General features: G+C 31.4%; 53 protein-coding genes (1 of these 53 running past the window's edge). 14 read left to right on the forward strand and 39 right to left on the reverse strand.

Features of this window, described 5'->3' with window-relative positions; translation table 11 throughout:
• The first annotated feature begins 291 nt into the window (after positions 1 to 291).
• Positions 292 to 585, forward strand: coding sequence for an antibiotic biosynthesis monooxygenase family protein (locus FHG05_RS02810; RefSeq protein ID WP_140996495.1), 294 nt, complete (start codon positions 292 to 294; stop codon positions 583 to 585).
• Positions 586 to 652: 67 nt separating this feature from the next.
• On the opposite strand, the gene FHG05_RS02815 is transcribed toward FHG05_RS02810, so the two are convergent.
• The 4 genes from FHG05_RS02815 to FHG05_RS02830 form a co-directional block, all read right to left on the reverse strand.
• Entirely contained in the window at positions 653 to 1,759 is a 1,107-nt protein-coding gene (locus FHG05_RS02815; protein ID WP_140996496.1) for an endonuclease, read from the reverse strand.
• A 4-nt stretch (positions 1,760 to 1,763) separates the two neighbouring features.
• Entirely contained in the window at positions 1,764 to 2,978 is a 1,215-nt protein-coding gene (locus FHG05_RS02820) for an RsmB/NOP family class I SAM-dependent RNA methyltransferase (protein WP_140996497.1), read from the reverse strand.
• Positions 2,979 to 3,063: 85 nt separating this feature from the next.
• Positions 3,064 to 4,302: a hypothetical protein gene (locus tag FHG05_RS02825; protein ID WP_140996498.1), complete on the reverse strand. Its 1,239-nt coding sequence runs from the start codon at positions 4,300 to 4,302 to the stop codon at positions 3,064 to 3,066.
• A gap of 57 nt (positions 4,303 to 4,359) precedes the next feature.
• On the reverse strand, positions 4,360 to 5,037 hold the full coding sequence (locus FHG05_RS02830) for a Crp/Fnr family transcriptional regulator (protein WP_140996499.1): 678 nt from the start codon (positions 5,035 to 5,037) through the stop codon (positions 4,360 to 4,362).
• Between the two features lie 102 nt (positions 5,038 to 5,139).
• On the opposite strand from FHG05_RS02830, the gene FHG05_RS02835 reads away from it, so the two are divergent.
• The 8 genes from FHG05_RS02835 to FHG05_RS02870 all read left to right on the forward strand — a co-directional run bounded on the left by FHG05_RS02835 (position 5,140) and on the right by FHG05_RS02870 (position 14,247).
• A complete protein-coding gene (locus tag FHG05_RS02835; RefSeq protein ID WP_140996500.1) occupies positions 5,140 to 7,530 on the forward strand; it encodes a heavy metal translocating P-type ATPase in 2,391 nt (796 codons plus the stop codon).
• An 89-nt stretch (positions 7,531 to 7,619) separates the two neighbouring features.
• Positions 7,620 to 7,811, forward strand: a complete 192-nt coding sequence (gene ccoS, locus FHG05_RS02840) for a cbb3-type cytochrome oxidase assembly protein CcoS (protein ID WP_140996501.1) — start codon at positions 7,620 to 7,622, stop codon at positions 7,809 to 7,811.
• 2 nt (positions 7,812 to 7,813) lie between these two features.
• A complete protein-coding gene (gene ccoN / locus FHG05_RS02845; protein WP_140996502.1) occupies positions 7,814 to 10,012 on the forward strand; it encodes a cytochrome-c oxidase, cbb3-type subunit I in 2,199 nt (732 codons plus the stop codon).
• Between the two features lie 5 nt (positions 10,013 to 10,017).
• A complete protein-coding gene (locus tag FHG05_RS02850; protein ID WP_140996503.1) occupies positions 10,018 to 10,194 on the forward strand; it encodes a CcoQ/FixQ family Cbb3-type cytochrome c oxidase assembly chaperone in 177 nt (58 codons plus the stop codon).
• Between the two features lie 35 nt (positions 10,195 to 10,229).
• Positions 10,230 to 11,192: a cbb3-type cytochrome c oxidase N-terminal domain-containing protein gene (locus tag FHG05_RS02855; RefSeq protein WP_140996504.1), complete on the forward strand. Its 963-nt coding sequence runs from the start codon at positions 10,230 to 10,232 to the stop codon at positions 11,190 to 11,192.
• Positions 11,193 to 11,245: 53 nt separating this feature from the next.
• Complete coding sequence (ccoG, locus tag FHG05_RS02860) at positions 11,246 to 12,664, forward strand: cytochrome c oxidase accessory protein CcoG (RefSeq protein WP_140996505.1); 1,419 nt, start codon at positions 11,246 to 11,248, stop codon at positions 12,662 to 12,664.
• A gap of 164 nt (positions 12,665 to 12,828) precedes the next feature.
• Complete coding sequence (locus FHG05_RS02865) at positions 12,829 to 13,275, forward strand: FixH family protein (RefSeq protein ID WP_140996506.1); 447 nt, start codon at positions 12,829 to 12,831, stop codon at positions 13,273 to 13,275.
• A 270-nt stretch (positions 13,276 to 13,545) separates the two neighbouring features.
• Positions 13,546 to 14,247 carry a sulfite exporter TauE/SafE family protein gene (locus FHG05_RS02870; protein ID WP_140996507.1) on the forward strand — a complete coding sequence of 234 codons (702 nt, stop codon included), beginning with the start codon at positions 13,546 to 13,548 and terminating at the stop codon, positions 14,245 to 14,247.
• Between the two features lie 130 nt (positions 14,248 to 14,377).
• Here FHG05_RS02870 and FHG05_RS02875 read toward each other — a convergent pair whose 3' ends face one another.
• The 3 genes from FHG05_RS02875 to hemN all read right to left on the reverse strand — a co-directional run bounded on the left by FHG05_RS02875 (position 14,378) and on the right by hemN (position 17,435).
• Positions 14,378 to 14,920: a hypothetical protein gene (locus FHG05_RS02875; RefSeq protein WP_140996508.1), complete on the reverse strand. Its 543-nt coding sequence runs from the start codon at positions 14,918 to 14,920 to the stop codon at positions 14,378 to 14,380.
• A gap of 17 nt (positions 14,921 to 14,937) precedes the next feature.
• Positions 14,938 to 15,507 (reverse strand): hypothetical protein, encoded by a 570-nt coding sequence (locus tag FHG05_RS02880; protein WP_140996509.1) that lies wholly within the window; start codon positions 15,505 to 15,507, stop codon positions 14,938 to 14,940.
• 569 nt (positions 15,508 to 16,076) lie between these two features.
• A complete protein-coding gene (gene hemN, locus FHG05_RS02885) occupies positions 16,077 to 17,435 on the reverse strand; it encodes an oxygen-independent coproporphyrinogen III oxidase (protein ID WP_140996510.1) in 1,359 nt (452 codons plus the stop codon).
• A gap of 316 nt (positions 17,436 to 17,751) precedes the next feature.
• On the opposite strand from hemN, the gene FHG05_RS02890 reads away from it, so the two are divergent.
• Positions 17,752 to 18,813 carry a WD40/YVTN/BNR-like repeat-containing protein gene (locus tag FHG05_RS02890; RefSeq protein ID WP_140996511.1) on the forward strand — a complete coding sequence of 354 codons (1,062 nt, stop codon included), beginning with the start codon at positions 17,752 to 17,754 and terminating at the stop codon, positions 18,811 to 18,813.
• A 56-nt stretch (positions 18,814 to 18,869) separates the two neighbouring features.
• Here the strand turns inward: FHG05_RS02890 and FHG05_RS02895 are convergent, their stop codons facing one another.
• From FHG05_RS02895 to FHG05_RS02905, 3 genes are read right to left on the reverse strand one after another with little or no spacing between them, the layout of a single operon-like run.
• Positions 18,870 to 19,313, reverse strand: coding sequence for a sensor of ECF-type sigma factor (locus tag FHG05_RS02895; protein WP_140996512.1), 444 nt, complete (start codon positions 19,311 to 19,313; stop codon positions 18,870 to 18,872).
• A 2-nt stretch (positions 19,314 to 19,315) separates the two neighbouring features.
• Positions 19,316 to 19,720: a hypothetical protein gene (locus tag FHG05_RS02900; protein WP_140996513.1), complete on the reverse strand. Its 405-nt coding sequence runs from the start codon at positions 19,718 to 19,720 to the stop codon at positions 19,316 to 19,318.
• 30 nt (positions 19,721 to 19,750) lie between these two features.
• A complete protein-coding gene (locus FHG05_RS02905; protein ID WP_140996514.1) occupies positions 19,751 to 20,293 on the reverse strand; it encodes an RNA polymerase sigma factor in 543 nt (180 codons plus the stop codon).
• Positions 20,294 to 20,392: 99 nt separating this feature from the next.
• On the opposite strand from FHG05_RS02905, the gene FHG05_RS02910 reads away from it, so the two are divergent.
• Positions 20,393 to 21,049, forward strand: a complete 657-nt coding sequence (locus FHG05_RS02910; protein ID WP_140996515.1) for an HAD family hydrolase — start codon at positions 20,393 to 20,395, stop codon at positions 21,047 to 21,049.
• Here FHG05_RS02910 and FHG05_RS02915 read toward each other — a convergent pair.
• From FHG05_RS02915 to FHG05_RS02925, 3 genes are all read right to left on the reverse strand, one after another.
• Positions 21,046 to 22,332, reverse strand: coding sequence for a cryptochrome/photolyase family protein (locus FHG05_RS02915; RefSeq protein ID WP_140996516.1), 1,287 nt, complete (start codon positions 22,330 to 22,332; stop codon positions 21,046 to 21,048). The genes FHG05_RS02910 and FHG05_RS02915 overlap by 4 nt on opposite strands.
• Before the next feature lie 107 nt (positions 22,333 to 22,439).
• A complete protein-coding gene (locus FHG05_RS02920; RefSeq protein ID WP_140996517.1) occupies positions 22,440 to 23,138 on the reverse strand; it encodes an SDR family NAD(P)-dependent oxidoreductase in 699 nt (232 codons plus the stop codon).
• Between the two features lie 57 nt (positions 23,139 to 23,195).
• Positions 23,196 to 23,663, reverse strand: a complete 468-nt coding sequence (locus FHG05_RS02925) for an SRPBCC family protein (RefSeq protein WP_140996518.1) — start codon at positions 23,661 to 23,663, stop codon at positions 23,196 to 23,198.
• Between the two features lie 138 nt (positions 23,664 to 23,801).
• On the opposite strand from FHG05_RS02925, the gene FHG05_RS02930 reads away from it, so the two are divergent.
• On the forward strand, positions 23,802 to 24,653 hold the full coding sequence (locus tag FHG05_RS02930) for a DUF2911 domain-containing protein (RefSeq protein WP_140996519.1): 852 nt from the start codon (positions 23,802 to 23,804) through the stop codon (positions 24,651 to 24,653).
• A gap of 116 nt (positions 24,654 to 24,769) precedes the next feature.
• Here FHG05_RS02930 and FHG05_RS02935 read toward each other — a convergent pair whose 3' ends face one another.
• Positions 24,770 to 25,165 carry a DUF3244 domain-containing protein gene (locus FHG05_RS02935; RefSeq protein ID WP_140996520.1) on the reverse strand — a complete coding sequence of 132 codons (396 nt, stop codon included), beginning with the start codon at positions 25,163 to 25,165 and terminating at the stop codon, positions 24,770 to 24,772.
• A 434-nt stretch (positions 25,166 to 25,599) separates the two neighbouring features.
• Here FHG05_RS02935 and FHG05_RS02940 point away from each other — a divergent pair, with 434 nt between their 5' ends.
• Positions 25,600 to 26,472: an AraC family transcriptional regulator gene (locus FHG05_RS02940; RefSeq protein WP_140996521.1), complete on the forward strand. Its 873-nt coding sequence runs from the start codon at positions 25,600 to 25,602 to the stop codon at positions 26,470 to 26,472.
• 9 nt (positions 26,473 to 26,481) lie between these two features.
• On the opposite strand, the gene FHG05_RS02945 is transcribed toward FHG05_RS02940, so the two are convergent.
• From FHG05_RS02945 to FHG05_RS02975, 7 genes are all read right to left on the reverse strand, one after another.
• Positions 26,482 to 28,215, reverse strand: a complete 1,734-nt coding sequence (locus FHG05_RS02945) for a sodium:solute symporter (RefSeq protein WP_140996522.1) — start codon at positions 28,213 to 28,215, stop codon at positions 26,482 to 26,484.
• A gap of 112 nt (positions 28,216 to 28,327) precedes the next feature.
• Positions 28,328 to 30,772: a PIG-L family deacetylase gene (locus tag FHG05_RS02950; protein ID WP_140996523.1), complete on the reverse strand. Its 2,445-nt coding sequence runs from the start codon at positions 30,770 to 30,772 to the stop codon at positions 28,328 to 28,330.
• A gap of 96 nt (positions 30,773 to 30,868) precedes the next feature.
• Positions 30,869 to 31,405, reverse strand: coding sequence for a mechanosensitive ion channel family protein (locus FHG05_RS02955; protein ID WP_140996524.1), 537 nt, complete (start codon positions 31,403 to 31,405; stop codon positions 30,869 to 30,871).
• Positions 31,389 to 31,979 (reverse strand): Maf-like protein, encoded by a 591-nt coding sequence (locus tag FHG05_RS02960; protein WP_140996525.1) that lies wholly within the window; start codon positions 31,977 to 31,979, stop codon positions 31,389 to 31,391. The genes FHG05_RS02955 and FHG05_RS02960 overlap by 17 nt, the downstream gene beginning before the upstream one ends.
• Positions 31,966 to 32,913, reverse strand: a complete 948-nt coding sequence (locus FHG05_RS02965; protein WP_140996526.1) for a geranylgeranylglycerol-phosphate geranylgeranyltransferase — start codon at positions 32,911 to 32,913, stop codon at positions 31,966 to 31,968. Before FHG05_RS02965 ends, FHG05_RS02960 begins: the two co-directional genes overlap by 14 nt.
• 66 nt (positions 32,914 to 32,979) lie before the next feature.
• Positions 32,980 to 33,510, reverse strand: a complete 531-nt coding sequence (locus tag FHG05_RS02970) for a KdsC family phosphatase (protein WP_140996527.1) — start codon at positions 33,508 to 33,510, stop codon at positions 32,980 to 32,982.
• Positions 33,491 to 34,252 (reverse strand): Rossmann-like and DUF2520 domain-containing protein, encoded by a 762-nt coding sequence (locus tag FHG05_RS02975; protein ID WP_140996528.1) that lies wholly within the window; start codon positions 34,250 to 34,252, stop codon positions 33,491 to 33,493. The genes FHG05_RS02970 and FHG05_RS02975 overlap by 20 nt, the downstream gene beginning before the upstream one ends.
• 125 nt (positions 34,253 to 34,377) lie before the next feature.
• On the opposite strand from FHG05_RS02975, the gene FHG05_RS02980 reads away from it, so the two are divergent.
• Positions 34,378 to 37,296, forward strand: coding sequence for a T9SS type A sorting domain-containing protein (locus FHG05_RS02980; RefSeq protein ID WP_140996529.1), 2,919 nt, complete (start codon positions 34,378 to 34,380; stop codon positions 37,294 to 37,296).
• Between the two features lie 117 nt (positions 37,297 to 37,413).
• Here FHG05_RS02980 and pheT read toward each other — a convergent pair whose 3' ends face one another.
• The 18 genes from pheT to FHG05_RS03070 all read right to left on the reverse strand — a co-directional run.
• On the reverse strand, positions 37,414 to 39,843 hold the full coding sequence (gene pheT, locus FHG05_RS02985; RefSeq protein WP_140996530.1) for a phenylalanine--tRNA ligase subunit beta: 2,430 nt from the start codon (positions 39,841 to 39,843) through the stop codon (positions 37,414 to 37,416).
• Positions 39,844 to 39,981: 138 nt separating this feature from the next.
• Positions 39,982 to 40,998 (reverse strand): proline iminopeptidase-family hydrolase, encoded by a 1,017-nt coding sequence (locus FHG05_RS02990; protein WP_140996531.1) that lies wholly within the window; start codon positions 40,996 to 40,998, stop codon positions 39,982 to 39,984.
• A gap of 12 nt (positions 40,999 to 41,010) precedes the next feature.
• Positions 41,011 to 41,991, reverse strand: coding sequence for a S41 family peptidase (locus FHG05_RS02995; RefSeq protein ID WP_140996532.1), 981 nt, complete (start codon positions 41,989 to 41,991; stop codon positions 41,011 to 41,013).
• A gap of 18 nt (positions 41,992 to 42,009) precedes the next feature.
• Positions 42,010 to 42,873, reverse strand: a complete 864-nt coding sequence (locus FHG05_RS03000; protein ID WP_140996533.1) for a bestrophin family protein — start codon at positions 42,871 to 42,873, stop codon at positions 42,010 to 42,012.
• Between the two features lie 234 nt (positions 42,874 to 43,107).
• The gene (locus tag FHG05_RS03005) at positions 43,108 to 44,412 is read right to left on the reverse strand and encodes a TolC family protein (protein ID WP_140996534.1); all 1,305 of its coding nucleotides are present in this window, start codon (positions 44,410 to 44,412) and stop codon (positions 43,108 to 43,110) included.
• Positions 44,413 to 44,415: 3 nt separating this feature from the next.
• On the reverse strand, positions 44,416 to 47,502 hold the full coding sequence (locus FHG05_RS03010; protein WP_140996535.1) for an efflux RND transporter permease subunit: 3,087 nt from the start codon (positions 47,500 to 47,502) through the stop codon (positions 44,416 to 44,418).
• Positions 47,503 to 47,504: 2 nt separating this feature from the next.
• Positions 47,505 to 48,566 carry an efflux RND transporter periplasmic adaptor subunit gene (locus FHG05_RS03015; RefSeq protein ID WP_140996536.1) on the reverse strand — a complete coding sequence of 354 codons (1,062 nt, stop codon included), beginning with the start codon at positions 48,564 to 48,566 and terminating at the stop codon, positions 47,505 to 47,507.
• Between the two features lie 163 nt (positions 48,567 to 48,729).
• A complete protein-coding gene (locus FHG05_RS03020) occupies positions 48,730 to 49,161 on the reverse strand; it encodes a hypothetical protein (protein ID WP_140996537.1) in 432 nt (143 codons plus the stop codon).
• 118 nt (positions 49,162 to 49,279) lie between these two features.
• The gene (locus tag FHG05_RS03025; protein WP_140996538.1) at positions 49,280 to 49,855 is read right to left on the reverse strand and encodes a superoxide dismutase family protein; all 576 of its coding nucleotides are present in this window, start codon (positions 49,853 to 49,855) and stop codon (positions 49,280 to 49,282) included.
• Positions 49,856 to 49,995: 140 nt separating this feature from the next.
• Entirely contained in the window at positions 49,996 to 50,385 is a 390-nt protein-coding gene (locus FHG05_RS03030) for a DUF1801 domain-containing protein (RefSeq protein WP_140996539.1), read from the reverse strand.
• A 17-nt stretch (positions 50,386 to 50,402) separates the two neighbouring features.
• On the reverse strand, positions 50,403 to 51,515 hold the full coding sequence (locus FHG05_RS03035; RefSeq protein WP_140996540.1) for a WG repeat-containing protein: 1,113 nt from the start codon (positions 51,513 to 51,515) through the stop codon (positions 50,403 to 50,405).
• A gap of 150 nt (positions 51,516 to 51,665) precedes the next feature.
• The gene (locus FHG05_RS03040; protein ID WP_140996541.1) at positions 51,666 to 52,280 is read right to left on the reverse strand and encodes an outer membrane beta-barrel protein; all 615 of its coding nucleotides are present in this window, start codon (positions 52,278 to 52,280) and stop codon (positions 51,666 to 51,668) included.
• 188 nt (positions 52,281 to 52,468) lie between these two features.
• Positions 52,469 to 53,152 (reverse strand): hypothetical protein, encoded by a 684-nt coding sequence (locus FHG05_RS03045; RefSeq protein ID WP_140996542.1) that lies wholly within the window; start codon positions 53,150 to 53,152, stop codon positions 52,469 to 52,471.
• A gap of 440 nt (positions 53,153 to 53,592) precedes the next feature.
• Positions 53,593 to 55,146 carry a right-handed parallel beta-helix repeat-containing protein gene (locus FHG05_RS03050; RefSeq protein ID WP_140996543.1) on the reverse strand — a complete coding sequence of 518 codons (1,554 nt, stop codon included), beginning with the start codon at positions 55,144 to 55,146 and terminating at the stop codon, positions 53,593 to 53,595.
• Positions 55,147 to 55,404: 258 nt separating this feature from the next.
• Complete coding sequence (locus FHG05_RS03055; RefSeq protein WP_140996544.1) at positions 55,405 to 55,698, reverse strand: hypothetical protein; 294 nt, start codon at positions 55,696 to 55,698, stop codon at positions 55,405 to 55,407.
• A 147-nt stretch (positions 55,699 to 55,845) separates the two neighbouring features.
• Positions 55,846 to 56,301, reverse strand: a complete 456-nt coding sequence (locus tag FHG05_RS03060) for a hypothetical protein (RefSeq protein WP_140996545.1) — start codon at positions 56,299 to 56,301, stop codon at positions 55,846 to 55,848.
• Between the two features lie 155 nt (positions 56,302 to 56,456).
• Positions 56,457 to 56,885 carry a WapI family immunity protein gene (locus FHG05_RS03065; RefSeq protein ID WP_140996546.1) on the reverse strand — a complete coding sequence of 143 codons (429 nt, stop codon included), beginning with the start codon at positions 56,883 to 56,885 and terminating at the stop codon, positions 56,457 to 56,459.
• Positions 56,886 to 57,137: 252 nt separating this feature from the next.
• Positions 57,138 to 57,671 carry the 3' portion of a DUF559 domain-containing protein gene (locus FHG05_RS03070; protein ID WP_140996547.1) on the reverse strand. The gene runs 2,004 nt beyond the window's last position, so 534 of the gene's 2,538 nt are visible here — the last part of the coding sequence; the start codon falls outside the window, past its right edge; its stop codon occupies positions 57,138 to 57,140.

Consider the following 57,671-nt stretch of genomic DNA (forward strand, 5'->3'; position numbering starts at 1 on the left):
ATGGAAATCTATGATTTTCAAATAGTTCTACAATTTTGGGAGGAAGCGAAGCGTTTACCAAAATAAGGAAATGGAAATCTATGATTTTCAAATAGTTCTACAATTTTGGGAGGAAGCGAAGCGTTTACCAAAATAAGGAAATGGAAATCTATGATTTTCAAATAGTTCTACAATTTTGGGAAGAAGCGAAGAAATTATAATAGAAAATATTTAATTTAAGTTTTAATTTTTATAGAAAGTTATTAAGAAAAGAATTAATTTTCTAACAACTAACCACAAACTCCTAAAAACATGTATTACGCAGTAATTTTTACTTCAATAAGAACGGATAATGACAACGGTTATGCTGAAATGGCTGAAAAAATGGAGACTTTAGCACGATTGCAGCCTGGATTTATTAATGTAGAAAGTGCTAGAAATGAAATTGGTATAACGGTATCATATTGGGAAAGTTTAGAAGCAATTCGAAATTGGAAAACCAATATTGATCATTTGGTTGCTCAAGAAAAGGGGAGAAGTACGTGGTATAAAAACTACAAGGTGAGAATTGCAAAAATAGAGAGAGAATACGATTTTGGATTTTAATGTAGAAACAAAAAAGAGGTTTAATTTTTAAATTAAACCTCTTTTTTATAGCCCTATATAGAAATATTTAATTTACAATAATCTTTTTAGTGATTGTAGCATTTTCAGATGCTACTTTTATCATATAAAATCCGCTATTTAAATTGGAGATTTGATAGGTTTGTGATGAAATTGTATTTGGATTTTTTACTTCTTGTACAACTTGTCCGTTAATATTGTAAACCACCATTTCTTTTAATGAACTAGGTGAGGATACAAAAATCGTATTATTGTTTGTTGGGTTTGGATATACATTTACAAGAGTAGCTAAATCAAAATTTTCAGAAGATAAGAAAATGGTTGGCCATCTATTCTCAGCTGCTGGACCACCCCAAATTACTGTTGCTAAATAAGGATTGTCGATAAAAGGATTTCGATTCCCTTGAGCATATGTATTGGCAGTATTACCATGATACGTATTTCTATTATCTTCATATTCAGAAACTGGATCTTCTGCATTCCATTGTAAAAATAGGTCAATCATATCAGTATCATTTGCAACAGGATTACCTACACCTACATTTATTGGTAAACATTGCGAACCATAATGTAGGTACATATACATCATCATACGTGCTACATCACCTTTCCATTCATCACCAGGATACCAAGTTGTAGAAGTAATATCTCCAGAGTTTCCAGAACCAGCAGCAAATTTCTCACTAGATCTATCATTATTTCGATCAACATCACTTGCTCTTAAATGGTGCGCATCTTCACCAGCATCACTTGCACCACCATCATCTAATGGAGGTGATGCTAATGCTTTTGCATAGACATGTTCTCTGTTCCATTCGCATGATGAGGAACCACCATTTGAAAATTTATCGCGACTTCTGTGATCTTTATCGTCAGTTGGAGAAGAAGGACAAGTATTCGAACTAAAACCGTATAATAATAATACATTGTTTGAATTTGCGGGATCTAAATCTGTTACTTGCGTAGCATTCCAAACTTGTGAATAGGTAAGATAATTTGTATGTGTAGTAGTAATTTTTGTTGCAAGAGCACTTTTTAAAGCCATTCCTGTTAAATTCCAATCCATATCATTATAATATGGAGATGCTGGAGCACCATCTTGTGCAAATGTTGCACAACTTAAAAATAAAAGTAATAGAGTTAATTTGTTTTTCATTTTTTTATAGTTTACGTTCTAATAGGGCCATATAAAATCCATCAAAACCACTTTCATGAGCTAAGACTTTTTGATCTTTAACAAAGCTAAAGTCTTTACCTGCTTCAGTAGTTAAAAAATGTTGTACTTGTTTTTCATTTTCTGAGGGTAACACAGAACAAGTAGCGTATACCATTTTTCCACCTGGTTTTACAATTTTAGAATAGTTTTGTAAAACTTCCGCTTGAACTTGTTTGATATTGTCAATAAATTCAGGTTGTAATTTCCATTTGCTATCAGGATTACGTTTTAAAACACCTAAACCACTACAAGGAGCATCAATTAAAACACGATCTGCTTTTTCATGTAATTTTTTAATCACTTTAGTTGAATCGATAACTCGAAATTCTACATTGTGAACTCCATTTCTTTTGGCACGTAATTTTAATTGTTTTAATTTACTTTCGTAAATATCCATAGCAATCAATTGCCCTTTATTTTGCATTAAAGAAGCCAAATGTAACGTTTTTCCACCAGCACCAGCACAAGTATCTACAACACGCATTCCAGGAGCAACATCTAAGAAGTAAGCTACTAATTGAGAAGAAGCATCCTGTACTTCAAAATAACCTTCTTTAAAAACATCAGTCATGAACACATTGGCTCTTTCTTTCAAAATTAAAGCATCTGGATATTCTTTAGAAGCATAGGTCTCTATGTTCAAATCCATCAAAATAGCTTTTAATTTCTCTTTAGTAGTTTTTAACGTATTCACTCTAAGAATAACTTCAGCTTGTTTGTTTTGAGCTTCCAATTCTTTGGACCATTTCGCTTCTCCTAATTCTTTTACTCCTAATTCATCCATCCAATCAGGAATAGATTCTTTGAATTTTCTGATTTTGGATAATTCATCAAATCTTCCTTTAATTTTTCTAGCAGGAGTACCTTCAAAATATTTCCAATCAGGAAGTGTAATTCCTCTTAATACTGCCCAAACAGCAAAAATTCTCCAAACATTGTCTCTATCATAGGGTTCTTTTACTTCTGCAATTTCTGCATATAAGCGTTTCCAACGCACAATTTCGTAGATGGTTTCAGCTACAAACTTTCTATCACTACTTCCCCAACGTTTGTCTTTTTTTAAGGCACGAGCTACTACTTTATCAGCATATTCCCCTTCGTTGAAAATGGCTAATAAAGAATCAATAACCGTAAAAACTAAATTTCTGTGTAATCTCATTTTTATTTAATCAGCCCGCAAAGATAGTAATTTTAAAAATAAAGCTGCCATAAATGACAGCTTTATTATCCAGTAAATAAAAACGTTATATTCTACCACCTCTGTTTGAATTTCCTCTTCCTGAGGAATTTCCTCTAGAAGAGGAACTTCCACTTTGTCTTGAGCTTCCTCCACTTCTTGTTGTAGTGTTTCCTCTGTTTGTATTAGCACTTCTAGACGAATTCATAGTAGCATTATTTCTGGTTGTTGATGTATTTCTAGAGGTATTAGCTCTTGAACTTGAATTTCTATTGGGTTCATAACTTCTTGTTGCTCCAGAATTTGATCGCACTGACGAATTAGTATTTCTAGGAGTATTGGTTATTGATTTTGTACTTCTGTTTGAGGAATAACTTCTTGGAGAATTACCTGAATTAGAATTATCTCTCGTTGAAGAATAATTTCTAGTTGATGTTCCAGAGTTTGAACTTCTTGTAGTACCATAATTTCTAGTATTTCCTTCTGAATTATTTCTACTTCCTCTAGTACTAGATGTCCTGTTGTTGTATGCTAATTCTCTAGATCCAGGTACTCTTGTACGGATTGATCTGTTTTGATCCATTTCATATCGATTGCTGTATCCTGAATTTCTATGACTGAACGATCTGTTTGGGTATCTTCTTTCATAACCGTTTGCTCTTCTACCATAATAGGCATTGTAAGCATACGAACATCTTCTAGTGGTTACATAATGATAACTGTGTCCAAAATTAATATGTACTGCTATATGATTTCTATATCTGAAAATTGGGAAAGGTCTCCAGTAAGTATAGTAAGTAGGGTAATAATTCCAATACCAACTTGAGCAATACGGACGGTAACTGCTTACCCAAAAAGTAGTGTAAATAATAGGTCTGTGTACATAAACAGGTTCGTAGATATAATTTGCACCATACATATACACATCACCTACAACTTGTACTTGTACATTGTTGTTGTTGTCTCGCTCTACTTCAATTGAGGCTACATCTTGATAAATATCTTTATCTAAAACGGCTTGAATAACAATAATATGAGCCGAACCTTCTATAGATTCTATAACACGTAAATAATCGACATAATTATCATTATTTAAATCTAAATTGGAAATTTGAGCTTTGGGATCATTCAATCTCCTTTCAAAGTCTTCTAAGTCAGCAGCATCACCAAAAATAGTGGCAACTGCACGTAAGTCTAAATTATCACTTATATCGCTACTGTTGGCTGTAACAGTTGTTTTATCTTGTGCAAATGAACCAATCGCGAAGAAAAAACTAAATATTCCGGTAAGTAAATTCGTTTTCATAAGTATTCATGTTTTATATTACATGAAATAGAAACCAATTATTGTGCCAAAAATTATTTAGCTTATTTTTTGTAGTACTTTTTTATCTTTAATAAAAATCTTTTTTCCTTGTAATTCAATACTTTTAGCTTTATTAAATTCTGATAATAATCGAATACAACTTTCGGTCGCTGTTCCAATCATTCCCGCTAATTCTTCTCTTGAGAGTTGAATACGAATGCTTCCATCATCATTTTTACCAAAAGTATCTTCTAAATAGAGAAGTGTTTCTGCTAAGCGTTGTTTTACGGTTTTTTGAGCCATATCGACCATATGATCATCAGCTTCTTTTAAATCGCCACAAATCGTTTTCATTACATTCATGGAGAAATCATTATTTTGATTGAAAAATTGCAATATTTCGTTTTTTGGTACAAAACAAACTTCCATATCTTCTAAAGCAACTGCGGAGAGATTTGCAGATTCTTCACTAATCATAGAACGTTGTCCTAAAAGTTCACCGGCTTTGACTAATTTCACAATTTGATCCTTACCATTTGAGCTTAATTTGGATAATTTACAAACACCATCTTTAATACAATATACTCCATTTAAAGTTTCTCCTTCTTCAAAAATAGGTTCACCTTTTTTAATAGTGTAAGAAGTTTTACAATTAGCCATTTGAACTAACTGATCTTTTGTTAGAGCTTTAATAGAGTTAAACTGTCTAACGATACATTGTTCGCACTTACTCATAATTGGGGATATTTTTTTTCAAATATACTTAAAGTATGACAAATATCATATTTTAAATTAGAACCATTTGCAACCTTTGTTACAGGTAAAAATGAGCAAATTATGGATGCAAAAAATTGTTTCCATTGTGGTAATGAAATGGTTGATAATGAGGCTATTTATTTTGATGAAAAAGAATTTTGCTGTAACGGTTGTAAAACGGTTTACGAAATTTTCAGTCAAAATGATTTGACGTGTTATTATGATTTTGAAAATGCTCCAGGAGTAACACCACAAGATATTATTGGAAAATATGACTTTTTAGACGATGAAAAAATTAGTAGTAAACTCCTCGATTTTCAAGAGGCTAATACCAGTATTGTTTCACTTTACATTCCTCATATACATTGTAGTTCGTGTATTTGGATTTTGGAAAATCTACAGAAACTACAAGAAGGTATAACGACTTCTCAAGTGAATTTTCCTGAAAAGAAAGTAAGGATAACTTTTAATACATCATTGACTTCATTAAAAGAGATAACTTATCTTTTAAGTTCTATTGGTTACGAACCTTATATCAGTTTAGAAAATTTTGATTCAGGAAAGAAAAATGTAGATAGAAGTTTAATTTATAAACTGGGTGTTGCCTTTTTTTGTTTTGGAAACATCATGTTATTGTCATTTCCAGAGTACTTTGAAGTAGAAGAATATTGGATCAATCAATACAGAGGCTTTTTCCGTTGGTTGATTTTTGCGCTTTCTTTACCATCTTTTTTATATTCAGCGAGTGATTATTATGTTTCAGCGTATAAAAGTTTAAAATCAAAGTTACTAAACATTGATATTCCTATTGCTTTAGGAATTATAGTAATGTTTGTGCGCAGTACCATTGACATTGTTTTCAATTTCGGACAAGGTTTTTTCGATAGCTTAACAGGTTTAGTATTCTTTATGTTGTTAGGTAAATTATTCCAACAAAAAACCTATAATTTTCTTTCATTTGAACGAGACTATAAGTCCTATTTTCCGATAGCTATTACAAAACTGAATGCAGACGGTTCTGAAGCGCCTATACAAATATATGATATTGAAAAAGGAGATCGATTGTTAATACGCAATCAAGAATTGTTACCTGTAGATGGAGTTTTAATTTCTGAAAAAGCGGCTATCGATTACAGTTTTGTAACAGGTGAAGCAGTACCTATTGAAAAAAAATCGGGTGATAAAGTTTTTGCAGGAGGAAAATTAAATGGTAAAAATATAGAAATTGAAGTATTGTATACGGTTTCTCAAAGTTATCTAACTCAATTGTGGAGTAATGATGTATTCCAAAAGAAAATAGAACAAAAGCACAAAACGATTACAGACCAAGTAAGTCGCTATTTTACTTCTATACTTTTGGTTTTTGCATTTTCGGTTTTTGTTTTTTGGTTATTTATTGATGTTACTACTGCTTTTAATGTACTTACAGCTATATTAATAGTGGCTTGTCCTTGTGCCTTAGCTTTAACAGCACCCTTTACATTGGGTAATGTTTTACGAATTATGGGAAAGCAAAAAATGTATTTAAAAAATGCAGTTGTTATAGAGCAATTGGCAAAAGTTGATACTGTAGTCTTTGATAAAACAGGTACCATAACAACAAATAAAAAGACTTCAATTACCTATGAAGGAAACACATTAAAACAAGAAGAAATTGGGCTTTTAAAAAATACGTTGCGAGGTTCTAATCATCCTTTAAGTAGAAGGTTGTATGATTTTTTACCTCAAGTAGAAAAAGTAGTGCCTTCTCATTTTGAAGAAATAATTGGTAAAGGTATTGAAGCAACTTTTAACAATCAAATTGTAAAACTCGGCTCTTCAGACTATTTAGAACATATCAGTGAAAATACCCATAAGAAAACAAAAGTACATATTGCGATTAATGGTATATATAAAGGCAGTTTTATATTTAATAATCAATATAGAAAAGGCTTAGAAGAATTATTTGAATCCTTATCTAAAAGCTATTCGTTAACCATTTTATCAGGAGATAATGATGGGGAAAGAAAGATTTTGGAAAAAATGTTACCCGAGAATACTCAATTCATTTTTAATCAGAAACCTGAGCAAAAATTACAATACATAGAAAATCTTCAAAAAGAAGGCAAATATGTAATGATGGTAGGTGATGGGTTAAACGATGCAGGTGCATTGGCACAAAGTAATGTGGGCATTTCCATTTCTGAAAATGTAAATGTGTTTTCTCCTGCTTGCGATGGAATTATGGATGCGAGTGAGTTTTCCAACATTCATTATTATCTGCAATATGCAAAGAGTGCCATGCGAACTATCTATATGAGTTTTGGTTTGTCATTGCTATACAATTTAATTGGTTTGTCCTTTGCTGTATCTGGTAATTTATCTCCTTTGGTTGCTGCTATCATTATGCCATTAAGTTCAATAACCATAGTAAGTTTTGTAACCGTAATGAGTAATTATTACGCAAGAAAGAATAGAAAAATGGCTTTGTGATGGGGTCTTTCAAAAATAAATGGAAGCATGATAAATATCATATTTTTTGAAAAACTGTCCCCCTAACTTTGTTAACATAAATTTAAGGTATGAGTGTTATTTATATTTTAATCACAGTAAGTATAGTAGTTGCTATTGTCTTCTTAATTGCTTTTATCAAAGCAGTAAAAAGTGGACAATTTGATGACGATTATACGCCATCAGTCAGAATACTATTTGACGATGAAATTAAAAAAAGCCCAAGTAAAATAATAAAAGTAGAAAAACAAAAATCAATCTAATTATGGAAATGCAACAATTTTATTACGATAACAAAATTGTAAAGAAATTCCTTTATGCAAGTATCTTGTTTGGAGTTGTAGGTATGCTCGTTGGTCTCACAGTTGCCTTTATGTTTCTTTTTCCAAATATGACCGATGGAATTTCATGGTTAAGTTTTGGAAGATTAAGACCATTACACACGAATGCAGTTATCTTTGCCTTTGTAGGTAACGCTATCTTTGCAGGAGTTTATTATTCGTTACAACGCTTACTAAAAACCAGAATGTATAGCGATGTATTAAGTAATATTAATTTCTGGGGTTGGCAGTTAATTATTGTTGCTGCAGCTATTACGTTACCTTTAGGTTATACTACATCCAAAGAGTATGCAGAATTAGAATGGCCCATAGATATCGCCATCGCTGTCATTTGGGTAGTATTTGGAATTAATATGATTATGACGATTTTAAGAAGAAGAGAACGTCATTTATATGTAGCGATTTGGTTTTATATAGCTACTTTTGTAACGGTTGCTGTACTACACATTTTTAATAGTTTGGAAGTACCTGTTTCTGCTTTAAAAAGTTATTCAGTGTATGCAGGTGTACAAGATGCTTTAGTACAATGGTGGTATGGTCATAATGCAGTGGCTTTCTTTTTAACCACTCCTTTTCTTGGATTGATGTATTATTTTGTACCAAAAGCAGCCAATCGACCTGTCTATTCTTATCGATTATCAATTATTCACTTTTGGTCCTTAATTTTTATTTATATCTGGGCGGGTCCACACCATTTATTATACACCGCTTTACCAGACTGGGCTCAAAATTTAGGAGTTGTATTTTCTATAATGCTTATTGCTCCTTCTTGGGGAGGAATGATTAATGGTTTATTAACCTTAAGAGGTGTTTGGGATAAAGTGAGAACCGAACCTGTTTTAAAGTTTTTTGTAGTAGGTATCACAGGATATGGAATGGCAACTTTTGAAGGACCGATGTTATCTCTTAAAAATGTAAATGCCATTGCTCACTTTACAGATTGGATTGTAGCTCACGTACACGTAGGTGCATTAGCATGGAACGGTTTCATGACGTTTGGTATGATTTATTGGTTGGTTCCAAGAATGACTAAAACCAAATTATATTCTACAGCATTAGCTAATTTCCATTTTTGGATAGGTACTTTAGGTATTATTTTATATGCGTTACCAATGTATGTTGCTGGTTTTACACAAGCTTCTATGTGGAAACAGTTTCAACCAAATGGAACCTTACAATATGGAAATTTCTTAGAAACAGTTACTGAAATTATGCCTATGTATTTAATGAGAGCTATTGGAGGAACTCTATTTGTAATTGGATTACTAGTATTAGTATATAATGTAGCTCGTACTGTAATGGCTGGAAAACCAGTAGAAGATGAATTAGCTGAAGCACCTGCTTTAACTAAAATTGCTTCTGGAAGATTAAAAGGTGAGAAATTCCACCCTTGGTTAGAGAGAAAACCCATTCAGTTGACCATTTTAGCAACGATTGCGATTTTAATTGGAGGTATTTTACAAATTGTACCAACTATCATGGTGAAATCTAATATACCAACCATTGCTAGTGTAAAACCCTATACTCCTTTAGAATTGGAAGGTAGAGATATTTATATTAGAGAAGGCTGTAATAATTGTCACTCTCAAATGGTACGACCTTTCCGCTCTGAAGTAGTTCGTTATGGAGAATATTCAAAAGCGGGAGAATTTGTGTATGACCATCCTTTCTTGTGGGGTTCTAAACGTACAGGTCCAGATTTAGCTCGTGAAGGAGTTTCTGGTAAACCAAATAACGGTGGACGTTCAGACGATTGGCACTTTAACCATTTATGGGATCCGCAAAGTACTTCTTCTGGTTCTATTATGCCGGGTTATAAATGGGTAATTCGAAATACATTAGATACTTCTACAACACAAGAGAAAATGAAGGTTATGCAACAATTAGGTGTTCCTTATACAGATGAGGAAGTGAAAAATGCTTATAAAACTATGGAAGAACAAGCAGCTAAAATTGAAGCAAATCTGATGAAAAATGAAGATATCAAGAAATCTTTTGACGAACAAAAAGCAACAAGTGGTACTGCCTTTGTACCAGTTAAAGACAGAGAAATTACTGCTTTGATTGCTTATTTGCAACGCTTAGGAACTGATATTACAAAAGAAGATAACCCTAAAAAATAAGAAGTATGTTAAAATTTATCAAACATAATTTAGAAACTATTGCAGGTGTAGAAATTTACCCGATACTTTCCTTAAGCATTTTCTTTACGTTCTTCTTAGTGCTATTTATATGGGTTTTTACCTATAAAAAAGAGAAGATTAAAGAATTGAGTGAATTACCTCTTAAGGACAAATTACAATAGTGTATATATATCCATTACAAAAATAAATTATATCTATGAAAAATATTATTCCTTCATATGTTAGAGTTCCAGTAATCTTTGCAACGGTGTTTGCAGGAATGGAATACTTTATAGATTCTGGTGAAAAGCCCGCTTTTATGGAGTATCCAATGGTGGCTGTTTTCTTATTTGTTTTTCTATTTCTTTTAATAGCAATAGAAATAGTAATTAGTGCGGTTGATAAAGTTACCTATCAATTATTAAATGAAGAACAGAAAAAGCAATTGGAAGAAGCGCAAGCACTACCCTTTACAGAAAGTGCCTTCTATAAAAATATTATGAAAAAGCTAACGCGTTCAAAAGCTATTGAGCAAGAAGCAGACGTAATGTTAGATCATAATTACGATGGCATTAAAGAATTGGATAACGTATTGCCTCCTTGGTGGGTGTACCTTTTTTATGCTTGTATTGTTTTTGCTGTAGTGTATTTGGTACGTTTTCATATTGTAGGTGATTATACACAAAAAGAAGAATATGAAATGGCGATGCTAGAAGCACAGAAAGAACATGAAGAATATTTGAAAAATGCTCCAGATCCAGTAAATCTTGAAAATGTAATCTTAATGACAGATGCTGCTAGTATTGCAGAGGGGAAGAAAATATTTACGGATAATAATTGTGCTTCTTGTCATAAAGAAAATTTAGAAGGAAATATTGGTCCGAACTTAACAGATGCTTATTGGATTAATGGAGGAGGAATTAAAAACATTTTTAAAGTAATTTCTGAAGGTAGTCCTAAAAATAGTGTAATGGCTCCTTGGAAAGAAGTTATTAAACCTACCGATATTCAAAAATTAGCCAGTTATATTCTCTCTTTGCAAGGTTCTAATCCTGAAAACGCAAAAGCTCCTGAAGGGGAACTTTGGGTAGAGAAAACAGCTAATGATACAGTAGAAAATACTACGGAAGAAATAACAGAAGCGGTAACAAAAGTTACTGATTCCATCGTGGCGAAATAGTAAATTAGTGGTGTATTATAAACCTCTTTTTTAACCCAATTTAAATTAACGTTATGTCCAATATACCAGACGAAAGCTTTAGAGATAGCATAGCTACTATAAACGAAGAAGGAAAACGAAATTTTATTTTTCCTAAAAAACCTTCTGGAAAATATTATGATAAAAGAAAACTGCTGAGCTATTTTCTATTAGCATTTTTATTGTCTGCTCCATTTTTAAAAATCAATGGCAACCAGTTTTTATTATTTAATGTTTTAGAACGAAAGTTTTCCATTTTTGGGTTTCCGTTTTGGCCACAAGACTTCTATATTTTTGTTTTATCGATGATTATTGGAGTAGTGGGATTAACCTTATTTACAGTAGCTTTTGGTAGAATATTCTGTGGTTGGTTTTGTCCGCAAACCATTTTTATGGAAATGGTTTTTCGAAGAATTGAATATTGGATTGATGGTGATAGAGGGGCACAAATGCGATTAGCCAAGCAAGATTGGAATGCAGAAAAAATTAGAAAGAGACTTACAAAATGGTTGGTATTCTTTATCATTTCCTTTCTTATTGCGAATGTTTTTCTAGCCTATTTAATTGGGAGTGATAAACTATTAGAATACATTGAAGAAGGTCCTAGAGAAAATATCAGTACTCTAATTGCTTTATTAATCTTTACTGGCGTATTTTATTTTGTATTTGCCTGGTTTAGAGAACAAGTGTGTATTATTGCTTGCCCTTATGGAAGAATGCAAGGTGTATTATTAGATAATAAATCCATCAATGTGGCCTATGATCACGTTAGAGGAGAAGGGGAGAAAGGAAGAGCCAAATGGGATAAAAGAGAAGATCGTGCTGCCTCTGGAAAAGGAGATTGTATCGATTGTAAACAATGCATCGTGGTTTGTCCCACAGGAATTGATATTCGTAATGGAACCCAACTAGAGTGTATCAATTGTACAGCTTGTATCGATGAATGCGATACCATTATGGATAAAGTAGGCTTACCAAAAGGATTAATTCGGTATGCAAGTGAAGATGAAATTGTAAAAAAGGAAAAGTTCAAACTCACTGCCAGAATGAAAGGTTACATTGCTGTATTAGCTATTCTGATAGGTATTTTAATTGGTTTGTTGTTTTTACGAAATGATGTTGAAGCCAATGTATTTCGATTACCAGGACAGTTATACGAACAAAAAGGAAATGTAATAAGTAATGTTTTCACCTTTAAAATTGTAAATAAAACGGTTAAAGATTTTGAAAATGTTTCTTTTAAACTAGAAAAGCCGGAAGGGGTTATTCGATTGGTAGGAAACAAACACATCGTGGTTCAAAAAGAAGATTTATACCAAGGTACTTTGTTTATAGAAATTCCTACAAACGAAGTCAAGAAAGATAAAATGAAAGTAAAAATTGGGGTGTACAATGATGGAAAATTAATTGAAACTACCACAACTACTTTCTTAGGACCAAGGTCTTTTAATTAAAATAGTTGTCACTTCGAGCGCAGTCGAGAAGTTTTGTTTTTTACACTGGGGTTCTCGATACATTTTTTACTCCATTTCATTACGTAAAAACCACTCGAACTGACGACAGATATAAAATAATAATAGAGAAGACGATTATTTCGTTGCTCTTAAAAATAATAAATATGAAACTAAATTGGGGAACAGGAATTGTAATTGCTTTCGGATTGTTCATGACATTCATCTTGTTTTTTGTGTTCAAGGTGCAATCCAATTCTAAATACGATAACGAATTGGTAACAGAAAATTATTACCAACAAGAATTAAAGGTACAAGGGAATATCGATAGAGCTTCCAATGCGAATGCCTTAGTTAATAAAGTTACAATAGATAAAGTATCGGAAGGCATTCAAATTACCTTTCCAAAAGATTTTGATTACACTGCCATTACTGGAAAAGTGTCCTTATATAGACCGTCTAACCAGAAATTAGATGCTGAAATGGAAATTTCATTGTCTTCTTCAAATTTGCTCATACCTAAAAGTAATTTGGTAGGCGGTCTTTGGGACATAACCATTGAGTGGGAATATAAGGGAGTTCCATATCGAAACAAACAGTCGATTTATTATTAGTCAAAAGTCGAAAGTCGAACTTTGAAAGTTGAAAGTTGACAGCTGAACGATACAAAAGCATTATTATTTTTTTAGAAGCACAGTAAATGTACTTCGGTAAAATAATCGTCCCGCTTTTCACTGTATCTTTTCTTTTTGTCACTTTGAGCACACTCGAAAAGCAAAAAGAAAAGGATGCCGTTATAATCGGGGCTAAAAATCACGTTTCTACTTTTAAACACAAACACATAACACATAACACATAACTCACAACAGTTAACAGTCAAAAAAATGCTTTACACCGCTATTCTATTTGGTTTAATCAGTAGTTTTCACTGCATAGGCATGTGCGGACCTATTGCTATGATGTTGCCTGTAGATCGCAATAATAAAGCAAAGAAAACAATACAAATTCTAGTGTATCATTTAGGCAGATTGTTTGCTTATAGTTCTTTAGGATTGGTTTTTGGGGTATTGGGTAAAGGTTTTTTCTTGGCAGGGATGCAACAGCAATTATCGATTATTGTAGGTGTACTTATGATTTTCATTGCACTCCTTCCAGAAAAAACTTTAGCCCAATATAATTTTTCAAGACCTGTTTATAAGATCATTTCAAAAGTAAAAAGTAGCTTAGGAAAGCAGTTTAAAAAGAAATCCTATTCATCTTTGTTTACGATTGGATTACTAAACGGATATTTACCTTGCGGAATGGTTTATGTAGCCCTTTTTGGCGCCTTGGCTATGCCTAATATACAATATAGTATTTTCTATATGGTACTCTACGGTTTAGGAACCGTTCCTTTGATGAGCTTGGTGGTTATGCTCTCCAATTTAATTACAAATCCTATAAGAAATTCCATTCAGAAAGCTATTCCAATTCTTGCAGTTTGTATTGGAGTTTTATTTATAATAAGAGGTTTAGGCTTAAATATTCCGTATGTTTCTCCTAGTACGACTAGTCTTTTTGTACAAGCAGAAGCCAATTGTCATTAGATAGGAATGGTTTAAGATTGTTTAAGGTTGTTTTGTAAAAGTGATTAATTACTCGCAATCTTGTCACCCTGTAAGGGTCTCATTCAGCAAGTAATATTATGTGTGTGCTACTCATGAGATGCTTACAGCATTAAAAGTTTGTGAATCCTTTTCTAGTTTTATACAAATAATACTTAAAACGATATAAAAAAAGATTCCATTCATATCTTATTCCACCTAATTGCCAATTAACATCAAACTTCTTTTTTTCTTTTATAGGCTTTCCAATAGAACTTAAATAAGGAGGTATAGCCACTTTACAATGCCACATGGAATCATTGTTCTTTATCGTTTCATAGAAATCTTTAGTATGAGAAGTTTTTAGAAAATATTTAATCTCAATAATGGTTTTATCTTTTGTAGCCTTATAAATGTAGAAATTTATATCATACAGATTAGTATAAAGTAAAGCTAAATCTTGAGTAATTTCTTCTAAATGTTTAGGAGTTTTAACTTCATTAACTTTTTTTCTAATTTTATTTTTTTCAAATAAAATTTTACCAATAGTTTCATCAATTTCCGATAATATATAATAGCAATTTTTAGAAAGGGTATTCCAGCAAAAATCACTAGCCATAGTAATTAAGCGTGAAGTTGCATCGGTTATTTTGTTTTCTAAATTTTCTTTATTCATAAGAGTAAATAGTAACTTTATTCAATATTAGATATAATTATTTCATTAATAAGCTCATTTTCAAACTCTAATACGTTTCTTTTTTTGTCATTGATAAAAGTTACAGATTGAATTTTTGGAAAACCTCTAAAATAATAATCAAGATAACGAATAAATATACCATCTTTTGATTTAATGTCTTTCATACTGAAAACTAAATTTAACCTTTGAATAAAATTTTTAGAATTTGTAAGTTTTCCTATTTCAGAAATGTATTTTTCAGTCTTTTCTTCATAAGTCTTTCCTGTTTTTGAATAGACATCACCATCAAAAAACAATTCACTTCCATTTTGTTTCATTTGATTTTCAATGGTTTCTAAATATTCAAAATAGTGTTTTGATAAACTATCGCAGTCTTTAATTTTATTAAATGCATTTGCATTTTTTAACTTAACCAGTTTAAGTTTAATATTATCAAGTAAACTTTTGTTGTATGTATTGTTTTCTGCAATATGTAATTCGTAGGTAGTCTCATATATTTTCTCTAAATTCATTTCAGAATTACATGAAATTAATAGAAAAGGGAGTGCTAAAAAGAGTTTTTTCATTATCAATGTATGTTTTTAGGAATATTGAATATAACTTATTCAATAGTAAATATAACTTTTTACTCTTTATTGTAAAAAAATAATAGTAGAAGACTGTTCTAAAAAGTTTTATTTCTAGGAAATACACAAGTCAAAAACCTAAAATTTTAAGTCTTTAGGATAAAATTTTAAGCTGTAAACATAAAACTTTAGGTCCTTGAGGTAAAATTTTACGTCCATGAGGGTAAAATTTTACGTCTCCCTACGTAAAATTTTAGGTTCCGAACCTAAAATTTTGGGTCTAGGACGTAAAAGTTTAGGTTATCTAGCGTAAAAGTTTAGGTTACCCAACGTAAAATTTTGGGTTAAAAACCTAAAACGACCACTTCAGGACCTAAAAATAGGGGTTTAAGTTAATGAATAAGGTGTTCGATGATTCGATTATTTGATGGTTGGATGATTCGATGGTTGCATTTTTAGATTGTTTGATAAATAGTTATAGATAATAAAACTATTTTTTAAAATTGTTTTAATTTCTTAAATCTATGTTCCCAATATCGAACTATCTAACAATCGAATCATCAATAAATCTAAATCGTCATAGAGAACAATTGGGTTTGAGGTGCTTTTCGGTTTAATCTCAAATCAAAAGCCATACAAATGTTTCTTACAAAAGGTTTTCCCTTTTCAGTTACTATAATCGTTTGATTTTTTATTTCTAATAAACCATCGTTTTCCATTTCATTAAGTTGAGGTAAAATCTGTTCAATTTCAGGAAAGTATGCCTTTTTATTTTCCCAAGACGTTTGAAATTGGCACATTAAATTTAAAATGTGCTTGCGAATGATTAAATCCTCTTGGTTTAAAAGATGGCCTCTAAAAACAGGTAATTCGTCTTTATCTAATTTTTCATAATACGCTTCTATCGTTTTTTCATTTTGTGCAAAAGCGTTCCAGGAGTCACTAATAGAAGAAACGCCTAGCCCAATCATAACTTCTGTCTTTGAAGCGGTGTATCCCATAAAATTGCGATGCAAGGTTCCATTTTGAAAAGCGGTGGTCATACTATCGTTTTTTAAAGCAAAATGATCCATACCTATTTCAACATAGTTGCGATTCAATAATTCTAATTTCCCTTTTTCATACAGTTCTCTTTTTAAGTCGTCTTTGGGTAAGTCTTCATCATTAAAGCCACGTTGACCATTTCCTTTAATCCAAGGTACATGGGCATAACTGTAAAAAGCCAATCGGTCGGGTTGTAACGAATTCGTTTTTGAAATAGTATCTAATACATTGTCTAAAGTTTGAAACGGTAACCCAAATATTAAATCATGTCCTACTGAAGTGTAACCAATTTCCCTTGCCCAAAACGTTACTTTAGCAACATTATGAAAGGATTGTTTTCTATGAATAGCATTTTGTACTTTTTCCGCATAATCTTGCACTCCAAAACTCACACGTCTAAAACCTAAATCATATAAAGTTTGCAAATGGGTATACGTAGTATTATTCGGATGCCCTTCAAAACTAAATTCATAATTTTCTGCTTTATCTGCATTAATGAATAAACCTTCAATTAATAGCGTTAAATTTTCAGGAGAAAAGAAGGTTGGTGTGCCACCTCCCAAGTGAATTTCTTTAATTTGTGGTCGTTGAGGTAATAGTTCGCAATACAATTCCCATTCTTTTAAAACGGCTTTTATATAGGGATGTTCTACCTCATGCCTTTTGGTAATGCGTTTGTTACAACCACAAAAAGTACACAAACTTTCACAAAAAGGTAAGTGTATGTATAAACTAATTCCTTCAGTAGTATTGGAATGTATAAAAGACTCTTTTAATGCTTTTTTCCATTGGTCAACCGAAAAGAAATCTTCTTCCCAATAAGGAACAGTAGGGTAGCTGGTGTATCTTGGTCCAGGAACATTGTATTTTTGAATCAAACTCATGGTACAAAATTTATTCAAATGTAAAAAGACTGTTGCAGGCTAAAAATGATAAATATCATGTGGAAGTCGAAAGTCGAAAGTCCAAAGTCGAAAGTCGAAAGTCGAAAGTTAAAAGTGTTTTTAATTGATTAACTATTTTTTATAGCGTATTGCTTGCTATTTGCTAAGAAATCTTGAAAAAGTCAAATACTTCGCGTACCTACAGATTCGGTTACTATAATTATAAAATCAAGCATTGTAATTCAACTCCTTCGTATAAGGGAACAATTCTGATAATTAAAAATAAATTGTACATTCGTGTTCTTAAAATTTTAAAATGAAAAAAACGATACTCCTTTTCGGTTTATTGGTCACCATATTATCCTGTAAGCAGCAACAGATTGAACAAGATTTTGAAGTAACAGCTTTTTCTAAAATTGAAATCAATACCCTTCATGAAGATTCAATTAGCATTCGTGCCATCGTAATAGACAGCAATCAGTTATGGTTTGCAGGAAACAATGGGAAATATGGTGCCATTGATTTGAAAACAAATAAAAAATTTAGAGGAAGAATTAGTAAAGATTCCTTGCATCCAGAATTTAGAAGTATCGCTAAAACGAAAGAAGGAGTTTTTGTGTTGAGTGTTGCCAATTCTGGTTTGTTATACAAAATTAATAAAGATAAAACCATAGTGAAATTGGTCTACCAAGAAAAAAATGAAAAAGTTTTTTATGATAGTATGCAGTTTTTAGATGATCGTTTTGGTGTTGCAATGGGTGACCCTGTTTCCGATTGTTTGAATATTATTATTACGAATGATGGTGGCAATTCATGGCAAAAAGTACCTTGTGAAAAATTACCAAAAGTAGAGGAAGGTGAAGCCGCTTTTGCAGCCAGTAATACCAATGTTATTTTACGTGGCAATTCGATTTTCATTGTTTCTGGAGGGAAAAAAGCCCGTTGCTTTGTGAGTAAAGATAAAGGAATGAGTTGGCAAGTATATGAAACTCCTATTGTTCAGGGAAAAGCAATGACCGGTATTTTTACAGCCGATTTTTACGATGAAAAGATTGGTTTTATTGCTGGTGGAGATTATGAAAAACAAGAAGCCAACGTAGATAATAAAGCGATGACGCGAGATGGCGGTAAAACTTGGAAGTTAGTAGGACAAAATACGGGTTTTGGATATGCTTCTTGTGTGCAATTTGTACCAAAAAGTGAAGGAAAATCGTTAGTTTGTGTAGGAGGAACAGGCGTACATTTTTCAAATGATAGTGGAGCCACTTGGAAAAAATTAGCAGAAGATAAAGATTTATACACCCTTCGTTTTCAAAATGATTCGGTAGCCTATGCAGCTGGTAGAAATAGAGTAGTGGAGTTGAAGTTTAAGGAGTAATAAATTCTGATTGTTACTAATTTATAAATTAAAAAAAGCACCATTTGGTGCTTTTTTTAATTTTTTCGTCCTCTAAACTCGCGTAATAATTTGCGATTGAATTCGTCCTCCGCTTTTTTCAGTCGAATGACTTTCTTTGGAGGCAATACTTTTAATAAGTCTTTTAAATACCTTTTCTTTAAAGCATGCATCTCATCTTCATAATCCTCCATTTTGGTAATCAAATCCAACGCTTCTTTATCGGATAAAGATTCAAAACCTCCATTTTCAAACTGATTGACAATAGCTTTCATTTTATTGTGTTTAATTTCAAACTGTTTGTCATCAAAAGCATTATAAACAGGCCAAAATTTTTGAGCTTCTTCCGTTGTTAAATCAAGCTTTTCAGTAATATAAGCTACTTTTAAAGCTTTAATTTTTTCTTTTTTCTCTTTCATTCCTCCTTGAGCAAATGAAACACTAACTATTAAAATTAGTAATAGGGTTAATTTTTTTCTCATTCTTATTGATTTAAATAGTAGTCAATGTTTTGTGTATCTAATAAATACGATTCTACAGCATCCTCATTTAAAGTTAAATCGTTTTCCAAAGCATTAATGTCTTCGGTACTCAATTTATCGATAATATCATAGGTAGAATATTCACTCACTAAATAATTTTCTAAAGTAGTAGCTTCTATAGTCGTATCTTTTGACATGGATTGATAAACAGGAATCGCAATCATAACTAACAACACAGCTGCAATACTGGAAATCCAAATTTGTTTTTTATGAAATAAAGATACTACTTTGGTTTCTTTTTGAGGCAATTGTTCCATCATTTTGGCTTCAAATTGCTCAAAATAGTTTTCCGGAACCTGAAATCCCGTTTTTATTTTGGGTTGTGTATCTAAGTTAAAATCTTTCATATGGATTAGACTTTATTTTTTTAAAATGGTTTAATTCGTTTTTAAATATTCTTCTATTTTCTTCACGGCTAAATGATAACTGGCTTTTAAAGCACCCACAGAGGTGTCTACAATTTCTGAAATTTCTTCATATTTTAATTCTTCAAAATACTTCATTTTAAACACTAATTGCTGTTTTTCGGGTAATAGTGCAATCGCTTTTTGTAATTTGAGTTGGATTTCATTACCATCAAAAAAAACATCACTTTCGAGTTTATTCAATTCTTTTTGCTGCACTTCTTCATTGCTAATGCCCGATTTTTTTGCTTTTTGTTGTAAAAGCGTCAAAGCTTCATTGGTAGCAATCCGATAAATCCAAGAGAACAATTTGCTTTCTCCTTTAAATTTAGCAATGTTTTGAAAAATTTTTAAGAAAGTATTCTGTAAAACATCATCGGTATCGTCATGATTTAAAACAATATTTCGAATGTGATTGTACAAGGGTTTTTGGTACAATTGTAACAGTTCCCGAAACGCATCTTGTTGCGTTTTCGGATCTAATAAACGTTCAATGAATACCTTTTCGTCTTGCAATTTTATTCTATTTGTAGATAAGACTAAAGATAATTAAAAAGGTTTAATCCATTGGTCACAAATCTTTTTAATAGTATTTTTGTGCAAAATTTTTTAGAAATGATTCAAACGGTTATTTTTGATATGGATGGTGTTATTGTGGACACAGAACCCGTACACCATTATGCTTATCACCAACATTTTAAAGAGTTAGATATTTCTGTATCCGATGAAATTTATGCGAGTTTTACAGGGAATTCCACTCGAAATGTTTTTCAAAAAGTAAAAGATTTGTTTCAATTGGAACAAGAAGTGGAAGACTTAATTTTACGAAAAAGACATCTTTTCAATGATGCTTTTGATTCCAAACCTGATTTATATTTAATTGACGGTGTTGAAGATTTGATAAAAGACTTGTATGCGAATGGCTTTCAATTAATTGTAGCCTCATCAGCTTCCAAAAGTACCATTAATCGTGTTTTCAATCGCTTTAACTTGCATGCTTATTTCAGTCATATTGTTTCGGGCGAAGATTTTCCAAAATCGAAACCACATCCTGCTATTTTTGAACATGCTGCCAGTTTATCCATTCATCCTAAAGAAAATTGTATAGTAATTGAAGACAGTACCAATGGAGTGCAAGCCTCTCATGCAGCGGGTATTTATTGCATTGGATATACGAGTGTTAATTCTAAAAATCAAGATTTGTCTTTGGCCAGTCAAATTATTACAGATTTTAGCGAAATTAATGCTGAAACCATTAAGAAATTGGGTTAATCCAACGCTTTTTTATAGACTTTTAAGCATCTTTCTCGTGCTTCTTTATGATCTACGATAGGTTCTGGATATTTTGAAGTATCTAATTCTGGAATCCATTTTTTAATGTATTTCAAGTCTTTGTCAAATTTCTTAATTTGTTCGGTAGGATTAAAAATTCGAAAATAGGGTGCCGCATCTACACCTGATCCAGCAGCCCATTGCCAATTACCAACATTACTTGCTTGTTCATAATCTAATAATTTTTGAGCAAAGTAGGTTTCACCCCAACGCCAGTCAATCAAAAGATGTTTGCATAAAAAACTAGCGACTATCATACGCACTCTATTATGCATATGACCAGTAGCGTTTAATTCGCGCATACCAGCATCAACAAAAGGATAACCCGTTTTTCCCTCACACCATTTTTGGAATTGTTTCTCGTCATTTCTCCATTCAATAGCGTCATATTTAGGTTTAAAACTTTCGGTTGTAGTTTTGGGAAAATGCCATAAAATTTGCATGAAAAACTCTCTCCAAATGAGCTCTTTCAAAAAAGTTTCATTCTTAACGGATTGTGCTTTTTGCACCATTTCTCTAATAGATACTGTACCAAATCGCAAATGAATACCTAATAATGAAGTACCATCAATCGCAGGGAAATTTCTAGTTTCTTCATAATTACGCATTAATTTTTCAGAAACATTATATTCAGGGAGTTTAATTTTTGTTGGTTTAAAACCAATATCTTCCAAACTTAAAAAAGGATAATTATGCTTTACAATTTGATCTAATTTATCTTCCGATTTATACTGTGTAAGTTTGGTGTTTTGTAATTTTTCTTTCCATTTTTTAGAATAAGGCGTATACACTACATAAGGTGTGCCATCGTCTTTAACCACTTCCTCTTTTTCAAAAATAACTTGATCTTTTGCTGTTTTGAAAGCGATATCATGTTCTTTAAATAATTGGTATATTTCTTTATCTCTTTTACGCGCGTAAGGTTCGTAATCGTGATTGGTATAAACGGTTTTAATTTTATTTTCTTCGATTAATTTTTCGAATATTTTTTTAGGCTCCCCTAAGAAAACGGCTAGCGATTTTCCTTTTTTCTCCAATTGTTTCTGGATGTTTTCTAATTGTTCATGAATAAATTGCACACGAGCATCCTCCTTAGGTAATTCGTTTAAAATTGTAGAATCAAAGATAAATAGTGGCAATACTTCTTCTTTTTCATGTAAAGCGTGAAAAAGTCCTATATTATCATTTAATCGTAAATCTCTTCTGAACCAGAATATATTCATTATAAGTTTTGTATAAGGGTTTAAATAGTTTATGAGTTTAAAGGTTTAAGAGTTTGAAAGAATTACGCTAACAAAATGAAACAACCTTAAATTATAAAAATTTTAAATTAGGCATTAACCGACAAGGTTGACATTCCTCCATCAACATGAAAGACTTGTCCTGTAATCCAACTGCTTTTATCGGATAGTAAAAAGGCAGCCATTTCTGCAATATCTTTAGCTGAACCAATTTTTTTTAACGGATGTCTTTCCGCGGCTTTCTCTTTTTTGATATCGTTGTTTAAAAATTTATCTGCTAATGGAGTATCGGTTAGGGAAGGCGCAATTACATTGACTCTTACTTTGGGAGCATACTCTGCAGCCAAAGCTTTAGCAAAACCTTCAATAGCACCTTTTGCTGCGGCTACACTCGTGTGAAACGGCATTCCAGTTCCCACAGCAACCGTACTAAAAAGCACGATACTAGCCTGATGAGCAGCAGTGATTTTTGGTAAAAGACTTTGAAGAACTTTTACCATATCGATAAAGTTGATTTTTAAATCTTCTTCAAAAGTTTCTATTTTTAACCCTTTAAAAGGTCTTAAATTAATGCTACCTGGCAAAAACACAAAACCATCAATAGTATCGGGTAACATTTCTAAATTGATTTCTTGTGTATGCGCATCAAATGGAATATGATGGATAGAAGCATCTAAATTCGAAATTGTTCGAGAAGCAACATAAATGCTATGTTCACTTTTTAATAGTTCGGATAAAGCATAACCAATACCATACGAACCTCCAATTAATACTATATTTTTTTTCATTATATATTTTTTAAAAAGTTGAGTCAGTTGAAAATTGTTTTAGAAACTATAAACTTTTTATTCTTTGTATACACCGAAAAGTTCGATTAGCTTTTTTCTTCGGTACTCAAAAATTTCATCTAATTTGGGTTTCACTATAAAAGGATGGACCAATTGACCTAAGATTCCCATTGGAATTTTATAATCGATAATATCTTCCATTTCAACTCCTCCAGGTATTTCTTTTAGAAAATGCTTATGATGCCAAAGCGAATAAGGACCAAAACGTTGTTCATCAACAAAATATTTTTTGTCTTGAACATGCGTAATTTCGGTTACCCATTTTGTAGGAATGTTGAGTACAGGTGTAACAATATACTGGATAATCTGTCCTGGAAACATGGGTTTATCTGCTCCTGAAAGAATGTTAAATCCCATATAATCAGGAGTTATCGTTTTCAAATTTTTTGGATCAGATAAAAATTCCCAAGCCTCTGTTATTGATATGGGTAAATTTTGTTTAGAATGTAAAGTATAAATTTTCATAAACTTATTTTGTTTAACAAATATATGAAAATATTAAACAAAATAATTTTAATTTTAGGAATAGCTTAACATATAGCTCTGCGATTTTTAGTAATTTCGTAGAAACCTTATTTATAACACAAAATAATAAAATAAAAGATGAAAAAGTTATTTTTTACTGGATTGTTGGCATTGGCTATGCTATCAACTTATGCACAAGTAAAAACACCTCAAGCGAGTCCAGCTGCTAAAATTGATCAAATGGTTGGTTTGGCGGATATTCAGATTGATTATTCAAGACCAGGAGCAAAAGGAAGAACTGTTTATGGAGATTTAGTTCCTTATGGAAAAAACTGGAGAACTGGAGCCAATGCTAATACTACTTTTTCAGTAGATCAAGATATTAAGGTAAGTGGAAAAGATTTAAAGAAAGGAAAGTATGCTTTATACACCACCCCAAAAGCAGATAGTTGGGATGTAATCTTTTATACATCTACTGATAATTGGGGTTTACCAGAAAATTGGGACGAATCTAAAGTTGCTTTGCGAGTAAGTGTAAAACCAGAAACATTAATGCGTTCGGTAGAATCTTTCACGATAGCTATCAATAATATTACAAATGATTCGGCTACTTTAGATTTAGCATGGGAAAGAACCTATGTGTCAATACCTTTTACAGTGCCTACCAATGAAGTTGCAATGGCAAGTATTGAAAAAGCTTTAGCGGGACCATCTTACGCTGATTATTTTGCTGCTGCTCAATATTATTATCAATCCAATAATGATATGAATAAAGCATTAACTTGGGTCAATAAAGCTATTGAAATGGCACCTAGCGATAGAGATACACCTTTTTGGTATTTGCGATTAAAATCATTAATTCAGGCAAAAACAGGTGATAAAAAAGGAGCTATTGCTACTGCTAAATCCTCATTAGAAGGAGCTAAAAAGGCAGGTAATGCGGATTATGAGAAAATGAATAAAGACAGTATAGCTGAATGGTCTAAATAAATTAGTACTTAAAAAATATAAAAAAAGCCGTTAGTTTAATAACGGCTTTTTGGTTTAAAATCTCAATTAACTATTTAACAAAATATAGTTTTCTTTTATGGAACTAATTTCTAATGTTAGTTACTAGCCAATTTTTCTTTCGTCATGGTAACTTTGTAAGTTTCTGAAATGCCTTTCGTTGAAAGGGTTGCATCTTCATCAGTTACCACTAATTCATAAGAAACTTTCTTTAGATTATTTTCTACCTTTAGGATATATTTTCCAGCTGGGAATTGCTCTAAATTATACGTTTTTTTAATTCCTTTTTCTCCTTTTGCATTTTCAACATAAATTTCTTGACCTTCTTGGTCTAAAATTGTAATAGTTGCTTCTTGTATCGCATTTATAGAAAAAGTAATTTGTTTTCCATTTTTATTCTTTACATACAGTAAAAAATCAAGGTCATTTGCGTGCACTGCCATAGTAGATAAAACTACTGCGAATACCATAGATAATTTTAAAAGACTTTTCATAATTGTAGTTTTTAAATTAATACTTATTTGTTTGTCGATGAAGCAAATTTAGAGCGGGTGGTGAGCAATTAACACTACTGTATTTGCAAATTTATATACTATATTACCTTTTTCGAAAACGTTTTAGTGATATTAGGTTAATTTAGTACATGTTAATATTGTGATTTTTTATACTTTTTTTTGTCAGTTTCCCAAAAAAGAACGTTTTTAATTTTGTGGTATTCATTTTTACTGTTTTTACAACACTATTGAAGTACATCAATGCTAAAAGTAGGAAAAACGCATACGATTCATTTTTTTATAAATTACCAGTATTTTTTTAAAATTTGAAGTCTATATTGAAACTATACTATTTTTTCTTTCACGAAAACGATTTAGGTTAAAAAATAGAATTTTGTATATAAAACAAATCTTATTCATTATCTTTATTATCTATGAAAAACGTTACTCCATCTTTCGAAGCGATTGCTCCTTCTTTTGGAAGTTCCTTTACTTATGCGTCTTATACAGAGAAAACCAATAATAAATCTGATATTTGGCATTATCATCCGGAAATAGAATTGGTCTATGTGAATGGAGGTTCTGGTAAAAGGCAAATTGGAAGTCACCTTTCGTATTATACAGATGGAGATTTAATCTTAATTGGAAGTAATTTACCCCATTGCGGATTTACGAATGAAGAAACAGGTAATACGGTTGAAACGGTTATCCAAATGAAACCTGATTTTTTAGGAGAAGATTTTTTTGAAATTGTTGAAATGAAAAAGATTAAGAATTTATTGCAACACGCTCGAATAGGAATTGCTTTTGAGAAAGAAACTAAAAATAGAGTGGGTTCCCAAATTGAATTGATGCAAAAAATGAATCCATTAGATCGATTGTTAAGTTTTTTGAAAATTTTAAATGATTTAGCGCATTCAAAAGATAGTATCTTTTTAAATGCTGACGGATTTTCAATGGTTACACAAATGCAAGATAATGACAAAATAAATCTCGTATTTAATTATGTGAAAAACCATTATTTTGAGTCTATAGCCTTAGAACAAGTAGCAGACTTGGTAAGTATGACTGTTCCTTCTTTTTGTCGTTTTTTTAAGAAGATCACCAACAAGACTTTTACTGCTTTTGTGAATGAATATCGACTAGTTCATGCCTGTAAATTACTCGCTGAAAAGCCCATAAGTATTACCAAAATTTGTTTTGAAAGTGGTTTTAATAATTTTAGTCACTTTAACAAACTTTTTAATGAATATACTGGTAAAAACGCTTCACAATATCGAAACGAATTGAAAAATATATTAAAATAAAAAAGAGCTTTATGCCAGCTCTTTTTTATAGGGTGTTTGATTTTGTTTATCAGAAAATAATTGAGCAATGTAGGAGAGCACTAGCGTTAAAACAACTCCAATAAAATTCAGCCACAAATAACTTAATTTATCATCTTCGGGTTGAATATGAATGTAAAAATAATAAATAATAAAGATGATGGTTTGACTTAAACAGGCACCAATAAAAATGGCATTACCTTTAATATATTTGATATAGAAACCTACTAAAAAGATTCCTAAAACGGTTCCGTAAAAAATAGAACCTATTATATTTACCAATTGAATTAAATTTTCAAATAGCGAACTAATACAGGCAAAACCAATAGCAACTACACCCCAAAATAACGTAAAATATTGAGTTGCAGTTACATAATGTTTGTCACTTTTATCTGCTACATTTCTCTTATAAATATCAATTGCTGTAGTTGCTGCTAATGAATTCAAACCGGAAGCACTAGAGGACATTGCAGCACTAAAAATAACCGCTAATAACAATCCTAATAAACCTTTGGGTAAATAATGCAAAATAAAATAAAGAAAAACATAATCTTTATCATTGGTTTCAGAACCAGAATCAACTTTTTTGATAATTTCTTTTGCATCTTCTCTTAGTTCTTTTTCTTTTAAGGAAAGTGCTACCATTTGTTTTCTTAAAGCTGGATTATCATAATCATTATGTTGTAATTGTTCTACATAAATTTTATTAACAACTTTCTTTTCTTCGTTTACAACGTGAAGTTTATCTTCAATTTTTTCATAATCAGATTTATAGGTTGAAGCTTTTACTTTAGTAACATTGTTGGGATTAAAATGCAAAGGAGCATCATTAAATTGGAAAAAAACGAAAACAAGTACACCAGTCAATAAAATAAAAAATTGCATGGGTACTTTTAAAACACCATTCATAATTAGTCCCATTTGACTTTCTTTTACCGATTTTCCAGTTAAATAACGGCCTACTTGAGATTGATCTGTACCAAAGTAAGATAGCATTAAGAAAAAACCACCTGTAATACCACTCCAAAAAGTATATCTTGTTTTGGGATTGTATGAAAAATCGAGAATATCCATTTTTCCATTCGCACCAGCCACATGGAGAATATTTCCAAAATCAATTTCTTCAGGCAAATAATTTAAGATGAGAAAAAAAGTAATAAACATCCCAGAAATAATGACAAACATTTGTTGTTTTTGGGTGATATTTACTGCTTTTGTTCCACCAGTAACGGTATAAATGATAACTAAAACACCAATAATAATATTTAAAAAGGTTAAATTCCAACCTAATAAAGCAGATAGAATAATAGAAGGAGCATAAATGGTGATACCCGTTCCTAAACCTCTTTGAATTAAAAACAAAACTGCAGCTAGTGTACGCGTTCTGATATCAAAACGTTGTTCTAAATATTCATAGGCAGTGTACACTTTCAATTTATGATAAATAGGTATAAAAGTGTAAGCAATTACAATCATTGCTAAAGGAAGTCCGAAATAAAACTGAACAAATCCCATTCCATCATGATAGGCTTGACCTGGTGTGGATAAAAATGTAATAGCACTGGCTTGTGTAGCCATTACCGATAAACCAACCGTAAACCAAGGGGTTTCGTTATTGTCTAATAGGTAATCTTTTACATTTGCACTTCCTTTGGTTTTTAAAGCGCCATAAACTACAATAAACAATAAAGTACAAGAAAGTACAATCCAATCTAAATATTCCATATTATGCGTAGATTTCCATTATTAAAACGAAAATTAAAATATATATCGCATTTAAAATGAGCACATAATTATAACTTCTTTTCCATTCGTTTTTTTCTCTTTCCATACTGTTTTATTTATCTAATGAGATTAGGTTAGCCAAAAGACGATAGGCACCAGAAACTCCTTCTGGAAGCTCTCTAAAGAAACTTAAACCTGTATAAATATAATTTCCTTTTCCATATTTTGCAACTAAAAGAGCACCTTGTTTTTGTTCTTCACCATCATCAGCTGCAGAAAGTATAGGTGTAAAAGCTTTGTCCCATTTGTCAGGATAGTATAAACCTTGTTCTTGTACCCAATTTTCAAAATCTTTAGCGGTTATTTTATTCGGTACATTTAATATAGGGTTTTTAGGATCTAGAAAAGTCACAACCGCTTTTTCATTGGTCACACGATCTCTAGAAATAGACAATTCATAAGGTGCTACTTCTTTAGTAAGTAAGCCACTAGTGGTATTATATTGTACAATTAAATTACCTCCATTTTCCACAAACTTAAACAATTCTTTTTGCTTAAATTTTAAGTCTTCAACGGTATTAAAGGCTCTAATTCCTAAAATAACAGCATCAAATTTTGCTAATGTAGCGGCTTGTAATTCGGTTGGATTAATATAGGTAATGTTGTAACCAATGTTTTCCAAATATTTTCCTACTTCATCACCTGCACCTAAAAGATAACCAATGTTTTTTCCTTTGGTTTCAATATCTAATTTTACCAATTTCCCTTCAGAGGCTTGTAAAATAGTTTGCTTTGGAATATGGTCATATCGAATCTCAACACATTCGAATTGATGGTTTTCCGTAGCCGTTTTGATGCCTACACTAAAATCAACATTGCTTTCTTGTTTTGGAGGATACACTTTAAAACGAATAGTTTGTTCTTCATTTTTAGTAGCTATTGCAAACGGAATCTCTTTTGGTTCCACCGTCCAATTTGAAGGAATTTGTAACAGAGCGACACCTGAACTATTATTTTTATGTGCTTTTAATTTGACTAAGATGTCTTTCGGATGATTGGTATTAAAAATGGAAACTTTATTTACAATTTCTGAAGTTACTTCTGGTAAAACGGTAAAAGGAATATAGGTTTCTCCTTTTTTGCGATCGTTCATTTTATATACCATATTTTTCACAAAATCAATGGTAATGCCTTCTATTTCAACAGTGAAAACGATTGGAAACTGTAGTTTTTCTTCAGGATAAATACGAATGGTTTTATTGCTAACTTGATACATGCCAACGGTTGGTTTTTCTTTTAACCAAAATAAGTTGGAATAATCTGTTGTAGTAGGAATTGTGAAATTCTTCTCTTCTAAGATTACTTTTTCATTGTTCGTTAATTCTTTTTTGTATTCTTTTTTATCTTGATTTAAAAGACGATAGCTAATTAACTTTATGGGTGCACTACTGCGATTAATAGCTTCTATTGTAATTGTAATATTTTCATTTTTGGTTGCAGTTTCAACTGAAGTAATTGCTTCCAAATACAAACCACTAGCAGCTTCAATTATTTTTAAAATTTGCTTGGTTTTTTCGGTTTTCCAATGTGAATCTTCCAGTTTTTGAATTAAAGTATACGCTTTTACCAAGTTTGGAATATGACTGGCAGGATTTTTAAAATTGAAATTTTCTTGAATAGGGAGTAATATTTTGCCTATGGCTTCACCACCTTTAATACGTTTCCAAGATGTATCAATACCAGCAAAAATGTTATGATTACTTGGTAAATCTCCTTTTAATAATTCTAAGTATTCGGTTTCATCACCTCTTGTACCGGTTGAACCAAAACCTTGACATTGGTGCTGACTTCTACTTAAAGCTGCAATTTCATGATTGCTTTTCCCTTTTAAGGGATAATATACATTGGCATTAAAACCTATTAAATTAGATTTATCTGCTTTTTCAAAAGCTTCTTCACTTCCGTAAAACCACCAAGAAGTATTGAAAAATACTCTTTTAGGTTTTACTTTTAATTGGTCATATGCTTCTAAACTTAACATGGCTGAAGCAGTATGATGCCCGTGAGTAGTACCAGGAGTTCTGTGGTTGAAACGATTGATAACGATATCAGGTTGAAAGGTTTCCATTACTTGAATTACATCTTCCAAGACTTGTTTTTTATTCCAAATGGAAAACGTTTCATTCGGTTCTTTAGAATAACCAAAATCATTAGCACGGGTAAAAAATTGATTACCACCATCGATATTTCGTGCGGCTAATAATTCTTGTGTTCGAATGGCACCTAATTTTTCTCTTAATTCAGGTCCGATAAGATTTTGTCCACCATCGCCACGTGTTAAAGATAAATAGGCAGTTTCGGCATGATAATGATTGGCAAAATAGGTAATTAAACGGGTGTTTTCATCATCTGGATGTGCAGCAACGTATAGCACTTTTCCTAAGAAATTTAACTTTTCAACTTCTTCAAAAATTTGGTTGGAATTTAATTTTTTAGGAGCTTGTGCTTGAAGTAATAAAGTAACTAATAAAAGTATAACCGTAATTTTTCGTGTCATTTTTCTTGTTTTTTTAATTCCAAAAATGAAATTGAGCCTAAAATTAAAAAAGGAAGATTGAAATGCTTCCTTTTTAACAATAATTTATAAGATGATTTAGTCGGTAAACTCTCGATCTTCAAAAGTATGCTTAATTAATAAAATTCCTTTTTGCATTAATAGGTTGTTTGGATAGGTAATTCTTTCGTCATCGTTATTCTTCAAGACAATATAAAAGGCTTTTATATCTTCAATTTCACCTTCTAAAGGAAAATCTTTATCCAGTATTTTAATTTTGTCACCAATTTTAAAAGGGTAGGAGAAAAAAAGAATAATTCCGGCCGAAATATTACTTAATATGGACCATTGCGCAAAAGAGGCAACTCCAATAACAGCAAAAAGAGACGAAATGAATAAGAAAATTTGCTCTCGTTTAACGCCCCATATAATAACAATCGATATGATGGCCAATAATCCAATTAGTATGTTGATGTACTTAATTACAAGATTGGTTCTGTGTTCTAAGGACTCATTTATTTTGGCAAACTTTCTTACAATTTCTGAGGAAGCAATTCGTAAAATAAAAAAGATACAAATCGTAATGAAAGTTAGTATTTCTTCGTGTAAATAAGGATTGTCAATAAATTTTAGCATATTCCAATAATTTGGTGTAAACTTTTTCAACGGGTAAACCTACTACATTTGTATAAGAACCTTCAATTTTTGTAATTCCGATAATACCAATCCATTCCTGAATTCCATAAGAACCTGCTTTGTCAAAAGGCTTATAATTTTCGATATAATAAGTAATTTCAGCTTCAGATAAATTTTTAAAGGTAACTTCTGTCACCTCATGAAAAGTTTCTAATTTTTCTTTCGTTTTAAAACAAACCGAAGTAATTACTTGATGTGTTTTTCCTGATAACGATTGTAACATTTGTAAAGCATCTTCTTCGTTTTTTGGTTTACCCAATGCTTTTTCTTCATGCCAAACAATTGTATCACTGGTAATAAGTAAATCTTTAGGACCTAAACTTTCAAAGGCTGCTGCTTTTAATTCTGCAAGATAATTTGTAATGGCTTGTGCTTTTAAAGTATCAGGATACACCTCTTCAATTTCTTTCAATTGAGTTTGGAATGGAACATCCATATCCTTAAAGAACTGCTGTCTTCTTGGGGAACCTGAAGCTAAAATAATATGATATGGTAGTAATTTATCCTTGTCCATTTTGAATAAAATAAGTGATTACAGCAATTGAAAGAATACCAAACAATAAAACTATTTTTAAAACGGTACTAATGTGTTTGAATTCTTCTTTTGTTTTTCCACTCCACAATTTTATCATGCAATAGAGTAGCGGACCTACTATAAAAAGTAAAGCATATAAAAGTATGTAGCTGTAGTCTAATAAGTTGGTGTTGATATAGTAAAGCAATAATAGAATTGGTACAATGATCAGTATACTAACAAGTTTTGCGGTTCTAGATTTTCCTAAAAGAATAGGAATGGTTTGGATTCCTGCTGCGTAATCACCATCTGTATCTTCAATGTCTTTTACAATTTCTCTAATAAAATTGATAATAAAAGCAAAGACAGCATAATCAAACAGCACACCAAATGCATTTTTCATTTGTACCAGATTTCCTTCGTAAGTAGCAGGGAATAAATCAAAAATCCCCAAAATTAGGATACTAAAAGAAAGAATAAATGCGACTACAATATTACTAACAACTACTATTTTTTTCAAAAAGGTAGAATAAACATAGAGTAAAGCAGCTATAAAAATGAAAACAGTAAAAAGTCCTTTTTTACCAACAGCATTGGATAAATAAAAACCAATACCTACACCTATAAGGTTTAATCCTACATAGATATTATACGCTAAGTTTTCTGATACGCTTTTCCCTACGATTCTATCTTGAGGTTTGGTAATTTCATCATTGTCTTGATCTAAAATGTTATTAATTACATAACCAGCAGCCGCAATACAAACTGTAGAAAGCACTAATAAGGCAAATTGCAAATGACTTAAAGATAAAAAATTACCAGTCGGACTTAAATTGGTATAGGTAGCTGCTTTTAAATAGGTATAACGGAAAAGTACTTGCATGAGCGCAAGTAACAATAAGTTTTGGTAACGAATTAATTTAAGGTATTTCATTTATTTTAAGTAAAAAGTAAAAAGTAAAAAGTAAAAAGTAAAAAGTAAAAAGTAAAAAGTGAAACATTAATCGTATTTAGCATCAAAATGTTCCATCCATTTATGCTGTACTTTCATAACTTGTTCAATGACATCTCTAACACACCCTTTTCCACCATCTTTATGAGAAATGTATTTGGATAAAGCTTTAATTTCAGGTGCTGCATTTTGCGGACAAGTAGGTAAACCCACTAATTTCATTACATGATAATCTGGAATATCATCACCCATATATAATACTTGTTCGGGTTGAATATTATAAATATCGATAAACTCTTTAAACGTTTCTACTTTATCAGAAACTCCTAAATGAATATCGGTAATGCCTAAATTTCGTAAACGAACGCGTACACCTTCATTACTTCCTCCAGAAATAATACAAACAGTATATCCATTTTCGACTGCTGCTTTCATGGCATATCCATCACGAATATTCATATTGCGAAGCATTTCCCCAGTTTGCGTTACATGTATGGTTCCATCGGTAAGTACACCATCTACATCTAAGATGAATGTGGTTATGTTGTTCATTAATTCTTTATAGCTCTTTTGCGACATGTTGTATAGATTGCGTTAATAGTTGGTAAATATCTTGATAATTGGAGTCTTTTAAAAATTCTAAATGTTTTTCAATGGTTTGAGTATCGTTTCGTAAAGCAGGACCAGTTTGGGCCTCTTTAGGTGTTAAGACACTTATTTTAGTTGCAACTTCTTGAATGAGAGGTTGTAAAATTTCAAATGGGATTTTGTTTTTCTGACAAATATCATTTCCAATGACATACATATGATTTACAAAATTACTCACAAAAACGGCAGCAACATGCAAGGTGCTACGTTGAACTGAGTCAATTGAATATACCTTATTGGAAATGGTTTTTGCAAGGAATTCTAACGTGTCATAATCGCTTGTATTTTCAGCTTCCAAGCAAATTGGAATAGAAGAGAAATCTACTGCTTTATCTTTGGAAAAAGTTTGCAAAGGATAAAAAACACCATTTCGATTTTTAGTACTTAAAACGTTAATATTTGAAGTTCCAGAAGTATGCACAACCAATTTATTTTTAAACGGAAGTAGATTCGAAACTTCATGAATTGCATTATCTGTAACAGAAATTAGGTATACATCAGCTTCAAGTAAAGCTTTATAGTTGTTGGTTATTAGCTCTTTTGGTAACAGATGTAAAAGACTTTCAGTTTTTCGTGCAAAAGCCTGAACCAAAGAAACTTCTTTCGTTTGTAAAAACACTTTTATCAAGTGCTGCGCCACATTACCGCTGCCTATTACAATTACTTTTAACACGAGGCTAAATTAGTGTTTTTTGTCTAATGAGTTGCTAAAATAAGCACATTAAAAGTAAGATATATTTTATGAAAACAATATTATTAAGGTTATTTATCTTATTTTTGGAAACTTAAATCTATTATATGAAACAAATCTACTTTTTCTTATTTATTTGTTTGAGTTCTAACCTATCTGCTCAAATTATTAATTTTCCAAGTGCAAATCTTAAAACTAAATTATTATATGCAGATACAACAAATGCAACTGCAAAAGATATTAATGGAAATCAAATTAAAATTGATACTAATGATGATAATGAAATTGATATAAATGAGGCTCATCAAGTCTATGAATTAGATTTAAATGTAGTTCCTACATCTCTTTCAAATTCTATAAACTCAATTTCAGGGTTAGAGTATTTTATTAATGTAAAAAGATTTGTTATTCATTTTTACTATGCACAAACTATATCTTTTTCAATTTTTCCACACTTAGAAGATTTAACTTGTTCAGGGAGTACACAGTTAACCATGATAAATTTAGATGGTATTTCGAATTTAAAAAAATTAAATCTTTCAGGTAATTATCAAATTATGGAATTCAATTTCAGCAACGTTCCACTTTTAGAATATTTAAATATAAATAAAACAAGTGTTACTTCTGGAACTTTAGATTTAACAATATTGCCTTATTTAAAAGAATTTTATTGTAGAAGTCAAAACCTCTCTAGTCTTAATGTACAAGGTTTGATTAATTTGGAAAAGTTGGATTTATATGAAGCCGATTTAACCACTTTAGATTTAAGTTCTAATATAGCGTTAAAATATTTAGATTGTAGCGCAGTCATTTTATTATCAAATTTAAATATTATAGGTATAAACACTCTGGAGTATTTAAATATTTCTTATACAAGCCTTACTGATTTAAATCTTACTACTAATACATCTTTAAAAGAGCTAATTTGGCGTTCTCAAAAAATTTTTACCTTAGATATTTCTACAAATTTAAATTTAGAGCGTTTAATTCTTGATAAAACTCCAGGTGTCGGTCAAGTTAGTTTCAGTTTTAATTCTCTAAATCTTTCACATTTAATTAATTTAATTGAATTTAGTTGTAATGAACAAGTAAACACTCCAAGTTTAACAAATTTAGATTTGTCAGGATGTATAAATTTAAATAAATTAAAAATTGTTAAATCTTCAATCCAAAATTTAGATTTATCAAATAATATACACTTAAAAGAAATAAGTATTAATAATTCTGTAATTGAAAGTTTGAATTTATCGAATTTATCAGAATTAGAAAAACTTAATTTGAATGGAACAAGTTCTTTAAATTCGTGGACACACAGTCATTTTCCATCTTTGAAAGATATTTATGTTGAAAATTCAGGCATTCCAAATTTAGATTTAGAGAACTCTCAATTATTATTAAATGTATTTGGGAATAATAGTGCAGTTGACTTTGTTAATCTTTCAAGCTCAACTTCGTTGATTAATGTTCAATTAAATAATTGTCCTAATTTGGAAATGTTATTACTAAAAAATGGTGTTTCTCCATCTCAATGGAATAATGTTAATTATAGTTTTAATAGTCCTTCTCTTTTGTACCTATGTGTTGATGAAAATAATTTTTCAACATATCAAAGTATTTTAAACAATTATAACAACTCTCAATGTCAGTTAAATTCTTTCTGTACTTTTGTTCCAAGTGGTACTTATTATACTATTGATGGTCAAATTATATTAGATTATAATTCTAACGGATGTGATAGTAATGATGTAAAATATCCAAATTTAAAATTTAAATTAACTAATGGTACAAATGTTAACTATGTTTTTTCAAATTCTGATGGCGATTTAAATATCCCAGTGATTGCAGGTAATAATTCATTAGTTCCTTATCTTGAAGATTCAAATTATTTTACAATAAGTCCTTCTTCTACGGTAATAAATTTTCCAAATCAAACCTCACCATATTTGCAAAATTTTTGTATTTCTCCAATAGGTACTAAACATGATTTAGAAATTTATATAATTCCAATTAATCCTGCACGTCCAGGTTTTGATGCTGATTATAAAATTATATATAAAAATAAAGGTAATCAAGTTGAAAATGGAAGTGTAATGTTAACTTTTGATGATACAGTTTTGGATTATCTATCTTCAAATCCAGTTTATAATAGTTTAGCAACCAATAGTTTTAGTTGGAATTATACTAATTTGTTACCTTTTGAAACTAGAGAAATTGAAATTTCATTTAATGTAAATTCTCCTATGGAATTTCCAGCTGTGAATAATGGGGATGTTTTAGATTTTACAACCTCAATTTCATCTGGTAATACTGATCAAACTCCTGTTGATAATATTTTTGTTTTAAATCAAACAGTTTTAGGATCTTATGATCCTAATGATAAAATATGTTTAGAGGGCGAACTTGTTGATATTTCAATGGTTGGTAAATATGTGCATTATTTAATTCGTTTTGAAAACACAGGGACTTATCCAGCACAAAATATTGTTGTATATGATGTAATTGACTTATCAAAATTTGACATTAACAGTTTAATTCCTTTACAATCAAGTCATCAATTTTATACAAAATTTAAAGGAAATAAAGTAGAATTTATTTTCGAAAATATCAATTTAGATTTCAACGATGCTACAAATGATGGATATATAGTATTTAAAATCAAAACAAGGAATAATTTAGCTATTGGACAGACTTTTAGTAATACAGCGAGTATATTTTTCGATTATAATTTTCCAATTATAACAAATGAATATGTAACTGCTATTCAAAGTGTTTTAGGTAATCAAGATTTTGTTTTTGAAAACGAATTTGTTTTGTATCCAAATCCTGCAAATGAAATTATTAATATTACGAATAAAAATCAAGAAGAAATCAATTCAGTTGAAATTTATAATTTAGTAGGACAAATTGTAATAGCAATTCCAAATACTACAAATAAAATTGATGTTTCAAGTTTAGGAATTGGAACGTATTTTGTAAAAGTTAATACTGAAAAGGGTAGTGCTGTAACTAAATTTATAAAAGAATAGTTTTCGGTTCCACTGAATGCACACTTAAATAAAAAACTCGTTTAGGAATACTAAACGAGTTTTTTGTTTTATTATAGCTTAACCTACAACAGAAAACTGATAACAAACAACCAAAAACTATCTCAAACTAGCTCCCAATTGATTTTCAAAATTCATTTGCAGTTTATTCATTATTTTTTCAATTTCTTTATCATTTAAGGTTTTGCTTTCATCTTGAATAATAAAGCTAACCGCATATGATTTTTTACCTTCTGGTAAGTTTTTACCTTGGTAAACATCGAAAAGATTAATCTCTTTTAATAATTTCTTTTCGGTTTGCTTTGCAATTTTATACACTTCTTCAAAATGAGTACTTTCATTCAATAAAAGTGCTAAATCACGTCTTACAGCAGGATATTTAGGAATATCAGTAAATTTAATTTTATTTGAAATGTATTTTTGAATTTTTCCCCAATTAAAATCAGCAAATAAAACCTCTTGTTTGATGTCAAAATGTTTTAATATTGATTTTTTGATGGTTCCAAACTCTACAATGATTTCCTTACCAACAGCTAAACTTAATCCTTCAGCAAAAATATCACTTTCTACAGGTAAACTAGATACTTTGCTATCTAATCCAATTCTAGAAAGTACACTATTGATATAACCTTTGAATAAGAAGAAATCCGATTTTTGTTGGTTTTGTGTCCAATTTTCCTCAGCTCTATTCCCACTTAAAAATAAGGTCAAGTGTTTGTTTTCTTCATATCCAGAAGGTAATTTATGATAGGTTTTACCAAATTCATATAATTTTAAATCACTTCTCTTTCTATTGATATTAAAAGAAATTGCTTCTAAACCTGAAAAAAGCATCGATTGTCTCATCGCTGATAAATCATTGCTCAATGGATTTAGCATCACTACATTAAATTCTTCTTTTAAATTTTTTGATAATTGAATGTAATTTGGTGTAGTTAACGAATTGGCCATCATTTCATTAAAGCCAAGTGAGCACAACTGATTGGCTATTAAATTTTGAACTTTATATTCTTCCGTACGAGAAGAGTTTGAAATTGTAGCATTTAACTTTTCAGTAAAATTGATATTATTATAACCATAGACTCTTAAAATCTCTTCGATAACATCAATTTCTCTTTGTACATCAACTCTATAAGATGGAATTACTAAACCAATACCTGCTTCAGTAACATTGTTAATTTTAATATCTAAAGCAACTAAAATTTTCTTTATCGTTTCTTTAGACAATTCTTCACCAATTACTTTTTTAGCTTTTTCGAAATTTAAGAATACTTGAAAATCTTCAATTTTCTTTGGATATAAATCCACTATATCGGATGTAATTTCTCCACCAGCAACTTCTTGAATTAATAACGCTGCTCTTTTTAATGCATATTCAGTAATAGTAGCATCAATACCACGCTCAAATCGAAAAGAAGCGTCTGTATTTAACGCATGTCTTTTGGCTGTTTTTCTAACAGAAACCGGATTGAAATAGGCACTTTCTAAGAAAATAGAAGTAGTATCTTCGGTTACTCCTGAATCTTTTCCACCAAAAACTCCTGCAATACACATTGGACCTTCAGCGTGACAAATCATTAAATCTTCAGCATCTAAAGTTCTTTCAACTTCATCTAAAGTTGTAAATTTAGTTCCAGCAGCAACTGTTTTTACAATTACTTTGTTGCCTTTAATTTTATTTGCATCAAAGGCATGTAAAGGTTGACCCAATTCATGTAACACATAATTAGTAACATCAACTACATTATTTTTTGGAGTTAAACCAATCGCTTTTAATCGGTTTTGAAGCCAAGCAGGTGAAGGTTTAATACTAAGACCAGAAATAGTAACACCACAGTATCTTGGAGCTAATTTCTCATTTTCAACAGTTACGTCCATTTTTAAAGTACGTTTGTCAACTTTGAAATTACTCACCGAAGGCGTAATTAATTCAATATGTTTCTCTTTTTGAACGAATCCCGCTTTTAAATCTCTTGCCACTCCAAAATGACTCATGGCATCAGCACGGTTAGGAGTTAAACCTATTTCAAATACTTCATCTGTTTCAATATTAAAAACAGTTTTTCCTAAAGTACCTGGTTTTAAGTTAGCATCTAAAATTAAAATACCATCATGACTTTCCCCTAAACCTAATTCGTCTTCTGCACAAATCATTCCATGACTTTCTTGACCACGAATTTTTCCTTTTTTTATTTCGAAGGCATTTCCTTCTTTATCATATAATTTTGTTCCAATGGTTGCCACAGGAACTTTTTGGCCAGCTGCAACGTTAGGTGCACCACAAACAATTTGTACAGGTGGATTACCATCTCCTAAGTCGACAGTTGTAACTTTTAATCTATCTGCATCTGGATGTGGCTCACATGTGAGAACGTGACCTACTACAATACCTTCTAAACCACCTTTTAAACTTTCAAATTTTTCTACACCTTCCACTTCTAATCCAAGATCAGTTAGTAAAGCAGCAGTTTCTTCAGATTTCCAGTCAATTTTTATGAATTGTTTAAGCCAATTGTATGAAATACGCATTATGAATCGATTTTAAAGGTGCAAAGATAAAATTAATTCATCAATGTGCCAATGTGAAAAGAATATTAATTGTAGTAAATTTAAAATTTGAAAACCAATTTTATTTAGAAATTGATTAAAAGTATTTTAGGTTTACTTTTATTTTCTTAAAAATGCAATCAAACCTTTAAAATAGTTTTGTTGGTCATCATAAAAAGCCATGTGACTTCCATTTTCACAATAGAGGTATTCTCCATTTGGTAATAAATTTGCCATTTTTTGCATGAATTTGGGATCCATTGTATCAAATTGAGCACCAATTACTAAAGTTGGAATCGTAATATTTTTTAATTCTTGGGTTCTGTCCCAATATTCTAATTTTCCAGAAATACCAAATTCACTCGGACCTTGCATCGTTACATATAAAGATTGATTCATCTTAGCAAAAGAACGATTTACAGGTTCTGGCCAATCTTTTGCAGGTAATCTTAAGATATGTTGTTCATAAAAATTTGGAAGTAATAATTCCATATATTTTGGGTTAGAAAAGTCTTTTTCGGCTTCTATTTTTTGAATTTCGTAAAGTGCTTCAGGTTTCATTTGTAAGGCTAATACTTCATCTGCATACTTGCCATATTCTGGACAACTCGACATCATATTGGAAATAATTAAACCTTTCATTTCTTGCTGATATTTCAATGCATATTCCATAGCTAAAATGCCTCCCCAAGAGTGACCTAATACGTAAAAATTGTCTTTGTTTAGGTGTAAAGATTTACGAACTTGTTCTACTTCTTCAACATATCTTGGTAAATCCCAAAATGTGGTGTCTTTTGGATTATCGGAATTTCCACAACCTAACTGATCGTAATAAATAAACTCAATTTCTTCCGCAGGTAAAAAATTTTCAAAGCATTCAAAATATTCATGTGTACAACCTGGGCCGCCATTTAAAAGTAATACTTTTATTTTTGGATTGTTACCAATGCGTTTTGTCCAAACATGAAAAACAGTATCCTTTGTAGTAATTGGAATCATTTTTATGCCGCCATCTTGAATAATCGTAGAATCGATTTGGTAGTAATTGACCAAAGTTTCTTCTTCTAAAACTACTTTTTCGTTTTTACAGCCAATTAATAGGAAAGTAAGGATGAAAGTCACAATTATATTTTTCATAATGATCTATATTTAAGGTATAATCTGTTTGTTATTTGTATTAATTAAATTAATCCATTCAATTGCCTTTTCTACGGTCTTAGTTTCTTTACATTTTACATCAGGTGCTATTGAGTTACCATATTTAATATGATTACGATCTATAAAAGTGCTAATAGCTAAGTTAATTCGTGAACCATCTGATAAAGTATAGGATTTACAGCCTGTTGAAACACCATATGTACTATCTCCAAAAAACTTTGTTTTATTTCTACCCTTAAAAGCAACACTAATTGCTTCACCCGAACTAGCTGTTTGATTATTAATTAAAACGGCTACATAAGGGTTATTATTTTTCAATTGAAATACATTTTCTTGACTGGCTACAAGAGTATCATTTAGATATGCTTTACCTTCAAAAAGTTTCCATGATTCATACTGACTATTACTATTTAAAAAATAACCAACATTACCATTACCAAGTATAGGTTCGATACTTAATAGCATAGGCCACATATTGCCACCAAAGTTGTCTCTTAAATCGACAATCCAACCATTTATACCTAGATGATCTTGTTTTTTTATTTTTTCTAGTATTGCTTGTATATATTTGTCCTTTTGGTTTTTGTTTCCAATAAAATAGGGAATTCTTATGTATCCTATATCATGGGGAATAATTTCATCTTTTAATTGAGGTAAAGGTTTTTCGATGTTTATTGGGTTAGTATTATTAATTGGCTCAAAATAACTATGCTTATCGTTTATTTCCTTAATTGCTAAAAAAATGGAAGGATAAGTGTCTTTAATTTCTTGCGCATTTGTTGCTTTAGAATATATTTTTGTTTTAAATCGCTTCCAATCAATTTTATTTTTGTTTACAGAATTATTCTCTAATAATGTTATAACTTCATCAATATATCCTTTTGCAGTAGGAGACAAGTTAGGTGAAGAATTATTTTTACAACTCAACGAAAAGGTTGATACAATTACTATTATTAGAATCTTTTTTTTCATCGAGTTTTTAAGATTTATCTATAAAATTTCTTCTACATGTTTTTTAATATTACTCGCTAATTTTTCGGTAGGTAAATCATTGGCATCATTACCAAAAGGATCTTCTATTTCTTCTGCGATTAATTCTAAACTAGCCAAGACATAAAATATAAAAACCACAACTGGTATTACATAGTATCCTAAATTAAATACATAACCAAAAGGCAAGGTCATAATATAGAAAAATATAAATTTTTTAATAAACGAACTGTAAGAGTAGGGAATGGGTGTATTCTTGATTCGTTCGCAAGCTCCACAAATATCAGTAAAAGATTGAATTTCATTATTTATGATAATCAATTGGTCACCAGAAATTGTGCCATTTAAATGCAATTCATGTATTTTTCTAAATAGTATTTTTGCCACTTGATTGGGACGATGTTTGTGATGATCTATTTCTAAGTCGATACCATCAAATAACATTTTTGCTGTATCTTCATCTGACAAATGCTTTTGCAATACGGAAGCATAAGCTGGAATAATGCGCTTAAAAAAAGATTTATCTTGTTCTTCTTTTAAAATAACAGATAATTTTATGGCTAAATTTCTACTATTATTAACCAAGGCTCCCCAATGTTTTCTTCCTTCCCACCAACGGTCATAAGCGGTGTTGGTTCTGAAAACCAATAGTAATGAAATGACAAAGCCTAACATACCATGCATAATAGTTATGTTTTTAACATGACTTTGCTCTGAAAGTTGCCAATATTCAATTTCTAAATAGGCAACCACATAAGAGTAAATTCCTATCGTAATCATCATGGGAATTAGCTGACGAAAAGTATCCGATTTATGAAAACGAAAAATAAAAGTAATCCAGTCCTTCGGGTTGTATTGCACCATTTGAAATTAGAAATTAAAATTTAGAAATTGAATGATAAAAATAGATAATTCTAGTACAATTTAAAAAGTATTCTTTGAAAATAAAGTATACGATGTAATTATTTCTAACTTTATGGGGAACCATTAAGTAGAGTTAAGTGGTCACTTCGAGCGCAGATGTTTTGTTATTATGTCCTCGACTGCACTCGAATTGACAATTTGATTCCAATCGAACGAACCCTTGAAAAAAATAATTTATTTCAAGGGTAAAGTTCCAGCTAATTCTTTTAAATTGATTTCAGAAAGTTTGGTATTGTATAGTGCTGTTGCATAACGAACTGAGGCTTCAATATAATTTTGTTGGGCGGTACGAACTTCAATGGTTGTAATTGTTCCAATTTTAAATTTTGCTAGTGTAATTTCTAAGTTTTGTTTGGCTATGGCTACATTTTCTGTTTCAATTTTAGTAAGCTCTAAATTGGTTTGATAACTTTGATAAAAAGAAGCCATTTGCGATTCTAAAGCTAATTTTTGTTGGCCCAAAACGAAAGCCGCATTTTCAACTTCATATTTCGCTACTTTTTCTCTTTTATTTTGTAAAAAGCCATTAAAAATTGGTACGCTGGCTGAAACTCCATACACAAAACCTTGACCGGAAGATTGTGTAATAAATCCTAAGGAAGCTTCAGAACGTGTAAAATTATATCCAGAGGTTATTCGAACTGTAGGATAACGATTCCCTTTGACTTGTTTTAGGTTCAAATCGGCTACTTTTTTGGTGAGGATTTGTGCTTGTAATTGCGGATTTTGTTCGGCTGCCAATTCTTTAAGTTCTTCATAAGTAAGATTGTCTTCAAAAGTAACTTCTTGTATGACTTTAAAATCGGTTTGCAAATCTCTCGCTAGTAATTCGTTTAATTTGATTTTAGTGTTTTTGTAAATCTCTTTTTGACTGAGTAACAAACTCTTATCGGTGTTTAAATCCACTTGTGCATTTAAGAGTTCTAATTTGGAAGCTTTACCAATAGAAAAGCGATTTTGTGCTGTAGTAACTCGTTCATTTGAAATTACTATAGCACTATCAATAGAAGCCATTACTTGTTGTTGTTGCACTAAATCGTAATAGGTTAAATAGACATCACTGATTCGATTTAAAATTGTAGCTTGTAATTCTGCTTTTCCTTGAGCTTCTAAAGTAGCTAATTGTTCTTTTCGGGCAAACATACTTAAACCATCAAAAACGGTCCAATCTAACCCAACACCGTAGGTTAAACTGAAATTTTTAGCATTATTAAGTGTTCTTTGAGAGCCATCAGCTTGTGTTTGAGTGGTATTGGTTTGACTGTTATTATTGTTTAAATTAGCACTTAATGTAGGTAACATACCAGCATTTGCTAAATTATTATTGGTAGCATCAATTTTCGAATTGTTTGCTGCAATTTTAATTTCATAATTGTTTTCTAAAGCCAAAGTTACGGCCTCTTCAAGGGTTAAAATATCTTGCGCTTGAAGCGAATAGCTAAATAAAAACAATAGGATATAGAAAGGGATTCGTAGCATAATTTATTTTTCTAAAGCATCTAGATTATCAAATTCGGGACGGTGTTTCTTTTGTTTCGACCATACTAAATAAATCGTTGGAATGACAAACAATGTTAAAACCAGTGAAAATAAAGTTCCACCTACAATAACAACTCCCATTCCCATTCTGCTGGCAGAAGCTGCGCCTAATGACATAGCAATAGGTAAGGCACCCAAAGCAATGGCTAAACTTGTCATAAGAATAGGGCGTAATCGAGATTCTGATGCTTCAATAATTGCATCATATTTTGATTTTCCTTGTTCGCGCAATTGATTGGCAAATTCAACAATCAAGATTCCGTTTTTGGTAACCAATCCAATTAGCATAATGGTTCCAATTTGACTGAAAATATTCCAAGTTTGACCAAACAACCACAAAGAAAATAAGGCACCAGCAATGGCCATGGGTACGGTAAGAATAATAATAAATGGATCAATAAAACTTTCAAATTGAGCTGCTAAGATTAAGAAAATTAACAATAATGCTAATCCAAATGCAAAGGAAGTATTGGAACTACTTTCTACAAAATCTCTCGATTCTCCACCTAAATCTGTGGTAAAAGTATCATCTAATACTTTCGCTTTAATTGCATCCATGGCTTCAATACCGTCATTAATACTTTTTCCTGGCGCTAAGCCAGCACTAACCGTAGCTGACATATAACGGTTATTATGATACAATTGTGGTGGATTACTTTGTTCTTCAACCGAAACCACATTATCCATTTGAATTAACTCTCCTTTATCATTTTTAATAAAAATCGATGTTAAATCTAAAGGTGTTGCTCTATCTTCTTGTAAAAACTGACCAATTACTTGATATTGTTTCCCGTTTCTGGTAAAGTAACCAAAACGTTGTCCACTAAGCGATAGCTGCAAAGTTTGTGCAATATCAATAACAGAAATTCCAAGACTTTTAGCTTTTTCACGATCTATGGTAACATTGATTTCGGGTTTATTGAATTTTAAGTTTACATCTACCATGGAAAAGGTATCGTCTTTAGACGCTTCTTCCATGAACAAAGGAATTTTTTCCTGTAGTTTTTCGAAATTCTGCGCTTGTATTATATATTGTATAGGCAAACCACCTCTACGGCTAACGGAAATAGTAGGTTGTTGAATAACAGAAGTACGTGCATCGGTATAGCGTTTGGTCCATTTGGTTAAATCATCCGCAATATCCATTTGCGACTTTTCTCTTTCACTTGGATCTTTTAGTGATATTCGGATAAAACCACTATTAACAGAACCACCTCCAAAACCAGGAGAAGAAATGACTAAACTTACTCGTTTTTCAGGAATAGAATCGTCTACTAATTGCGACATCTCTTGCATAAAACGATCCGTATATTCATAAGTTGCTCCTTCTGGGGTTGACATACGCATGACAAATCCACTTCGGTCATCTAAAGGTGCTGTCTCTTTTTGTAGGATATTAAAAAATAAAAATATTAAACCGAAACACACAATTATAATAGCAAAACTCCACCATTTATGTTTTACAAATCGTTCTAAATAAGTAGCATACCCCGAATTTAATTTTTCAAAGTAAGGTTCGGTAAAATCGTAGAATTTAGTTCTTTTTTGTTCGCCACCTTTCATCAAATATGCATTCAACATAGGGGTTAAGGTTAGAGAAACAAAGGCTGAGACTAATACAGCTGCACCAATTACGACTCCAAATTCACGAAATAAACGTCCCACAAAACCTTCTAAAAAGATAACCGGTAAAAATACAGCAGCTAACGTAATCGAAATGGAAATAACAGCAAAGAAAATTTCATTAGAACCTTTGATTGCTGCTTCAATAGGCGACATGCCTTCTTCTACTTTTTTAAAGATATTTTCGGTTACAACGATACCATCATCTACCACTAAACCAGTAGCCAAAACAATAGCTAAAAGTGTTAAAACATTAATGGAGAAGCCACACAACCACATAATGAAAAAGGTAGCAATTAAAGAAACGGGAATATCAATTAAAGGTCGAAAGGCAATGGCCCAATTTCTAAAGAATAAATAGATAATTAAGATTACGAGTATAATTGAAATTAGTAAGGTTTCTGCGACTTCGGTAACCGAACGTTTGACAAAGGTCGTAGTATCAATGGCGATATTCAACTGAATATCTTTTGGTAAATCTTTTTTTAGTTTTTCAAATTCTGTATAAAAGGCATCAGAGATTTCTAAATAATTAGCACCAGGTAAAGGTACAATTGCAACAGCAACCATAGGTTTACCAGATTGGGTTAATTGGGTTTCGATGTTTTCCGGTCCTAATGTAGCCGAACCAATATCGCTTAAACGAATGACTTTGTCGCCCTCTGCTTTGATAATAATATTGTTAAACTCTTCAGCAGTTGTAAGATTACCCACTGTTTTTACAGTAAGTTCGGTATTATCACCCGTAATTTTTCCAGAAGGCAATTCTACATTTTGATCATTTAATGCTTTTCTTACATCTGCAACCGTTAGTCCGTAAGAGGCTAATTGGTACGGATTGATCCATAAACGCATCGCATACCGTTTTTGTCCCCAAATTTGGACCCCACTAACTCCTGGAATGGTTTCCAAACGCTGACTAATTACATTCTCTGCGTAATCGCTTAGTTCTAAAGCGTTACGGGTTTCACTTTGAACCGTCATCGAAATAATGGCTTCACTATTGGCATCTGCTTTAGAAACAATAGGCTGGGAATCAATATCTTCTGGTAAGCTTCTAATGGCTTGTGATACTTTATCTCTTACATCGTTTGCAGCTGCTTCTAAATCCTTTTCTAAGTTAAATTCAATAGTAATAGAGCTACTACCTTGGTTACTGGAAGAAGTAATGTTTCGAATACCATCAATAGAATTTATTGCTTTTTCAAGAGGTTCTGTAATTTGTGATTCAATAATATCGGCATTAGCACCTGTATAATTGGTACGAATCGAAATTTGTGCAGGATCGATAGAAGGATATTCTCTTACTCCTAAGAATTTATAGCCAAGGTAACCAAATAAAATAATTACTAGGTTTAAAACGATAGTAAGAACAGGTCTTTTTATGCTTAAGGTAGATAAACTCATACTTAGTTCGTCACTTTAATAGTTACTGGTGTATCTGGTTTTAAACTCATAATACCGCTCGTAATAAGCGTATCACCCGCTTTTAATCCATCAGTTACTAAAATCGAAGATTCGGTACGGGTTCCTGTTTCTACAGTAACTTCTTTGGCTTTTCCTTTTTCTTTGATATATACTTTTTTTCCGTTTTGAATAGGAATAACTGCTTCTGTAGGAATTAATATTGCATTTGGAATGGCATTCAAAGGAACTTTTACATTAGCATAGGTTCCTGGAAACAGTTCGTTATTTTTATTATCAGCTTTGGCACGAACTAAAAGCGTACGTGTTGCGATATCTACACTAGGTTCTATAGCATAAACCGTTGCATTATATATTTTTGAGTTACCAGAAACGGTGAAATTAATGGTTTGATTCAGTTTAATTTCACTAGCATATTTTTCTGGAATTGAAAACGTAATTTTTACTTCCTTAGCACTTACTAAATTGGTCACGACAGTAGTAGGAGTAAGGTAGGTTCCAGGTGAAATATTTCGTAGTCCTATTTTACCTGTAAAAGGAGCTTTAATAGCCGTTTTTGCAATTTGAGCTTGTATTAATTGTGTTTGTGATTGCAAACTTCTAAACTCTGCGCTGGCAATATCATATTCTTCCTGACTGATGGCTTCTTTTTCTAAAAGTAGTTTAGCTCTTCTTTCATTCTCTGCAGCTAAATTCCTTTTGGTTACGGCTTGTGCCAATTGTGCTCGTAATTCAATGTCATTTACCTTAAATAAAGTTTGTCCTTTCGTTACTGTAGCACCTTCTTTGAAGTATATATTTTCAACAATTCCTGAAACTTCACTACGAATTTCCACTTGTTCGTTAGCATCTATGGAACCAGATACTGAAATAATGTTAGAGAAATCTTTTTCTTGGATTACAAATCCGTTTAGGGTTTGAACAGATTTAGTGGATCCATTCGGTTTTTTATCACCTTGTGCTGCAGCATTGCTTGTAATTCGGTAAGCAATGAGACCCACAAAAGATAAGGCAAGTAAGGTTAAAAGTAGTGTTTTGAGCTTCATTAGTTATAATACATGTTAAACTACAAAACTAATTGTTCACTTTTTATAATTGGTAATCCTTATCATTTATTTAACAATTGTACCTACAAATAAAACAAAATGGAGTCTTTTTGTTTTATTTGCTTTTATATTTAAAAAACTACAAAAGAAAGTATATATTTTGCTACTTATCAGTATAAGCAAACTTCTTACCGCCATCTTGAATAACGATACTTTGAATCCTTTCATAAGGTATGGTATAAGATACATTAGGTGAGAAACGAGAACGGCTTCCTTTTATAGTATCCTTTTCAAAAATTAGAGTATCCAAATACATAGTATAATTTTTCTTCTCATGAGTAGTAATTCGTATTTCTAACGAAGGTTTGTTTATTAGACGATGCGTTGCACCTTTTTTATCCATCACTTCAATAATGTCGAGATTATTTGCTTGATACTTTAAATTACCAAAATGTAGCGGATTATTAATTTCCACTTCTTTTTGACCCACAGTTTCTTGAAGTTGTTTTTTTAAACTTTCTTTAGAAATAGTATAGGTCTTACAGGAAACAACTAGTAAACTCACAAAAAAGATTAGAGGAATAATTTTATACATATCCATGATTTTATACAAATATATTACTTAATTTCATAAAAAAACCTGTTCGCTTTGTAACAGGTTTTGGATATATATAGACGTTATAGTTTAAAAGAATACTATAACTGGAACTTTCTTATTCTTTTTCTAAAACAATTTCTCCACATCCTACACGATCACCAGCTGCTCCACTTGGTTGTGATTTTAAATCGTCTGCATCTTTGTGAACAATAATGGCTTTACCAATGATATTTTTATTGGCATCCTCACAACCAATACACCATAAATCCGTTTCTTTAGTAATGCGTGCAATTCCATTTTCGTCTGCTTCTAAGTTACCAATGTCTCCTAAATGAAAACCATCGTGTCCCCAAGCACCGTGATCTGCATGTGTTGGATTCCAATGCCCTCCAGCAGAAGAACCATCTTCAGCACTACAATCGCCTGTTTCATGAATATGAATCGCATGCATTCCTGGCGTTAGACCTGTTAATTCGGCTTCCATAAATACCATTCCGTCGTTTTCTACAAAGGTTACTCTACCTGAAACCGAACTATTGCTTTTGGCAGAAATGGTTGCTGTGGCTGTAACCGATTTAGCAATGGTATCTGTAACCGTTACCATATCGGTATTATTTTCTTCTACTTTTTTTGAATCTTTACAGCTTACTAATGCCAAGCAAAGTAACCCGATACTGAGGTAATTTTTCATGTTATGTCTCTTTTAATGTTTGTATAAGTTTTAATTTCTTGAGGCTAAATTACTATATTAAAACAGTACGTGCGTTACATAATCCCCATATACACGGAAAGTAAAATTCTGTAAACCTATAATGTGTAGTGAAAATTGAATTATAAGCGTTCCAAACGGCCTTTTCTTTTTACAATGTTTTTATAATCCCATTGGATGTGTCGTGCTTTTTGTAACCAAAGTGCAACGGTCTCCACTTTAATTTCTGAAACATCCTTATAAAAGATAGAGGCATCTTTGAATTTTTCTCCTAAAACGTTCAATTCCTTCTCTTCAAAATCGGCTCCGCTCCAAAACATGAGTCGGATGCCTTTTTTTTGTTTGCTATAACCCACAATCGGATTTTCGTTTAAAAACCAAACGGGGTGCGCGTGCCAAATCTTAGATGTCGCATCACTTAATTCCGTGCAAATTGTAGAGGCTAAAGTATCGCAAATGGCTTTGTCAGTTTCCGATAACGAATCGTTGTAGTCTTGAATTTCTGCTTTCATTTACATAAAAATTAGTTTTATTCCTTAGATTGACTTTCTCTTGCAGCTGGTGGTTCAGCAGGTTTGGGTAGGGAGTTGTATTTGTAACTACTATAATCACATATTTTATAACCCTTTTCGGTTCTGATAAATGAAATACTTACCATTGTATTGCTTGTGGTAATTTGTATTTCAAATACTGGATATTTTTCAACAATTAATTGGTTGGCATTGTCTAGGTATTTTTCTATTGAAGCAGTGAATTCAGGATTAGTATAATCAATATAAAATCTGGTAAAATCTAAGATAGATATTTGGCTTTCGTTTGAAGAAGCTAAAGCTTTCCATAACTCTTGGTCTTGTTTCTTTTTTTTATTTTTTGATTTACTTTGTTGTAGGTTTAGGAATAAATAATCATTTATATTATCCTTTCGAATATTTTTAAGATTCGTAAAGATAAAGTTTTCAAATTCTTCTTTGTAACTAATAAAGCTATAATATTTTTGATCTACACCTATAAAATTATGTCTAAATTTTGCTGTATTTTCTTGTTTGCTTATTTCTAAAGAGTATAAATTTAAGTGTAAATCATCATCTCTAAAATCATCAATTAATACCTTGCCTAATGTGTCTAATAGTATTTCTTTTCCTCCTTCAAACGACCAATGATCACAACCTTCTCCATGCTTTTCATGTACTTGTTTGGCTCCTTTTTTTGCAATTACCAAACCATTATTTACGCGGCTTAATGCATTGTATATAGGTTCAATTACAATTTTTCCTTCTGCATTAAAAACACCAATAGAATCTAAATACCTACCTGTTGAAAAACGAATATGTCCTTCTAATTCTACATCATACGTAAAGTCGAATACATACAAACTATCTAAACCGAATGTTGCACCTTTTTTATTTACATAGTAGGAGGTATACTGAGAATTATTAGCATCATTGAGAGCAATAATTTTTTCAAATTTTTGGTTGATTGTAAACGGACTAAAACGGGGTTTAAGCATAATTGCTCCTTGATAATCTTTAAAACCGATAGCATTATTTTCTGAAACTTCTTGGTGAAAAGCATACCAGTACTTTTCTTTTTGGCTAAAAAGAACTATAGGAATAAAGAAAAATAGAAAAAAGGTTTGTTTCATATTTAATGTAGTTATAATTGTATTCTGTCTGCTATAACTAATGTAATAAAAATATGAATTTTAAAATAATAGTTGATAAACCTTTTAAAATAAAAATCCTTCAAAAACAGATTCGTAGTAATTGAAGGATTTTAGATGTTATTTTATCTTTTATTTTCTAAAAATTGGATCTAAGTTGCAAGTTATATTAAGTGTAGCTCCATAATTTTTAGAAGTATTCTGCTCAGATAGATAATCTAAGGTGTTGGACACATTTATTTCGGGAATAAATTCAAAAGATATATCTTTATTAAGCATAACTCCCAATCCAAACATAAAGTTTAAATAGGTTTTGGCATAAAAATCATCATTTTTGTCGCCATCTATTTTTACATTTAATGCATTCGATAATTTTAAACCACTAGTAAGATAGAAACCTTTATTGTAACTTTTATTAACATCGAATCGCACTAATCCATTAAATTGAAGTAATTGTATTTTAGCTTCTTCAAATAAATTATTCCAAGTTCTATCAACGATAGCACCATAATTATCCTCTTTAACCACACTATAATTAATAGAACCTCTTACCCCAAAACTAGCATTTAATTGGTAGTCAATAAATCCACCAAAATTTAAGCCACTAAACCCAGCACCACCATTTATAGGACCATTGATATTTACATCATATCCAGTAAAACCAATCATGGGACCATAACTCAATTCTTGAGCAGTAATAGATTGACAGAGTAAAAAAAGAACAAATAGGGCTTTAATTTTTTTCATTTTAAATTAGTTATTAAATATAATTAGTTGCGAAAATAGTTTTTTTAAGGTATAAAAGCCATTCTTTTTTAATGAATTTATTTACAAAAGAAAAGCTATTAAAAAAACATTCTACATAAAAAAATCCTATTCGTTTTACGGAATAGGATAGTCATAAACAAATAAAAACATAAACTAATGGGCTCGTATTAATATTTTTCTTTTTGGAAACCCCAATCTCTCATTTCTTGTTTGAAGGTATCGGGATAATTTGCTTTTAAAGCATTAATAATAGCGTTTAACGCTTTTTGTAGGTCACTTTTTAAAGTGTTTTTATCACCTACTTGCACCGCAACACTACCATCCATAGTTGTAGCTTCATTTACTAAAGCAATGTATTGGTCTCTTAAAGGTGTCCAGTAGGCAACACCATAGTCTTTAGTAGCAAAATCATGCACAGTTAAGGCATCTATCATTAAATGTAAAGCTGCAATCCTTCTATTTTGATCTTGCGGAAGCATATATTTATTGCCTTTGTGCTCTATACCAAAAGCAGCGTAATAACTGGTTGCATTTTCTTTTTTGTATTTGTCTATAATATACCCTTTTACATAAGACAATGCGGTGTCTATACTTTTATCTAAGGTTTTTAAAGACTGCGTAATTTGGGGTCTGGTTGCTCTTTTTTGCAAGCGCGATTGTAAGATGTTGTTAAAGCTAGTGGCATTGGTTTGAAATTGTGCGGCATCATGCCATTTTAAAGTCAACCAATCGTTAGCCAACCATTTGCTACTTACAGTAGTAATTACGTTACCAAAATTGATATCGGTTGCAGGTACATTACGTTTTTTAACCGATTTTACATTTTCCATGTTTGCTGTTGTTTGTGTCATAATTGTAGAATTTAATGTGATACATTTTATACTACAACTATCAAACGACGTGCCAATTTTGTAGTCTTAATAGTATAAAAATTACTTCTTTTTTATAAATAAAAAATTCAAAAAAATAACTAAAAGATTATGCTAAAAAGTGAAGTTGCAACTACTATTGACCGATGGATATACTAAAAGATACAAGTGTTTTTAAACTACTTCCTGTAGGAGTATGCCTTGTTGCACTTGTAAATTTCAAAAATGCTGCAGGAGTATGCTTATTTACACTTGCAAATTTCAAAAATACTGTAGGAGTATGCTTATTTACACTTGTAAATTTCAAAAATACTGTAGGAGTAGGCTTATTTGCACTTGTTTATAAGTAGGATACAGTGGTTTTAATTTTTAAAAATGCTATCCGTTTGGTTTAACCTGATTATATTTTAAAAAATTAAACACTACATCTCTGGATACGTATTTCCCTTAGCTACATTAGTTAATGTTACGCTAAAGGGTTTAGGGCATTCCGAACATTTATTACCAGAAAGGGTTCTAAAGCCATTAATTTGTACCAATAAAGGAATGTCGCAATTTTCCTGACTGCAATTGTCTTCCCAAGTGGAATTGATATGAAACCAAGTGTCGAAACCTACTTGGCAATCGATCGCTTTGCAATTCATATACGTAACATCTATGGCTGGAATGATTCGGAACTCTTCTCTTGGATCGGGTGCCCAACCAAATCCGGTTCCAAAACCGTATTGGATATTAGGTTCTTGGTTAGGGGCTAAAACTTTTACATCTTTTGCTTGGCAATTGGTAAAAGTAATAGCCATGCCCCAAGCACTGTAGCCGGCACTCTGTAGATCTTGTGGTTGAATAGCTTTAATATTTTCTACTGTGCAGTCATTTATGCTTACTTTTATTCCATATACTTCTAATCCTGTAGCTTTGGCACCTGTATTGGTTCCCCAACCGTCAATAATGGCTTCCGCATGAAAGCGGTTAACCACTACATTCGAATTGAGGAAGATAGACATTCCATGGCAATCATCACAACAGCCTGTCATACCTACCGATTCGCAATCATTGAATTCTAAATGGGAAGAAAACCACGGGCAAAATCCGATAACGGTATGCCCTAAGGTTGTCGTTTTTCCTTGATAATGGGATGCAAAATGCAAGGCTTTACAACCAGTACTGCTGCAATTTTTGGAACCAATATAACTGTACCCTTGGGTAGAACCGTCGTAATTGGTAAAATCACTCATGGTGCAATTGGTTAAGGTTGCATTTTCGGTTTCTATTAATTGAATTCCCGCACAGGAAGAAGAGGTTACTTTCAGATCATTAACGTTACAATTGGTTAAGGTAATGTTTTCTGCCGTGTTGATATGAAAACCACCCGGACTCACATTGGCTTCTGTAAGGTTTTCGTATTTTATTTTTTCAATAGTTATGTTTTCAATTAGTAAATCGGAGACATTTTGGGCACAAATGCCATACAAACTTGTTCCTGAAAGAGTTCCATTTACGATTTCGGTTTGATTTACTTTTTTATGTTTGCTTGGATTTAAAAACACCGTATTCGGATTTAGAATTGAAATCCCCGTACAATTGTTTGTAATGTCTTTATTTTCTACTTTTAATGTAAATCCGTTTAAATCTAGGATTACATTGGAACACTGAATCGTAATAGCAGCCGTGTTTGGCAAAGCTTCCCAAGTAATATCATTTGAAAAGGTATAATGACCTTCTTTGTAAATAAGAATACCTGCTGCTGGAATGCTTTTAATTTCAAACGTTTCTTGTTGCCAAGCCTCTTGATGGGGTTGCACCTTATGATTGAGTTCGTAAATAGCAGGAGTGCTATTGTATTTTTTAAATAAAGCTTCTTTGTTAATGGGTTTAAAAATATCATGTGAGAAAATTTCTTTTACCACTTGATGCGAGCGTTCTAATAGCATAGGTATACATTTGGTTACTACAAGGAAAACCTTGATTGTTGACAAATCTATAGCAATTTAATAAGTTGGCTATAGGTAAAAATACCTGTTTTTGAAGGTAAAGTGGAAAAGAAAATATTAGGAAGAGAATTTTTAACTGCTGTAATTCTAGATGTTTTTTACACTAATAGTGCGTAATTAGCTGAGTTGATAAAGTGAATCCGTATTATCAAGATTTTGGTAACGGATTGTACCCGAGGCTTTAGCCGAATTGACGAAGTAAATCAGCGCTAGCGGGGTGAATTATTGGTATTTGGTTACTATTTAAGCATCAAATTCCACATAATGAATTAATCGGTTACATTTTTTTTCAAGAGTAGGATATTGAGGCGATACATCTTCCATAAATTCTTTTATCAAGAAAGCTTCCATAAAATATTCGAAACCAGGACATTTCTTTTCTGTGACTTCAAAAGTTTTCCATTCCAACTCATCTTCTGTTAAATTCAGGATAGTAACTTCTGAATCAGGAAGAAACTGACCATCAATTCTTTTAACATAAAGAACAGATGCTTCATTGATTTTCTCAATGTTTTGTAAATACTCTATTAGTTTCATCAAATGTTGGGTAACGGTTTGTGATTTTACGTTCGGGCGGGTTTCGGAGTACAAAACTGTCAATGTGTACAGCACTTAAATAGAAGCACAAAGCTCCAAGTTTGTAAGTCAGCCTGACTGATGTAAAACCGCTGTTATCGATAGGTTTTATTTTCTTTTAGTAATTCGTTTCACAAATTTCGGATTTTGTTCAATTCCTTTTATAAATTCAGATTCAAAGCTCCTAATTGTTATCAACTCAAAGTTAACAAAAAAAAAGTGTTTTAATCCGTTTTCTTTCAAAATCTGATTCCGATTTTTTTCAGGTAATCTTTCAATCTCAAGAGTATTTGATATGGATTTTTCGAATTGGTAAATTCGTAATTGCCTTGTATTTAGCTCAATTATCCTTTTTAGTCCGTTCAAATCAGTTTGGACATCCATTTCCATTTGACGAACAGACAGATTTTTGAATTCAGTTCCGTTTTGAGTTTTGAAATCAGTTTTCCACCATTCAATTGCTTCATTTGGTACAAACTTGTGTATAAAGATAGCATTAAAATCCTTATCGAGAAGGTCCCATATTTCTTCGTTAGAATTTATTTCAAATGTTAGTTCATTCATTTTTAAATTAGGTACAACTTTTAGTGGCTTATCGAGTCTGCGAGCTTCGGAACCGATTATTTTCTGTTAAAGATAAAATTTCTAGTGAAATGTAAGTGAGAATTTACTGTAAAATTCGCAATCTTACCAAACGCTTTTTAGCAAATGACTTTTATTTAATTATTTTTTAGTTTTTTTGATTCAACACGCGATCCAATTTCCAATTCAACCTGTAATTCAGCCTTTAACTTTTTTGAAATCCTTTCTATTTCTAAATTATCCATTTCAAATTTTATAGATGTCTTTTTAAAAAATTCTTCTTTTTTTGCTCCTGATGGAAGATAATATCCACCATTTCCAGGAACTGGTATTGTGGTATCATATGTGATAAGTATAACTTTTGAGTTTGAATCGTTCTCAAGTAAATCAAAATAAAATTGATTATCCAATATTAATAGCTTCGGTTCTACAGACTTATTAAAGAGAAGTTTTTCAAACCATTCAATAATTTCTTGAACCTCTGATACTAATATACTTACATTATCAAAAAAAATATTTCCTAAATTTAGATACAATCTTAAACTGGTTATTTCCGATTGCAACATGAATCCAGTAATTTCAGAGTCGTCAAAATATTTTAAATCAAAATTTAAAACTTCGTTATTTTTTCCTTTAAAAATCCTAATAGTCCTTTTCAGTTAAATAACAACTTGTTTATAGGTCTAACAAAATTAAATCAATAATGTTAAAATTATCGTGATTGATCTTAAGTTTGTCATTTTACACTCACAAATCTAAAGTATCTACTTTACATTTACAACAGGTAGATAGGCTTGTTTTTATTTTAATACACAATATTAACTGATATAATTCCAAATGTTTTTCTTTTTGCTTACTTCTATAAAAGCTTTTCGGAGGGCTTCATGAACTGGTTTTTCCATCGCTGCATCCTCTTTGAGAAGTTGGATCGCTTTATGTCGGGCCAATTGTAGAATTTCTTTGTCTTTTACAATATCTGCAATTTGTAAATTTAAAACGCCACTTTGTTGTTTGCCCATGATATCACCAGGACCACGTAATTTTAAATCCACTTCAGAAATTTCAAATCCGTCATTGGTACGCACCATCGTTTCCATTCTAATTTTACTGTCTTCACTTAGTTTAAAACCAGTCATCAAAATACAATAACTTTGTTCGGCCCCACGACCCACGCGACCGCGCAACTGATGCAACTGAGACAATCCAAAACGTTCTGCACTTTCAATCACCATAACCGATGCGTTTGGAACATTAACACCCACTTCAATCACCGTTGTTGCCACCATGATATTGGTTTTACCCGCTGCAAAGCGACGCATTTCTTCTTCTTTATCGGCTGGTTTCATTTGGCC

This window comes from Flavobacterium profundi, from assembly GCF_006491645.1.
Classification (GTDB): Bacteria; Bacteroidota; Bacteroidia; order Flavobacteriales; family Flavobacteriaceae; genus Flavobacterium; species Flavobacterium profundi.

Coding starts and splice junctions, on each gene's coding strand:
- FHG05_RS02810 (WP_140996495.1), top strand. CDS start 292: ATGTATTACGCAGTAATTTTTACTTCAATAAGAACGGATAATGACAAC.
- FHG05_RS02815 (WP_140996496.1), bottom strand. CDS start 1,759: ATGAAAAACAAATTAACTCTATTACTTTTATTTTTAAGTTGTGCAACA.
- FHG05_RS02820 (WP_140996497.1), bottom strand. CDS start 2,978: ATGAGATTACACAGAAATTTAGTTTTTACGGTTATTGATTCTTTATTA.
- FHG05_RS02825 (WP_140996498.1), bottom strand. CDS start 4,302: ATGAAAACGAATTTACTTACCGGAATATTTAGTTTTTTCTTCGCGATT.
- FHG05_RS02830 (WP_140996499.1), bottom strand. CDS start 5,037: ATGAGTAAGTGCGAACAATGTATCGTTAGACAGTTTAACTCTATTAAA.
- FHG05_RS02835 (WP_140996500.1), top strand. CDS start 5,140: ATGGATGCAAAAAATTGTTTCCATTGTGGTAATGAAATGGTTGATAAT.
- ccoS (WP_140996501.1), top strand. CDS start 7,620: ATGAGTGTTATTTATATTTTAATCACAGTAAGTATAGTAGTTGCTATT.
- ccoN (WP_140996502.1), top strand. CDS start 7,814: ATGGAAATGCAACAATTTTATTACGATAACAAAATTGTAAAGAAATTC.
- FHG05_RS02850 (WP_140996503.1), top strand. CDS start 10,018: ATGTTAAAATTTATCAAACATAATTTAGAAACTATTGCAGGTGTAGAA.
- FHG05_RS02855 (WP_140996504.1), top strand. CDS start 10,230: ATGAAAAATATTATTCCTTCATATGTTAGAGTTCCAGTAATCTTTGCA.
- ccoG (WP_140996505.1), top strand. CDS start 11,246: ATGTCCAATATACCAGACGAAAGCTTTAGAGATAGCATAGCTACTATA.
- FHG05_RS02865 (WP_140996506.1), top strand. CDS start 12,829: ATGAAACTAAATTGGGGAACAGGAATTGTAATTGCTTTCGGATTGTTC.
- FHG05_RS02870 (WP_140996507.1), top strand. CDS start 13,546: ATGCTTTACACCGCTATTCTATTTGGTTTAATCAGTAGTTTTCACTGC.
- FHG05_RS02875 (WP_140996508.1), bottom strand. CDS start 14,920: ATGAATAAAGAAAATTTAGAAAACAAAATAACCGATGCAACTTCACGC.
- FHG05_RS02880 (WP_140996509.1), bottom strand. CDS start 15,507: ATGAAAAAACTCTTTTTAGCACTCCCTTTTCTATTAATTTCATGTAAT.
- hemN (WP_140996510.1), bottom strand. CDS start 17,435: ATGAGTTTGATTCAAAAATACAATGTTCCTGGACCAAGATACACCAGC.
- FHG05_RS02890 (WP_140996511.1), top strand. CDS start 17,752: ATGAAAAAAACGATACTCCTTTTCGGTTTATTGGTCACCATATTATCC.
- FHG05_RS02895 (WP_140996512.1), bottom strand. CDS start 19,313: ATGAGAAAAAAATTAACCCTATTACTAATTTTAATAGTTAGTGTTTCA.
- FHG05_RS02900 (WP_140996513.1), bottom strand. CDS start 19,720: ATGAAAGATTTTAACTTAGATACACAACCCAAAATAAAAACGGGATTT.
- FHG05_RS02910 (WP_140996515.1), top strand. CDS start 20,393: ATGATTCAAACGGTTATTTTTGATATGGATGGTGTTATTGTGGACACA.
- FHG05_RS02915 (WP_140996516.1), bottom strand. CDS start 22,332: ATGAATATATTCTGGTTCAGAAGAGATTTACGATTAAATGATAATATA.
- FHG05_RS02920 (WP_140996517.1), bottom strand. CDS start 23,138: ATGAAAAAAAATATAGTATTAATTGGAGGTTCGTATGGTATTGGTTAT.
- FHG05_RS02925 (WP_140996518.1), bottom strand. CDS start 23,663: ATGAAAATTTATACTTTACATTCTAAACAAAATTTACCCATATCAATA.
- FHG05_RS02930 (WP_140996519.1), top strand. CDS start 23,802: ATGAAAAAGTTATTTTTTACTGGATTGTTGGCATTGGCTATGCTATCA.
- FHG05_RS02935 (WP_140996520.1), bottom strand. CDS start 25,165: ATGAAAAGTCTTTTAAAATTATCTATGGTATTCGCAGTAGTTTTATCT.
- FHG05_RS02940 (WP_140996521.1), top strand. CDS start 25,600: ATGAAAAACGTTACTCCATCTTTCGAAGCGATTGCTCCTTCTTTTGGA.
- FHG05_RS02945 (WP_140996522.1), bottom strand. CDS start 28,215: ATGGAATATTTAGATTGGATTGTACTTTCTTGTACTTTATTGTTTATT.
- FHG05_RS02950 (WP_140996523.1), bottom strand. CDS start 30,772: ATGACACGAAAAATTACGGTTATACTTTTATTAGTTACTTTATTACTT.
- FHG05_RS02955 (WP_140996524.1), bottom strand. CDS start 31,405: ATGCTAAAATTTATTGACAATCCTTATTTACACGAAGAAATACTAACT.
- FHG05_RS02960 (WP_140996525.1), bottom strand. CDS start 31,979: ATGGACAAGGATAAATTACTACCATATCATATTATTTTAGCTTCAGGT.
- FHG05_RS02965 (WP_140996526.1), bottom strand. CDS start 32,913: ATGAAATACCTTAAATTAATTCGTTACCAAAACTTATTGTTACTTGCG.
- FHG05_RS02970 (WP_140996527.1), bottom strand. CDS start 33,510: ATGTCGCAAAAGAGCTATAAAGAATTAATGAACAACATAACCACATTC.
- FHG05_RS02980 (WP_140996529.1), top strand. CDS start 34,378: ATGAAACAAATCTACTTTTTCTTATTTATTTGTTTGAGTTCTAACCTA.
- pheT (WP_140996530.1), bottom strand. CDS start 39,843: ATGCGTATTTCATACAATTGGCTTAAACAATTCATAAAAATTGACTGG.
- FHG05_RS02990 (WP_140996531.1), bottom strand. CDS start 40,998: ATGAAAAATATAATTGTGACTTTCATCCTTACTTTCCTATTAATTGGC.
- FHG05_RS02995 (WP_140996532.1), bottom strand. CDS start 41,991: ATGAAAAAAAAGATTCTAATAATAGTAATTGTATCAACCTTTTCGTTG.
- FHG05_RS03000 (WP_140996533.1), bottom strand. CDS start 42,873: ATGGTGCAATACAACCCGAAGGACTGGATTACTTTTATTTTTCGTTTT.
- FHG05_RS03005 (WP_140996534.1), bottom strand. CDS start 44,412: ATGCTACGAATCCCTTTCTATATCCTATTGTTTTTATTTAGCTATTCG.
- FHG05_RS03010 (WP_140996535.1), bottom strand. CDS start 47,502: ATGAGTTTATCTACCTTAAGCATAAAAAGACCTGTTCTTACTATCGTT.
- FHG05_RS03015 (WP_140996536.1), bottom strand. CDS start 48,566: ATGAAGCTCAAAACACTACTTTTAACCTTACTTGCCTTATCTTTTGTG.
- FHG05_RS03020 (WP_140996537.1), bottom strand. CDS start 49,161: ATGTATAAAATTATTCCTCTAATCTTTTTTGTGAGTTTACTAGTTGTT.
- FHG05_RS03025 (WP_140996538.1), bottom strand. CDS start 49,855: ATGAAAAATTACCTCAGTATCGGGTTACTTTGCTTGGCATTAGTAAGC.
- FHG05_RS03030 (WP_140996539.1), bottom strand. CDS start 50,385: ATGAAAGCAGAAATTCAAGACTACAACGATTCGTTATCGGAAACTGAC.
- FHG05_RS03035 (WP_140996540.1), bottom strand. CDS start 51,515: ATGAAACAAACCTTTTTTCTATTTTTCTTTATTCCTATAGTTCTTTTT.
- FHG05_RS03040 (WP_140996541.1), bottom strand. CDS start 52,280: ATGAAAAAAATTAAAGCCCTATTTGTTCTTTTTTTACTCTGTCAATCT.
- FHG05_RS03045 (WP_140996542.1), bottom strand. CDS start 53,152: ATGACACAAACAACAGCAAACATGGAAAATGTAAAATCGGTTAAAAAA.
- FHG05_RS03055 (WP_140996544.1), bottom strand. CDS start 55,698: ATGAAACTAATAGAGTATTTACAAAACATTGAGAAAATCAATGAAGCA.
- FHG05_RS03060 (WP_140996545.1), bottom strand. CDS start 56,301: ATGAATGAACTAACATTTGAAATAAATTCTAACGAAGAAATATGGGAC.
- FHG05_RS03065 (WP_140996546.1), bottom strand. CDS start 56,885: ATGTTGCAATCGGAAATAACCAGTTTAAGATTGTATCTAAATTTAGGA.